At 34.5% G+C, this 57,671-nt stretch carries 58 protein-coding genes and 2 tRNA genes (1 of these 60 running past the window's edge); 32 read left to right on the forward strand and 28 right to left on the reverse strand.

Annotated features, from left to right (window positions below):
* Positions 1-292, reverse strand: a 292-nt coding sequence (locus B5X62_RS10940) for a helix-turn-helix domain-containing protein (RefSeq protein WP_079667468.1), incomplete at its 3' end; no start/stop codon positions are given.
* A gap of 188 nt (positions 293-480) precedes the next feature.
* On the opposite strand from B5X62_RS10940, the gene B5X62_RS10945 reads away from it, so the two are divergent.
* Positions 481-1,494 (forward strand): aminoglycoside phosphotransferase family protein, encoded by a 1,014-nt coding sequence (locus tag B5X62_RS10945; RefSeq protein ID WP_079667469.1) that lies wholly within the window; start codon positions 481-483, stop codon positions 1,492-1,494.
* Positions 1,495-1,544: 50 nt separating this feature from the next.
* Here the strand turns inward: B5X62_RS10945 and B5X62_RS10950 are convergent, their stop codons facing one another.
* The 3 genes from B5X62_RS10950 to B5X62_RS10960 all read right to left on the reverse strand — a co-directional run bounded on the left by B5X62_RS10950 (position 1,545) and on the right by B5X62_RS10960 (position 5,400).
* A complete protein-coding gene (locus B5X62_RS10950; protein ID WP_079667470.1) occupies positions 1,545-2,219 on the reverse strand; it encodes a C40 family peptidase in 675 nt (224 codons plus the stop codon).
* A gap of 247 nt (positions 2,220-2,466) precedes the next feature.
* Positions 2,467-2,931, reverse strand: coding sequence for a GNAT family N-acetyltransferase (locus tag B5X62_RS10955; RefSeq protein WP_079667471.1), 465 nt, complete (start codon positions 2,929-2,931; stop codon positions 2,467-2,469).
* A gap of 270 nt (positions 2,932-3,201) precedes the next feature.
* Positions 3,202-5,400, reverse strand: a complete 2,199-nt coding sequence (locus B5X62_RS10960; RefSeq protein WP_079667472.1) for a glutamine synthetase III family protein — start codon at positions 5,398-5,400, stop codon at positions 3,202-3,204.
* A 309-nt stretch (positions 5,401-5,709) separates the two neighbouring features.
* Here B5X62_RS10960 and B5X62_RS10965 point away from each other — a divergent pair, with 309 nt between their 5' ends.
* Positions 5,710-7,377, forward strand: a complete 1,668-nt coding sequence (locus B5X62_RS10965; protein ID WP_079667473.1) for a DUF6909 family protein — start codon at positions 5,710-5,712, stop codon at positions 7,375-7,377.
* Positions 7,378-7,468: 91 nt separating this feature from the next.
* Here B5X62_RS10965 and B5X62_RS10970 read toward each other — a convergent pair whose 3' ends face one another.
* The gene (locus tag B5X62_RS10970; RefSeq protein ID WP_079667474.1) at positions 7,469-8,023 is read right to left on the reverse strand and encodes a hypothetical protein; all 555 of its coding nucleotides are present in this window, start codon (positions 8,021-8,023) and stop codon (positions 7,469-7,471) included.
* A gap of 6 nt (positions 8,024-8,029) precedes the next feature.
* The gene (locus B5X62_RS10975) at positions 8,030-8,557 is read right to left on the reverse strand and encodes a hypothetical protein (protein WP_079667475.1); all 528 of its coding nucleotides are present in this window, start codon (positions 8,555-8,557) and stop codon (positions 8,030-8,032) included.
* A gap of 275 nt (positions 8,558-8,832) precedes the next feature.
* On the opposite strand from B5X62_RS10975, the gene mnmA reads away from it, so the two are divergent.
* Positions 8,833-10,020, forward strand: a complete 1,188-nt coding sequence (gene mnmA, locus B5X62_RS10980) for a tRNA 2-thiouridine(34) synthase MnmA (RefSeq protein WP_079667476.1) — start codon at positions 8,833-8,835, stop codon at positions 10,018-10,020.
* 76 nt (positions 10,021-10,096) lie between these two features.
* Here the strand turns inward: mnmA and B5X62_RS10985 are convergent, their stop codons facing one another.
* Genes B5X62_RS10985 through B5X62_RS11015 form a run of 7 tightly spaced genes read right to left on the reverse strand, consistent with a single transcriptional unit; the run spans position 10,097 to position 14,020 of the window.
* Positions 10,097-10,582 carry a hypothetical protein gene (locus tag B5X62_RS10985; RefSeq protein ID WP_079667477.1) on the reverse strand — a complete coding sequence of 162 codons (486 nt, stop codon included), beginning with the start codon at positions 10,580-10,582 and terminating at the stop codon, positions 10,097-10,099.
* Positions 10,583-10,593: 11 nt separating this feature from the next.
* Positions 10,594-11,334: a LytR/AlgR family response regulator transcription factor gene (locus B5X62_RS10990; protein ID WP_394333307.1), complete on the reverse strand. Its 741-nt coding sequence runs from the start codon at positions 11,332-11,334 to the stop codon at positions 10,594-10,596.
* Between the two features lie 14 nt (positions 11,335-11,348).
* Positions 11,349-11,978 carry a methyltransferase family protein gene (locus B5X62_RS10995; RefSeq protein WP_245797185.1) on the reverse strand — a complete coding sequence of 210 codons (630 nt, stop codon included), beginning with the start codon at positions 11,976-11,978 and terminating at the stop codon, positions 11,349-11,351.
* The gene (locus B5X62_RS11000; RefSeq protein ID WP_144038364.1) at positions 11,930-12,232 is read right to left on the reverse strand and encodes a 2TM domain-containing protein; all 303 of its coding nucleotides are present in this window, start codon (positions 12,230-12,232) and stop codon (positions 11,930-11,932) included. Before B5X62_RS11000 ends, B5X62_RS10995 begins: the two co-directional genes overlap by 49 nt.
* A complete protein-coding gene (locus tag B5X62_RS11005) occupies positions 12,216-12,512 on the reverse strand; it encodes a 2TM domain-containing protein (RefSeq protein WP_079667480.1) in 297 nt (98 codons plus the stop codon). Before B5X62_RS11005 ends, B5X62_RS11000 begins: the two co-directional genes overlap by 17 nt.
* 2 nt (positions 12,513-12,514) lie before the next feature.
* Positions 12,515-12,787, reverse strand: coding sequence for a 2TM domain-containing protein (locus B5X62_RS11010; protein WP_079667481.1), 273 nt, complete (start codon positions 12,785-12,787; stop codon positions 12,515-12,517).
* 3 nt (positions 12,788-12,790) lie between these two features.
* Positions 12,791-14,020, reverse strand: coding sequence for a 2TM domain-containing protein (locus tag B5X62_RS11015; RefSeq protein ID WP_245797186.1), 1,230 nt, complete (start codon positions 14,018-14,020; stop codon positions 12,791-12,793).
* Positions 14,021-14,297: 277 nt separating this feature from the next.
* On the opposite strand from B5X62_RS11015, the gene B5X62_RS11020 reads away from it, so the two are divergent.
* The 3 genes from B5X62_RS11020 to B5X62_RS11030 all read left to right on the forward strand — a co-directional run bounded on the left by B5X62_RS11020 (position 14,298) and on the right by B5X62_RS11030 (position 16,497).
* A complete protein-coding gene (locus B5X62_RS11020; protein WP_079667483.1) occupies positions 14,298-14,495 on the forward strand; it encodes a hypothetical protein in 198 nt (65 codons plus the stop codon).
* A 168-nt stretch (positions 14,496-14,663) separates the two neighbouring features.
* On the forward strand, positions 14,664-15,704 hold the full coding sequence (locus B5X62_RS11025; RefSeq protein WP_079667484.1) for a PA0069 family radical SAM protein: 1,041 nt from the start codon (positions 14,664-14,666) through the stop codon (positions 15,702-15,704).
* 34 nt (positions 15,705-15,738) lie between these two features.
* Positions 15,739-16,497, forward strand: coding sequence for an amidohydrolase (locus B5X62_RS11030; RefSeq protein ID WP_079667485.1), 759 nt, complete (start codon positions 15,739-15,741; stop codon positions 16,495-16,497).
* A gap of 32 nt (positions 16,498-16,529) precedes the next feature.
* On the opposite strand, the gene B5X62_RS11035 is transcribed toward B5X62_RS11030, so the two are convergent.
* The 4 genes from B5X62_RS11035 to B5X62_RS11050 form a co-directional block, all read right to left on the reverse strand.
* Positions 16,530-16,829 carry a thioredoxin family protein gene (locus tag B5X62_RS11035; RefSeq protein WP_079667486.1) on the reverse strand — a complete coding sequence of 100 codons (300 nt, stop codon included), beginning with the start codon at positions 16,827-16,829 and terminating at the stop codon, positions 16,530-16,532.
* Positions 16,830-16,855: 26 nt separating this feature from the next.
* A complete protein-coding gene (locus B5X62_RS11040; RefSeq protein WP_079667487.1) occupies positions 16,856-17,236 on the reverse strand; it encodes a rhodanese-like domain-containing protein in 381 nt (126 codons plus the stop codon).
* A gap of 1 nt (position 17,237) precedes the next feature.
* Positions 17,238-18,647 carry an MBL fold metallo-hydrolase gene (locus B5X62_RS11045; RefSeq protein ID WP_079667488.1) on the reverse strand — a complete coding sequence of 470 codons (1,410 nt, stop codon included), beginning with the start codon at positions 18,645-18,647 and terminating at the stop codon, positions 17,238-17,240.
* A gap of 120 nt (positions 18,648-18,767) precedes the next feature.
* A complete protein-coding gene (locus B5X62_RS11050) occupies positions 18,768-19,211 on the reverse strand; it encodes a hypothetical protein (protein WP_079667489.1) in 444 nt (147 codons plus the stop codon).
* Between the two features lie 139 nt (positions 19,212-19,350).
* Between B5X62_RS11050 and B5X62_RS11055 the strand changes: the two genes are divergently transcribed.
* The 4 genes from B5X62_RS11055 (at position 19,351) to B5X62_RS11070 (ending at position 23,959) form a co-directional block, all read left to right on the forward strand.
* Positions 19,351-20,877 carry a helicase HerA-like domain-containing protein gene (locus tag B5X62_RS11055; protein ID WP_079667621.1) on the forward strand — a complete coding sequence of 509 codons (1,527 nt, stop codon included), beginning with the start codon at positions 19,351-19,353 and terminating at the stop codon, positions 20,875-20,877.
* Positions 20,878-20,911: 34 nt separating this feature from the next.
* Entirely contained in the window at positions 20,912-22,138 is a 1,227-nt protein-coding gene (locus B5X62_RS11060; RefSeq protein ID WP_079667622.1) for a 3'-5' exonuclease, read from the forward strand.
* A 102-nt stretch (positions 22,139-22,240) separates the two neighbouring features.
* The gene (gene lysA, locus B5X62_RS11065; protein ID WP_079667490.1) at positions 22,241-23,440 is read left to right on the forward strand and encodes a diaminopimelate decarboxylase; all 1,200 of its coding nucleotides are present in this window, start codon (positions 22,241-22,243) and stop codon (positions 23,438-23,440) included.
* 9 nt (positions 23,441-23,449) lie between these two features.
* On the forward strand, positions 23,450-23,959 hold the full coding sequence (locus B5X62_RS11070) for a hypothetical protein (RefSeq protein WP_079667491.1): 510 nt from the start codon (positions 23,450-23,452) through the stop codon (positions 23,957-23,959).
* Positions 23,960-23,984: 25 nt separating this feature from the next.
* Here B5X62_RS11070 and B5X62_RS11075 read toward each other — a convergent pair whose 3' ends face one another.
* Positions 23,985-24,671: a class I SAM-dependent methyltransferase gene (locus B5X62_RS11075; RefSeq protein WP_079667492.1), complete on the reverse strand. Its 687-nt coding sequence runs from the start codon at positions 24,669-24,671 to the stop codon at positions 23,985-23,987.
* A gap of 108 nt (positions 24,672-24,779) precedes the next feature.
* Between B5X62_RS11075 and B5X62_RS11080 the strand changes: the two genes are divergently transcribed.
* Genes B5X62_RS11080 through tsaB form a run of 4 tightly spaced genes read left to right on the forward strand, consistent with a single transcriptional unit; the run spans position 24,780 to position 27,327 of the window.
* Positions 24,780-25,529, forward strand: coding sequence for an SDR family NAD(P)-dependent oxidoreductase (locus B5X62_RS11080; protein ID WP_079667493.1), 750 nt, complete (start codon positions 24,780-24,782; stop codon positions 25,527-25,529).
* The gene (locus B5X62_RS11085) at positions 25,529-25,960 is read left to right on the forward strand and encodes a nuclear transport factor 2 family protein (protein ID WP_079667494.1); all 432 of its coding nucleotides are present in this window, start codon (positions 25,529-25,531) and stop codon (positions 25,958-25,960) included. Before B5X62_RS11080 ends, B5X62_RS11085 begins: the two co-directional genes overlap by 1 nt.
* 21 nt (positions 25,961-25,981) lie before the next feature.
* Positions 25,982-26,617 (forward strand): hypothetical protein, encoded by a 636-nt coding sequence (locus B5X62_RS11090; RefSeq protein ID WP_079667495.1) that lies wholly within the window; start codon positions 25,982-25,984, stop codon positions 26,615-26,617.
* A gap of 23 nt (positions 26,618-26,640) precedes the next feature.
* Positions 26,641-27,327, forward strand: a complete 687-nt coding sequence (gene tsaB / locus B5X62_RS11095; RefSeq protein WP_079667496.1) for a tRNA (adenosine(37)-N6)-threonylcarbamoyltransferase complex dimerization subunit type 1 TsaB — start codon at positions 26,641-26,643, stop codon at positions 27,325-27,327.
* Between the two features lie 22 nt (positions 27,328-27,349).
* On the opposite strand, the gene B5X62_RS11100 is transcribed toward tsaB, so the two are convergent.
* Both B5X62_RS11100 and B5X62_RS11105 read right to left on the reverse strand, forming a co-directional pair.
* Positions 27,350-28,564 carry a PQQ-dependent sugar dehydrogenase gene (locus tag B5X62_RS11100; protein ID WP_079667623.1) on the reverse strand — a complete coding sequence of 405 codons (1,215 nt, stop codon included), beginning with the start codon at positions 28,562-28,564 and terminating at the stop codon, positions 27,350-27,352.
* 164 nt (positions 28,565-28,728) lie between these two features.
* Positions 28,729-30,525 (reverse strand): T9SS type A sorting domain-containing protein, encoded by a 1,797-nt coding sequence (locus tag B5X62_RS11105; RefSeq protein WP_079667497.1) that lies wholly within the window; start codon positions 30,523-30,525, stop codon positions 28,729-28,731.
* A gap of 290 nt (positions 30,526-30,815) precedes the next feature.
* Between B5X62_RS11105 and uvrB the strand changes: the two genes are divergently transcribed.
* Together uvrB and B5X62_RS11115 are read left to right on the forward strand one after the other, a co-directional pair.
* On the forward strand, positions 30,816-32,807 hold the full coding sequence (gene uvrB / locus B5X62_RS11110) for an excinuclease ABC subunit UvrB (RefSeq protein ID WP_079667498.1): 1,992 nt from the start codon (positions 30,816-30,818) through the stop codon (positions 32,805-32,807).
* A gap of 67 nt (positions 32,808-32,874) precedes the next feature.
* Complete coding sequence (locus B5X62_RS11115; RefSeq protein WP_079667499.1) at positions 32,875-33,381, forward strand: hypothetical protein; 507 nt, start codon at positions 32,875-32,877, stop codon at positions 33,379-33,381.
* A gap of 268 nt (positions 33,382-33,649) precedes the next feature.
* Here the strand turns inward: B5X62_RS11115 and B5X62_RS11120 are convergent.
* Positions 33,650-33,723, reverse strand: a tRNA-Asn gene (locus B5X62_RS11120).
* Positions 33,724-34,148: 425 nt separating this feature from the next.
* Between B5X62_RS11120 and B5X62_RS11125 the strand changes: the two genes are divergently transcribed.
* The 8 genes from B5X62_RS11125 to B5X62_RS11160 all read left to right on the forward strand — a co-directional run bounded on the left by B5X62_RS11125 (position 34,149) and on the right by B5X62_RS11160 (position 42,502).
* Entirely contained in the window at positions 34,149-34,760 is a 612-nt protein-coding gene (locus B5X62_RS11125) for a GntR family transcriptional regulator (protein ID WP_079667500.1), read from the forward strand.
* A gap of 63 nt (positions 34,761-34,823) precedes the next feature.
* Complete coding sequence (locus tag B5X62_RS11130; RefSeq protein WP_079667501.1) at positions 34,824-35,300, forward strand: DUF488 domain-containing protein; 477 nt, start codon at positions 34,824-34,826, stop codon at positions 35,298-35,300.
* A 70-nt stretch (positions 35,301-35,370) separates the two neighbouring features.
* Positions 35,371-36,045: a recombinase family protein gene (locus B5X62_RS11135; protein ID WP_079667502.1), complete on the forward strand. Its 675-nt coding sequence runs from the start codon at positions 35,371-35,373 to the stop codon at positions 36,043-36,045.
* 430 nt (positions 36,046-36,475) lie between these two features.
* Positions 36,476-37,282, forward strand: a complete 807-nt coding sequence (locus B5X62_RS11140; RefSeq protein WP_079667503.1) for a hypothetical protein — start codon at positions 36,476-36,478, stop codon at positions 37,280-37,282.
* 308 nt (positions 37,283-37,590) lie between these two features.
* On the forward strand, positions 37,591-38,499 hold the full coding sequence (locus B5X62_RS11145) for a ParB/RepB/Spo0J family partition protein (protein ID WP_079667504.1): 909 nt from the start codon (positions 37,591-37,593) through the stop codon (positions 38,497-38,499).
* Between the two features lie 3 nt (positions 38,500-38,502).
* On the forward strand, positions 38,503-39,858 hold the full coding sequence (locus B5X62_RS11150) for a recombinase family protein (protein ID WP_079667505.1): 1,356 nt from the start codon (positions 38,503-38,505) through the stop codon (positions 39,856-39,858).
* A gap of 58 nt (positions 39,859-39,916) precedes the next feature.
* Positions 39,917-40,750: a MerR family transcriptional regulator gene (locus tag B5X62_RS11155; protein ID WP_079667506.1), complete on the forward strand. Its 834-nt coding sequence runs from the start codon at positions 39,917-39,919 to the stop codon at positions 40,748-40,750.
* A 183-nt stretch (positions 40,751-40,933) separates the two neighbouring features.
* A complete protein-coding gene (locus tag B5X62_RS11160; RefSeq protein WP_079667507.1) occupies positions 40,934-42,502 on the forward strand; it encodes a recombinase family protein in 1,569 nt (522 codons plus the stop codon).
* Here the strand turns inward: B5X62_RS11160 and B5X62_RS11165 are convergent.
* The 4 genes from B5X62_RS11165 to B5X62_RS11180 all read right to left on the reverse strand — a co-directional run bounded on the left by B5X62_RS11165 (position 42,465) and on the right by B5X62_RS11180 (position 45,037).
* Positions 42,465-42,541 (reverse strand) — tRNA-Asn (locus B5X62_RS11165). The two genes, B5X62_RS11160 and B5X62_RS11165, sit on opposite strands and share 38 nt — an antisense overlap.
* Before the next feature lie 84 nt (positions 42,542-42,625).
* Positions 42,626-43,963 (reverse strand): RIP metalloprotease RseP, encoded by a 1,338-nt coding sequence (rseP, locus tag B5X62_RS11170; RefSeq protein WP_079667508.1) that lies wholly within the window; start codon positions 43,961-43,963, stop codon positions 42,626-42,628.
* Positions 43,964-44,079: 116 nt separating this feature from the next.
* The gene (locus B5X62_RS11175) at positions 44,080-44,556 is read right to left on the reverse strand and encodes a hypothetical protein (protein ID WP_079667509.1); all 477 of its coding nucleotides are present in this window, start codon (positions 44,554-44,556) and stop codon (positions 44,080-44,082) included.
* Between the two features lie 46 nt (positions 44,557-44,602).
* Complete coding sequence (locus B5X62_RS11180) at positions 44,603-45,037, reverse strand: DUF6646 family protein (RefSeq protein ID WP_079667510.1); 435 nt, start codon at positions 45,035-45,037, stop codon at positions 44,603-44,605.
* A 281-nt stretch (positions 45,038-45,318) separates the two neighbouring features.
* Between B5X62_RS11180 and menD the strand changes: the two genes are divergently transcribed.
* Positions 45,319-46,992, forward strand: a complete 1,674-nt coding sequence (gene menD, locus B5X62_RS11185) for a 2-succinyl-5-enolpyruvyl-6-hydroxy-3-cyclohexene-1-carboxylic-acid synthase (protein WP_079667511.1) — start codon at positions 45,319-45,321, stop codon at positions 46,990-46,992.
* On the opposite strand, the gene B5X62_RS11190 is transcribed toward menD, so the two are convergent.
* Both B5X62_RS11190 and B5X62_RS11195 read right to left on the reverse strand, forming a co-directional pair.
* The gene (locus B5X62_RS11190) at positions 46,987-47,616 is read right to left on the reverse strand and encodes an aminotransferase class IV (RefSeq protein ID WP_079667512.1); all 630 of its coding nucleotides are present in this window, start codon (positions 47,614-47,616) and stop codon (positions 46,987-46,989) included. The genes menD and B5X62_RS11190 overlap by 6 nt on opposite strands.
* Positions 47,600-48,577 carry an aminodeoxychorismate synthase component I gene (locus tag B5X62_RS11195; protein ID WP_079667513.1) on the reverse strand — a complete coding sequence of 326 codons (978 nt, stop codon included), beginning with the start codon at positions 48,575-48,577 and terminating at the stop codon, positions 47,600-47,602. The genes B5X62_RS11190 and B5X62_RS11195 overlap by 17 nt, the downstream gene beginning before the upstream one ends.
* Before the next feature lie 51 nt (positions 48,578-48,628).
* On the opposite strand from B5X62_RS11195, the gene B5X62_RS11200 reads away from it, so the two are divergent.
* The 6 genes from B5X62_RS11200 (at position 48,629) to B5X62_RS11225 (ending at position 54,936) form a co-directional block, all read left to right on the forward strand.
* Entirely contained in the window at positions 48,629-49,348 is a 720-nt protein-coding gene (locus tag B5X62_RS11200; protein WP_079667514.1) for a hypothetical protein, read from the forward strand.
* 65 nt (positions 49,349-49,413) lie between these two features.
* Positions 49,414-50,142 carry a beta-carotene 15,15'-monooxygenase gene (locus B5X62_RS11205; protein WP_079667515.1) on the forward strand — a complete coding sequence of 243 codons (729 nt, stop codon included), beginning with the start codon at positions 49,414-49,416 and terminating at the stop codon, positions 50,140-50,142.
* An 18-nt stretch (positions 50,143-50,160) separates the two neighbouring features.
* On the forward strand, positions 50,161-51,255 hold the full coding sequence (locus B5X62_RS11210) for an AI-2E family transporter (protein WP_079667516.1): 1,095 nt from the start codon (positions 50,161-50,163) through the stop codon (positions 51,253-51,255).
* 1 nt (position 51,256) lies between these two features.
* Positions 51,257-51,511, forward strand: coding sequence for a DUF3820 family protein (locus B5X62_RS11215; protein WP_079667517.1), 255 nt, complete (start codon positions 51,257-51,259; stop codon positions 51,509-51,511).
* Between the two features lie 57 nt (positions 51,512-51,568).
* The gene (locus B5X62_RS11220) at positions 51,569-53,170 is read left to right on the forward strand and encodes a LuxR C-terminal-related transcriptional regulator (RefSeq protein WP_079667518.1); all 1,602 of its coding nucleotides are present in this window, start codon (positions 51,569-51,571) and stop codon (positions 53,168-53,170) included.
* Positions 53,171-53,304: 134 nt separating this feature from the next.
* Positions 53,305-54,936: a T9SS type A sorting domain-containing protein gene (locus B5X62_RS11225; RefSeq protein WP_079667519.1), complete on the forward strand. Its 1,632-nt coding sequence runs from the start codon at positions 53,305-53,307 to the stop codon at positions 54,934-54,936.
* Positions 54,937-55,002: 66 nt separating this feature from the next.
* Here B5X62_RS11225 and B5X62_RS11230 read toward each other — a convergent pair whose 3' ends face one another.
* On the reverse strand, positions 55,003-57,126 hold the full coding sequence (locus B5X62_RS11230; protein WP_079667520.1) for a carboxy terminal-processing peptidase: 2,124 nt from the start codon (positions 57,124-57,126) through the stop codon (positions 55,003-55,005).
* 209 nt (positions 57,127-57,335) lie between these two features.
* On the opposite strand from B5X62_RS11230, the gene surE reads away from it, so the two are divergent.
* A protein-coding gene (surE, locus tag B5X62_RS11235) for a 5'/3'-nucleotidase SurE (RefSeq protein WP_079667521.1) crosses the window boundary here: on the forward strand, positions 57,336-57,671 show its 5' end (the start). It continues 432 nt past the right edge of the window; 336 of the gene's 768 nt are visible here — the first part of the coding sequence; it begins with the start codon at positions 57,336-57,338; the stop codon falls past the right edge of the window.

The raw sequence follows: 57,671 nt of genomic DNA on the forward strand, positions 1-57,671 counted from the left end.
CAAATTCTACGATAACATCTTGTTGGAAATCCTTTATCCACTCCAGTTCTTGGAGCTTTTCTTTTAATTTTTTAATCTCTAATTCTTTGCTCATGGCTTTACTTTTTGAGGTGTAATTACTTAATTTTTTTCGCCAATAATCGATTGTACTTCTGGAAATATCATACTTCTTTGAAGCAAAGTTAGTAGAAATTTGCCCATTATTGATTTGCGAGATGACGAAAATTTTGAATTCAAAAGAGGTTTTTTTGCCGTTTCTTTTTCGGCAGGTTTGTCCATTTGTTAAGTCCATTGTTTAATGAAAGTGCTTAATTTTTGGTCAACCTATTTTAGGACGATGCACCAAATAAATTCCCACAAAACGTAGAAGAATTTTCAAAACCGGTTTTAGATCTTTTAGCATAAAACAAAACTACATAATTATTTGCTTCTTTCAACAATATCGACATTCTTAAAGTCTAAATAATTAAATTTGCTGTTATGGAATCACATATCAAAGAATTCTTTAACAACTTTTGTCAGAGCGAAAACACCAATATTGTTGCACTGCCCCAAAGCGGATCTTCGCGCAAAAATTATATCGCAAGTTTTGATGATAAAAAATACATTATCACAGACAACGACAATCTGCGAGAAAATGAAGTGTTCTTTTACTTCACAGAGATTTTTTCAAAATTAAATCTTAATACTCCTAAAATTTTTAAAATCTCAGAAAATCGTCAAGTCTACATCCAAGAATATTTAGGAGAACATACGCTTTCAGAAATTATTTCTACCGAATTTGATGAAACAAGAATTAAATCGCTTGCAAAGAAAACACTAAAGCAACTATTTGATTTACAACAAAAAAGCATCAATAAAATCGATTACACAAAAACATTCGATTACGAAGAATATGACAATCTCGCCATTCTTCACGATTTATATTATTTCAAAAATTTTTTAGTTGATGTTTTAGAAATCAATTATCACAAATCGAAACTTCTAAAAGAATTTCAGACGATTACAAAAATAGTTTCAGGATTGGAACCAAAAGCTTTGATGATTCGCGATTTTCAAGCTAGGAATATTATGGTAGATGATAAAGACAATATTTTCTTTATTGATTATCAAGGCGCAATGTTTGGACCGCTGATGTACGATGTAATCTCGTTTTTATATCAAGCGAAGGCTAATTTTTCCGTTGAATTTAAGCAAGAGATGTTAGACTATTATATTTCTCTATTCTCTGAAGAAAAAGTGCGAGAAATGCTTAAAACAGCGATTAATCCAATTATCATGATGCGATATCTTCAAGTATTGGGTGCGTATGGTTTCCGAGGTTTAATTCAAAGGAAAAAACATTTCATCAATAGTCTCGACCAAGGCATTAAAAATATTGTTGAATTGTCTACAACTTGGCCTGATCTACAAGCTTATCCCGAACTTCTAAATGTTATACAACAACTAGAAACTTCGGATACGAAACTTAAAATCAAAAGTATTCTACAATAACAAGCAAAAAAAAACTTCAAATTACTTTGAAGTTTTTTTATTATTTAATCTTAATTTATTTGACTTTGAGTAGAAGTTTGATTAAGAACTAAACTATTCTCTTTCAAAATTCTTTTTGCAAAACGATATCTCGGTCCCCAATATTTGTCATTAAGTGACGAGACCATCACACCTCTTGACGTCGCAGAATGTATAAATTTAACTTCTCCATTCTCATCAACTTCTTCAACAATACCAACGTGAGAAATACGACCTCTACCATGAGAGAAGAATACTAAATCTCCTTTTTTAAGCTCTGACTTGTCAACAGAGTCACCTTCTTGCGATTGTGCCGCAGCAACTCTTGGAAGATTAACACCAGCTGCAGCGCCGAAAACTGAAAGTACAAATGCAGAACAGTCGATTCCGCTTCTAGTTGTACCTCCGTATCTGTAAGGCGTTCCTAGATAAGTACTTGCTTCATCTAATATGCTGTCGATTGTTTTTTCGTGCTTGATAGCTTCTGCAATCATCGATGCTTTGATCGAGTTAGAAGCGTTATTAAGAGATGCCAACATTCTTTTTGCTTGAATGTTATCTGAAGTTTCAGCTTTAACAACTACTGGAGTTACTTTGGCATCGGTTTTGTATATATTTGGTTGTGATACAACGTAGTTTGATACACATGATTGTAGTGAGAATGTTGTAACGATTGCTACTAAATAAAACAGAACTCTTTTCTTCATATATATTTATTTAAACGTGTTAAACAGGTTTCTTTTTGTTCAAATGCATGGCAAATTTAGAGAATACCTATAAAAGAGCTTTTCATATTGAATTATCGGAAGCTCGTTTTAACACATTTTAACATTTTTAATAAGAATGTTAAGTAAAAACAAATCGCAAAGCACCATTTTAGGGACTTTGCGATTTTATTTTGTTTAAGATTTTTTAACAATTATCATAGACATCTATTTAGATTTTAGAAATCATCTATTTAGTAACGATAGATTTTATAAAACACAAGCTTGTTTCAATGCCTTGATATTGCCCATAGTTCTCGATAATTTCGTAACCACATTTCTTGTACAACGCAATTGCTTCGGGCTGATTAACGCCTGTTTCTAAGATTAAGTTTTCGAAACCTAGATCTTTTGCCCATTCTTCTAATTCTTTTAAAAGCTGAGAAGCGAAACCTTGGCCGCGCTCTGACTCCAGAACAAACATTCTTTTAACCTCAGCGGTTTTGTCATCATAAAATTTAATTGCGCCACAACCAACTGCTTTTTCATTTTTAAATAAAAGTAAACAATGTTTCAAAGTATCAATCCCATTAAACTGATGGTAAAAGTCGTGATCGTCACCATCACGAATGGCTAAGTCCGCATCCAAAAGTTTTACAAGTGATTGGAAATCTAGATTTGTAGAATCTGTTTTCTTTATTTCGATGTTATACATATATATAAGGTATATTTTTTTGAGTTAAATGAAATTATTTCGGAAGCCTAAAATTTCTATCGAAGTTCTCGATGCGTTGCGCTGTCAGAATTATTGATATGTATAAAAATAACCTGTTAGTAGTCATTAGCCCCGATAGAAACGGCATCCTTTTGTGGTGGAGCGAGGCGACGGAGCGCAGCGGAGTCGTCCGAGCGACACTACAAAAGATATAGTGGATAGCGGGATTGGCTCCAAATAAAAAGACCTACGATTGTAGGCCTTCTGATTTTATCTTGTGAACAAAAGTTCTCTGTATTTGGTCATCGGCCAAAGCTCGTCGTCAACCATCATTTCCAAAGCGTCCGAACCATCGCGAATCACATCAAACAAAGGCTTTACTTTGTTACAATAAGCGTCAGCTTGCTTGTGGCTGTCTTTTGTGTTCTTCGCAGTTTCTTTTTCTTTAAGAAGTTCGTCAACACCTAATTTGATTTTAGAAACGTTTTCAGAAATCTGAGTGATCAAGCTGATTTGCTCTTTTCCTAAAACCTTAAATTCTTTATCGCCGAAGATTTCTTTTAGACCTTTTACGTTTTCAATTAATCTGTTTTGATAATTAAGCGCCGCCGGAATAATGTGGTTTCTTGCGATATCCGCCAAAACTCTCGCTTCAATATCAATAACTGTTGAGTATTTTTCGAATTTGATTTCGTTTCTCGCTTCGAATTCTCTGTGAGAATAGATTTTTAGTTCTTCAAAAAGCTCTGAGAATTTCGGATTTAATTCTTGCTTAAGCGCTTCTGGTGTTGTTTTATGATTGTTTAAACCTCTTTTCTTAGCTTCTTTTGCCCAGTCGTCAGAATAACCATCACCTTCGAACAAAATTGTTTTAGATTGTTTGATGTACTCTCTCAACACATTGAAAATCGCTTCGTCTTTCTTAAGTCCACCCTCGATTAATGCATCAACTTCTGTTTTGAAAACTCGAAGTTGTTTTGCAGCGATAGCATTCATTACTGTCATTACTTCAGCACAGTTTGCAGAGGATCCAACCGCACGAATCTCGAATTTATTACCAGTAAAAGCGAAAGGCGATGTTCTGTTTCTGTCCGTGTTATCCAAAAGGATTTCAGGGATTTTACCAACAACGTTTAGTTTTAATTCTGTTTTTTCTTCTGGAGATAATTTTCCGTCGGTTACTTTTTCAAGTTCTTCCAAAACGCTAAACAATTGACTTCCGATAAATGCAGAGATAATTGCTGGCGGCGCTTCGTTAGCTCCCAAACGATGGTCATTACTTGCCGAAGCGATACTTGCTCTCAACAAATCTGCATAATCGTGAACTGCTTTCAGTGAATTCACGAAGAATGTCAAGAATTGTAAGTTTTTCTTTGGATTTTTCCCTGGACTTAAAAGGTTTTCTCCTGTATCTGTCGCCAAACTCCAGTTGTTGTGCTTTCCACTTCCGTTAACACCTGCGAAAGGTTTTTCATGGAACAAAATATGGAAATGATGTTTGTGTGCAATTCTCGCCATAATGTCCATCAACAAAGAGTTGTGGTCAACGGCAACGTTACATTCTTCAAACATCGGCGCCAATTCGAACTGATTTGGAGCAACTTCGTTGTGACGTGTCGTAACTGGAATTCCTAACTTCATACATTCAATTTCCAATTCTTTCATGAAGTTCATTACTCTTGTAGGAATCGATCCGAAATAATGATCGTCTAATTGTTGTCCTTTTGCTGGCGAATGTCCAAGTAATGTTTTACCCGTTAATACCAAGTCTGGACGAGAAATATATAAGGCAGAATCTACCAAGAAATATTCCTGCTCCCAACCTAAAGTCGGCGTTACTTTGGTTACGTTTTTATCGAAATAAGCTTTACAAACGTCCGTAGCAGCTTCGTCAACTGCGTTAAGTGCGCGTAGTAAAGGTGTTTTATAATCTAAAGTTTCGCCAGTATAAGAAATGAAAATCGATGGAATACAAAGTGTTGTTCCCATGATAAATGCTGGTGATGTTGGATCCCAAGCTGTGTATCCTCTTGCTTCGAATGTGTTTCTGATTCCACCATTTGGGAAAGAAGAAGCGTCTGGCTCTTGTTGAATCAACATTCCACCGTTGAAACGCTCGATTGCTCTATCACCTTCAATTGGTGTAAAAAATGAATCGTGCTTTTCTGCAGTTGTCCCAGTTAATGGCTGAAACCAGTGCGTGTAGTGCGTTACACCTTTGGACATTGCCCAATCCTTCATGGCAACTGCAACTTGGTCTGCAATATGTCTTTGGATTTGAGTTCCTTTTTTGATTGCATCCATAATAGAATTGAATGCTTCTTTTGTTAAATACTCTCTCATGGTGTATTCTGAAAACACGTTGTTGCAGAATAATTCTGAAAGTTTTACTGGAACGTCCACGAAATTGTCTTTTCTGTAATTTCTGAAAGGAAGTTCTGCTAAGGCTTTAAATCTTAATGTTGACATCAGCTTATATTTTGATAGGGCAAATTTACTAAAAAACTAAAAACAAAATCATACACCCCTTAAATTTTAATGTTAAATTTTAAAAAAGATATAAATTTAACAAACAACCCCTACAAATAAATGGCGTTATAAATTTTAAGTAACAAAACTTATATCCAATATTAATGCATTATGAATTTTTTGAAAACACAATCAAATATCATATTTAATACACATAAAATGCTTTTGATTAACAGTATCTTTACATAGAATTAGCTTTATATAATTAAATTTCGTAACTTTGCCCACTTTTCTAAAAACAAAAACATTATGGTAAATTCTAGAGCAAGAGAGACCACAGAAGCGATCGAAAGATTATATGTTTCTATGAGACACTTATTTTATAGAGGATTTTTTAAACCTTCTGGCGTTTCTGGTGAGTCATTGAGAAAACTTCTTATGATTATCCAACCCGAAATCTATGGAAGTATGGGCAATCCACATAAAATAGAACTCAGCGGTCTACTTTATGTTTTGGATCGTTTGCCCGAAGGTATCGAAGAATGCGCTTTTATACATTTGACTTCTGATGAAGGATTTGAAAAAGGTAGCTTCGAGCCAATCGTTCCGAAAAAACGTCGCAGAAATTGTTATAGAATCGACGAACACCAAATGAACATCGAAGTTCTACTAGGTCGTTCCGAAATTTATGATATCCTTACTCACTTAACATTCTTATATCTAGAAGCGGACAAAATCAGAAATATTGGTTTTGATATGCAAGATGGCGGACGTCCAAGACGCGTTTGGAAAATCATCGAAGAAGTTGCTATCGGCGAGAAAAAATACAGTCGTAAAGAAAAAGAAGTTGCATTAATACATCTTTCATCTTTATTAGGAAGAACTTTTGATGAGACTTTGGACGCTTACAACGACTTTGGTGACGATGCAAATCCTGATAGATTATTCAAAATTATCTATTGGTTAGGTCAAGTTAGCTTAGAAGATTGGAAGGAAGTTAGAAATCGTGAAATTTATTTTTCGGCAATTCTTCAAGAACGTGTTGGACATCACCTTTTCGGAGAAAGATGGGCAAACAAAATAAAGTCTGTTCTTTACGAAAACAACCTGCACATGCGTCCGCTACACATCATTAGTGCGAACATGCACAGTGTGAAAAACATGTTGTACGCCAACGATGCTTTAGGTAAAAAGGCGAAAAAAGAAATCGATTACAAACTTTTTGAAGAGATATCTAACAAGAAAGCTTTACAAGACAAGATTCTTCACACATCGCAAGAGCAAGGTCTTATCTATATTAAAGACACAAGTGGAAGTAACATTGATGTACAAATAATTGATGTTTCTAAAACGAATCTTAAAAACACCGCTTTCGCAGATTCTGCACCAACAGGTGATGAAGTGATTTTGGTTTTCGATTATGCTTTTGGTGAGCAAGCTTACGAAGTTATGGACGAATTATTAAGACCATACGATGCAAACGGCGAAATCTACACCATGAAAGTAAAATCTATTTCGATCATGGGTAAAGCTGGAATTTTGGAAGGTCAAAAAGGCGACATTATGATTCCAACGTCTCACATTTTTGAAGGAACTGCGGATAATTATCCATTCGTGAATGCTTTAGATTTGGAGGATTTCCAAGATGATGAATTAAAAGCTTTTGAAGGTCCGATGATTACCGTTTTGGGAACATCGCTTCAAAACAAAGATATTCTTTCATATTTTATGAACACTTCTTGGAAAGCTATTGGACTAGAAATGGAAGGTGCGCATTATCAAAAAGCCATCCAAGTTGCTAGCAAAATCCGTCACCACATTAGCGAAGACCTTTTCGTTTGTTATGCTTATTACGCATCGGATAATCCGTTAGAAACAGGTAGCACATTATCTTCTGGCGGTCTTGGACTAACAGGTGTAAAACCAACTTATCTTATTACATTAAGAATCCTTGAAAAGATTTTTGGTAAAGCATAAACTAGCCTTTAAAACTAAATTTTTCGATATAAAAATCCCAGCATATTTTGTTGGGATTTTTTATTTTTAAAACTAATAAATTCTAATCGTTTCAATCTTCTTTTTTATACAAATTAGCTTTTTCGATTCCGTTATTAATTTTATTAAAAGGAGAATCCATTTTCCAAGTCGGAAGATTGTCTGCTAATTGATTGGTTAACTTATACACTCCCGCGGATTCAGCATCGAGCTTGTAAGTTTTTTGAGCAGTAATTATTTCGTATCCTGATTGTTTAGTATTTTCAAAAAACCGAATACTAAAAGCATTAACCTCAACTATTTCGGACCATTTTACATATTCTTGAGAGTCTTCTTCAATAAAGGAAAATCCATATTTATTATATTTGAAAATACCGTCAAAATCTTCTAGTTCATTATTCCTATCTTCAACTAATTGGTATTCATCAATTTTATCAGTTGGACTTTTAATCTTAGCAAATGAAAATGATATAAATACTAAACAAACTAAAATTGCAACATAAGCAATGCCTTTATTTTCGAATTCTGAATAGTAAAAAAGAACAAAAGCTAAAGCGACTACGCTCGAAAACAAAACAATTTTATCTCGACCAGAATTAAGAAAGAATTGCTTCAGTTTCAATTTCATAAAAAATTAAAGTCCGACAACAAAGCCTACGCTCGGCATTAATCCGCTTGAGAAGATACTTTTGTTTTCTTTCCAAAGGACATTGTACATTAACCCAATTTGGAAGTACGAACCATTTCCGATTCTTGTCATATAACCGCCACCAAGATATAAAGCAGATTCGTCTGTACTAAATTTGTAGCCGTTGTCTTGTTTTATGTTGTAATTCACAAAATATTGTTGAAATGTACTTCCTAAATAAAAGTTACGTGCAAAATAATAATTAGCAAATGGTCCAATACCAAACATCGTAGAATTGTAATAATTGCTGGTTTGGTAAGTGAAATTCCCCATAAGTCCTGCTTCGAAATCTTCGGTTAAACGATAACCAACTCTCGGCGAAACACCAATATTAAAAGAGCTATTGCTGCCAAAACCTACACCCAAACCGCCACCATAAGTCCAACGGTTCGAGCTTCCTGTTTGCGAAATGCCAATCTGCGAGAATGCAAACATACTTGCAAAGACTAAACAAAAACTAATAATTTTTTTCATACTATCGATTTTTTCAATGTCTAAAATTAAAACTTTTTTAGCGATTATATTCGTTGTATTTTTGCATCGTGAAATTGGGCGCGAGCGAAGCGAGCGTCAAAGCAGTATGTTGATTGTCTTATTATTACAAAACTTCAACATAGCCCCGATGGAAGCGACATCCTTTTTTTGGTGGCTGAGCGGAGCCGAAGCTACCAAAAAAAGATATAGCGGACAGCGGGCGAGGATTTTCCTAACGAAGAGAAAATCGTCCTGCTCCTAAAATTAAAAACATTATGAAAGTAGTAGTTGGTTTGTCCGGAGGCGTCGATTCGAGCGTGACAGCGTATCTTTTGCAACAGCAAGGACACGAGGTTATCGCCCTATTTATGCGTAATTGGAATGATGCTTCGGTGACTTTGGAGGACGAATGTCCGTGGGTTGAAGATAGTAATGATGCGCTGATGGTGGCGCAAAAATTGGGAATTCCGTTTCAGGTGATTGATATGAGCGAACTTTATAAGGAACGCATCGTCGATTATATGTTTGATGAGTATCAGAAAGGTCGTACGCCAAATCCTGACGTGCTTTGTAACCGCGAAGTGAAGTTTGATGTGTTTATGAAAACGGCAATGTCTTTGGGCGCTGACAAGGTTGCGACTGGACATTATGCTCGTGTTGATTCTACAATTGATGAAAACGGAAAAGAGGTTTTCCATCTTTTGGCAGGGAAAGATAACAATAAAGATCAGTCTTATTTCTTATGTCAATTGAGTCAAGATCAGTTGTCGAAAGCGCTTTTCCCAATCGGGGAATTGACAAAGCCAGAAGTTAGAGAAATTGCTAAAGAAATTGGTTTGGTTACTGCTGATAAAAAGGATTCGCAAGGTCTTTGCTTTATCGGAAAAGTAAGTCTTCCGACTTTCTTGCAACAACAATTGGTACCAAAAGAAGGTGAAATCGTGGAAATCTTTAGAGATTTCGCAGGTTTTGCTGAGGAAGCACCTAATTTTGAAAACAAAGAAGAGGAATTAAAATACCTGTCTCGCAACATAAAATACGAAAAAGCGGACGGAAAAGTGATTGGCAAGCATCAAGGTGCGCAATTCTACACGACTGGGCAAAGTAAAGGTCTTGGCATCGGCGGTCACAAAGAAAGTTGTTTTGTGATTTCCCGCGATATGGAAAACAACATCATCTTCGTTGGCGAAAGTCACAGTTTCCCTGGATTACATAAAAAAGCTTTGAAAATTGACAACTCGGAAGTGCATTGGGTTCGTGAAGATCTTCGTTTGAAAGCTGGCGAAAGCATGCGCGTTTTGGCGAGATATAGATATCGTCAAGATTTGCAGGAAGCGACAATTTTTCAGTTTGAAGATGCTTTCTATGTAGAATTTGACAAGCCTCAATCTGCAATTGCGGAAGGCCAATTTGCAGCTTGGTATTTGGACGACGAATTAATTGGAAGTGGCGTGATTTCTTAGATTTAGAAATTGTTTTAAACATAAAATTGAAAAGCTTTCTCAGGTGATGAGAAAGCTTTTTGACTTAATTGTAATTTTATTTATAGCCTTTACGGCTCTTCTTCCCTTTTGGTGTTTTGTATTTTTTGAGTTTTTCTTTTGCAAAATCTGTCGCTAAACAACATACATTCAAAAAACTATCTTTCGTTTTGCTTTTGTTATAAGCATTAATAAAGTTGAAATAAAAAACTTGCGTTCCCTTATGCTTTTTTGCTCTTATTAAAGTTTCATAGGATGAACTTCTGTAATCGCTTGCATAGACATCATTTACTATATTTCGTAATTCTTGATCCGAAACAAAAACCTCAGCATCAAGTTCTTGACGTTCTAGTTTGCGTTCTGTTTTTTCGGTGCTAGATTCGTCACCAATACTTCTTAAGACAACTTGTTTCATAGCTAAATAATCTTCCTCTTTACGAGCAGGAAAAGCCATTCTAGAAGTACCATCTTCAGACCTTGGATAAAGCCAAAATTGTTTCGATAGCTTCTTTTTTTCTAAACGATTTAATTTGAATTTTTTCATTCTTTAAAATTTTAGCTCGACAACCAATCTTTAAAATCTTTAACACGATCGCGACTTACCGTGATTTCTTCATCTGGTTGATAATCTAATTCGACTTTGTAAGTTGGTGACGTGTGAATGTTTTTTATAAATTTAGAATGAATAATATATTGACGATTAACCCGGAAAAAATCCTTTTCGTCCAAAACATTTTCTAATTCGTCTAAAGTAAAATCTGTCGGAAAACTTCGCTCGGATGTTTGTAGATACACGATTTTGTTTTCGCTGAAGAAGCAACTGATTTCGCTAGTTTGGACAATCTTGAGGTTGTAACCAATTTTAACCAAAATTCGAGAAAGTGTAGACTTGTCTTTCTTTAATATCTGTTTGATTTCTTGCGAATTAACAAATCCATCTTCTGGTAAAAACGACTTAAACTTTTCAATAGCTTTTGTTAAATCTTCTTCCATAATTGGTTTTAGAAGATAATCAATGCTATTTAATTTAAAAGCTTTAAGTGTATATTGATCGAAAGCGGTTGTGTATATGATAAAAGCTTTAGTTGCTACTTTTTCAAAAATATCAAACGACAATCCATCTCCCAAAACGATATCAGAAAATATCAGTTGTGGATGTTCATTTTCGCTAAACCAAGCCACGGCTTCCTCCACAGAATTTAGCGTTGCAACCAATTCTAAATCAGCATAATTAGCTAACATTCTTTCCAACTTTCTAGCCGCTGGTTTTTCATCTTCGATGATGATTGTTTTAATGCTCATATTTTAATTTAATAAATAAAAGGAATTAACTTTTTGGTATGCAAACGATAGTCCTCGTAGTTTTTTCCAAATTGTTCAATTAATGCTTTTTCCTCAACAAAAATACGATAAGAAAACGCAATAAAAGGCGGAATAAAAGCGATTGCCAACGACACCCAATTGTTAAGCGCTAATCCTAAACCCAAGAAAGTTAACATCGAAAATGCATAAGACGGATGTCGAACATAAGTATAAAAACCATCAGACTTTATCGCATGATCACTTTTGATACTAACATCGACTGTAAAATATTTTCCTAAGTTTTTAATGATGATAATACGCGTTACAATGCCGACAAATAAAAGAATAATTCCGATCCAATACAACCAATCTCCGCTAGCAATGGGATAATTAAAAATACTAGAAACTGAAATCGAAGTCCATATCGATAACGGAATTATAATCCACAAAATAAGTAAAGAATGGCCGTCTTTTCCTTTTTTGTCTTGCTTTCCCGAACGCATACTTATGGCGTAGTAAATTTCTGTAACCAGCCAAGCTAGCATTAAACTATAAAAACAAATTTGTAAAATCCCCATAGTTATTGCATTTAAGAATTCTCTTTCTTCATCAACTCTCGAATCTTGCGTTCTTCCCAATTTTTAGAAAAGATAAAACTTGGTACAAAAACGGTCATTGCATGGGTAATAATACCAAGTCCCCAAAGCACTGGTGTTATCCAAATTTGCCAAGACCAGATGCTAGCGCCATTTGGAAGTTCTCTGTAATTCATCACAAAGAGAAGAATGTTAACAGCTAGATATACAAACAGATGCGTATAAAAACCTTTCAAATCTTTGACGCGCTTTGCTGCCATTTGGTATTTGATGCTTTGACTATCGTTGGTATCCATTGTTTTGATCTTTTTTAAGTTCTTTATTCAACATATCCTTTTCCCAATCAGAATTTAGAAGAAACAATTTAATAGCTCGTACAGCAAGTATAATTGCCCAAACAATGATAATAAATGATCTTCCTAAATTAACTTCGAAATTCCCTGTTTTTTGAAAATGCCAAAATACGATTGCCATTGACACGACTATAAAAATTGCTAGACTTGTATAAAACTTTTTAATGGCTTTAACGCGTTCTGAAGCAATTTCGAAGGCTACTTTTTCTTTAATATTTTCCATGATTATTTTTGATTTTCTTTTACTAAAATTTCTTTAATCTTTTTATCTTCCCATTTATTTCCATAAAACAATAAAATGGCATAAGCTAAGATTCCACTTCCTGCTCCTAAAACAGGAATCCAAAACCATTGTAAATCTGGCGTGCTGATTTGGTTAACATAAATAAGAAATGGAACCAAAACCACATATCCAGCCAACATTATGTAAAAAGCTTTTAACTCTTCTACTCGACTTTTTGCACGGTTCAACTTAATTTTTGAAAGCTCGGTTTCCATAGTCTAAGATTTATATTGATCTTTTTCCATAAATTCTTTAATCTTGCGCTCTTCCCAATTTTTTCCAATGGCAAAAACGTTCATTCCGTGAGCAACCAAGCCAATTCCCCAGCCTAGCATCGGCCAATAAAACCAAAGTTCTTTAGGACTTGTCATTAGGTTGATGATGACTAAAAACGGAATTACAATGCAGTACGAAATTAGATTTCCGTAGAAGCCTTTTAATTCTTTCACTCTTCTAGCCGCTTTTTCGTAGGCTAGACTTTCGTTAGATGGATTTACAATATTCATTGTGTTAATTTTTTGTTGTTCGGTTAACATTGGTATTTTGACTTTAAAATAGTCGTCTGATTTTTCTATAAAAACATTTTCTTTGGTTAAAAGCGAATAACGCTGGACAATATTGGATAAGCCGATGCCGTCTCGATCTTTTGGAAGTTCTCTGGTTTGCAAATTATTTTCGATGCACAAAAATCCATTTTCGGTATAGATTTTCATGACCAAAGGTTTTGACGATGTCGCGAAATTATGTTTGATACAATTTTCTAAAAGTAGTTGCAAAGACAACGGCACAACCTTCAATTGATAATCTTCTTTCGGAACGTTGAATTGAAACTCAACACTATCTTCAAACCTTGTTTTAAGCAGTTCAGCGTAGGTTTTTGCAAATTCCAATTCGTCTTCGACACTCACCAATTCTTTATCTTTTTGGTCTAAAACGTAACGATAAATTTTAGACATTGACAAAGTAAATTTCTGCGCCTGATCTTGGTTTTCATCAATTAAAGCACTTAAAACATTTAAAGAATTAAACAAAAAATGCGGATCCAATTGATTTTTAAGACTTTCAAATTGGGCATTCGCAGACTTTGCAATAATCTTTTGTTCTACAACTTCTTTACGCGTCACTTTTTTAAGTTCCTCCATAAAGCTTTTGGCATGAAGAAAAGCCGAAATCATTAGCGCAAAATTGATCATAAACCAATTCGCATAATTATATTTATCTGAAAAGAAAATATCCCAAGTCGTTACTTTTTGGATCAAAACGAAATTAATTCCGTTACATAAATAAGTCAGAAAAACATTAAGAACGATAGTCGCAATAACGCCAACAATCGTACGACGTTTTGTCTGATTAACCCACGAGAATCTATGATTAAGATAGTTGTTAAGCAATCCATTGGGCACAGCCATCAAAAATGTGTACATCGTCGCAATCGATAAACTTATCAAAAAAGAATTCAGGCTTTTTTCACTTGAGAAAAAAATGAAAAAAAACAATCCCGAAAAGAAGGAAATTGAAATATAAGTTTTAAGCGATTTGCGAGTCATTATCTTGATTTATGAGACAAATTTATACGAAGCTTTTATAAAATCTAAAAAAAACTTACCGAATTGTCAAATTTGTCCTCCGAACCGTTTTTTAGTTTTAATAAACATTAACAGTTGTTAGTTTTTATTATGTCTAAAAAGGAATAAAATTTGTATCTTAACCTTCAAATAACATCTTATGAACAAAAATGTAGAAGTATTACTAGCAGGCGCTTTGGGACTATTCGCGATTGTTGGCGCATTGGCAGTAAGAAAGGTTTTAAAAGAAAAATCTTATAGCGCAGACTATACAGATACACACAAATTATTTTCGAAAAAGTTTAAAAATCAATTCACGGAACATGGAGATGGCATCGAAATAAATGCATTACTGTAAAAAATGACACTATATATTTGACAGAGCCAGCTTCACAAGAGCTGGTTTTTTTGTGGAAAACTTTAAGTTAAAAGTCATTTTTATTTCGAAAATCTCTAATATTTTTACAATAATTCTTGTTCAAAAAAAGAATTGATTTTCATCTAAATTAAATCCAAACTCAACAAAATGTCATCCCAAGCTCCCAAAGGTCAAGGCGCGCAACGCAACGTCAACAACCGATTCGACCGTTATACATACGAGCCGGAAGAGGAAGATTTGGAAATGATGAAAACGCAGATTATTGAGGTTTTCCCAAAGACGATTCTTAATGTTGTCAAAAGTCCGGATCTTCCTTTGGACTATTCGATGAATCCTTACCAAGGTTGCGAGCACGGCTGTTCTTATTGTTTTGCTCGACCAACCCACGAATATTGGGGCTACAGCGCAGGAATCGATTTTGAACGAAAAATCATGGTTAAAAAAAATGCTGCAGAGCTTCTTGAAAAAACATTTCAAAAAAGAAATTATGTTCCGAAGACCATCATGCTTTCAGGGAATACCGATTGCTATCAACCCATAGAACGGCAATTCGAAATCACAAGAAAACTTTTGGAAGTCTGCCGCGATTATCGTCATCCCGTTGGGATTATCACAAAAAATGCGTTAGTATTGCGCGATTTGGACATTCTAAAAGACATGGCGGAGAAAAATCTAGTTTCGGTGTCGTTGAGTGTTCCAACACTTAATGAAAAACTACGTCGTGTTATGGAGCCAAGAACTTCGTCTACTCAAAACAAATTAAAAGCCATCAAAGTCCTTTCCCAAAACGGAATTCCGGTTAATGTCATGGTTGCGCCGATTATTCCAGCTCTGACTAGTGATGAGACTTTGTCGATTCTAAAAGCTGTTTCCGACGCTGGTGCGAATAGTGTTGGTTATACTTTGGTAAGGTTAAACGATACGGTTGAACCTGTATTTGTGGATTGGCTGACAACACATTTCCCAGACAGAAAAGACAAAGTTCTTAATCTTATTAAAAATATGCGTGGTGGAAAACTTGGCGAGAAACGATATTTTGACCGATACAAAGGCGAAGGCAATATTGCAGAAATGATTCATAAAACTTTTGAAATTGGCAAGAAGAAATTCTTTGCTAATAAAGAACGTGCGATTCTTTCAACCGAAAATTTTACAGGCAGCCGAACGCAACAACTTCGATTGTTTTAAACTAAATCCTTAACTTTAAGCAAGAATTTTAACTATGTCAAAACTTAAAATTGTCGGTCTTAACCTCGACATCGTTTGGAAAAATAAAACCGAAAATTACAAAAATATTGAAGCTGCTTTTGCTAATATTGAAGCCGATATTTTTCTTTTACCCGAAATGTTTTCGACAGGTTTTTGTATGGACGCAGAAGAAATTGCAGACCGTAATAATGAAACTCTTTCTTGGATGCAAAGCTTTGCAAAACAACAAAATACAGCAGTTGCTGGAAGTGTTTCTATAAGCGAAAACGACAAATTTTACAATCGATTTTACTTTGTAAAACCTGACGGAAGTTTTGAGTTTTACGACAAAAAGCATTTGTTTTCTTATTCTGGAGAAGATAAAATTTATACTTCAGGCGATCAACGAAAAGTTATTGAATACAAAGGTTTTAAAATTCTATTGCAAGTTTGTTATGATTTAAGATTCCCTGTTTTCCAAAGAAATTTGGGCGATTATGACCTTATGCTAAATGTGGCGAATTGGCCAAACACTCGCGTCGAAGCTTGGAGAACTTTATTAAAAGCACGTGCTATCGAAAATCAAGCTTTTGTTTTTGGTTTAAATAGAATCGGAACGGATGGCAACAATCTTAATTATGAAGAAAGCACTTTAGCTTTATTTGCTGATGGAACCGAGGTTTCGACAAGACAAAATAATTTAGTTATCGCCGAATTTGATTTGGACGAATTACAAAAATTCCGAGAAAGATTTCCATTCTTAAAAGATGCAGACGAGTTTGAATTAAAATAAAAAAATCCGGAAACATGATCCGGATTTTTCATTTATTGAAACTGCTTTAGAAGTGCCGTTAATCTGTTAACATCGTGGACTCCACTTTCTTTGTATAGCATTTCTCCCTTTTTGAAAATTGCTAAAGTCGGCACACCACGAACGCCATATTGATTAGCCAAAGCTGGATATTGATCCACATCGACTTTTATAATTCTGGCTGCTTCACCAATATTTTCTTTTACTGTTGTCAACACCGAAGATTGAACTTTACAAGGTTGACACCAAGTCGCAAAAAAATCGATAAGAACAGGTCTTTCAGAATCAATAATTTCTTGAAATTTTTGAGACATTTTATTTTTAATTAATTGTTAATAAATTATTTAGATTTACTTTCTTCTTGTATTGCTTTAACATTCTTCCACGACGTTCCAGAATACACATTTTTAATTCCGTGTTTGGTAAGAAGTTCTTTTGCGGAAGCTGCTTGTTTTCCAGTATTGCAGAAAACAACAATTTTATCTTTAGATTTTAAATCCTCAACTTGAGATTCTAAATCCTTCAAAGGAATATTGACAGCATTATCTGCTGTTCCTTCTGCGTATTGCTCCGGAATCCTAACGTCGATTAAAGTTGTTTGTGGATCATTAACCAAAGATCTCATATCCACTTTTTGATCAGACACATTTGCATTAGATACTGTTTGGCAAGATGTTAAACTTAAACCAACCAGCATCGACATCATCATATATTTTTTCATATTACAAAGTTTTAGACTGACAAACAAAATCTGTTGTCGCTACTTTTTCAGTTTTTTTAATTCCATTAAAACCACCTTCAACTTCGGTAAAGTTTCTAATACCTCGAGCATTAAAAATACTTGCAGCAATCATACTTCTATAACCCCCCGCGCAATGTAAAAAGAAATGTTCGGTATCATCAATGCTATCAACCCATTCGCTAATTTCGGCAAGTGGCCTGTGATAAGCATCATTAATATGTTCTGCGGAATACTCTCCTATTTTTCTAACATCAATAACTTTATCTTCTGGTTTGAAAGCATCAGCAAATTGTTGCGGAGAAATTCTTTTAACCTCATCAATCTCTTTCCCTGCATTTTTCCAAGCTTCGAAACTTCCGTCCAAATAACCCAAAACATTGTCAAAACCAACGCGACTCAATCTCGTAATAACTTCCTCTTCTGTTCCTGCATCACTAACCAAAATAATCGGTTGATTAACATCAACAATCATCGCTCCTACCCAAGGTGCAAAATCACCTTTCACACCAATATTAATAGAGTTTGGAACAAAACCTTTATGGAAATCTGCGGCACCTCTCGTGTCCAAAATCAACGCATCCGTATTTTCTGCAATTGTCACGAAATCTTCGACAGACAAAGGATTCTTCCCTTTTTTCATAACATCATCAAAAGAAGCGTATCCGCTTTTATTCATCGCGACATTCATTCCAAAATATTTTGGCGGCGCCGAAAGTCCATCCAAAACTTCAGTGACAAAACTTTCTTTATCAGGTTGATTAAGTGCGTAGTTTGTTCGTTTTTGATTGCCTAAAGTGTCAACGGTTTCCTTTTGCATATTCTTTCCACAAGCCGAACCTGCGCCGTGTGCTGGATACACTGTGATATCATCTGCAAGCGGCATAATCTTCTTTTGCAAACTGTCGTATAACAAGCCAGCCAACTCTTCTTGCGTCATACTCGCAGATTTTTGAGCCAAATCTGGGCGACCTACATCACCTAAAAACAATGTGTCTCCTGAGAAAATTGCTGTTTCTTTTCCGTTTTCGTCAATCAAAAGATAAGTTGTACTTTCCATTGTGTGACCAGGTGTGTGAAGTGCTTTTATTTTCACTTTTCCAATTTCGAAAATTTGCTCATCACCAGCAATAATAGCATCAAACTCTGGATTTGCTGTTGGTCCGTAAACAATTGGTGCACCCGTTTTTTGACTCAAATCCAAATGCCCAGACACAAAATCTGCATGGAAGTGCGTTTCAAAAATATATTCTAGTTTTACTTTATCTTTTTCTAAACGTGCTATATAAGGCGATACCTCGCGAAGAGGATCAATAATTGCAGCTTCGTTTTCCGAAACAATATAATAAGCGCCTTGTGCCAAGCAACCGGTATAAATTTGTTCTACCTTCATATTTTCAGTTGTAAAATTTCTGTTTGTAGTGTTGCAAAAATCGTTCTTTAAACTTTAAAAATGTTAAAAATCAGGAATTGCAACAATCGATGTTGTCTATTTGGAATTAAAAAGAAGCTCTTATAGAATTTCTTTTACCGTATGAGACTGATTACCAAGATCTATCCTATCTCCAATTTTATGATTTTCTAAACTCTTAAATGCTGGAGCCTCTGTAGAAAAACTAATGACAGATTGGTTTTCAAAGTTAAATTTTGGGACAGAAAGTCCGACAAAGACAATTACACCATCCAGCACAACCAAACTACCTTTCTCAATTTCGGTGTGTGACAAATCTCTTTCAACCACCAAAAAGCTCATTTCATCTTGGGCTTTTTTCAAAAGTTGCTCAAAGCGAAGTTGCATATCTTTAGCTTGTACTTGTTGAGACAAATCATCAGGATCAATCGTGTTGTCTTCTTCCAAATCGGAAGCTGTCACATATCTGTTAACTGAATATTCAAGATTATCAACTACTTTTTGTTGTTCATTGATAATGGCATCCATTATTGCTATTCTGTTCATCTTTAATTTTTTGGTATTTAACAAATTTAATAAAATAAAGCTAGATTAATATTGATTTACATCAAGCAAGCATTTTATTTATCCTTGTGTTTTTAAGATGAATTTATTTACCTTTATCTTTTTATTTAAATCCAAACAAATGGCGGACAAAGCAAAATTTATTGAAGAACTTAACTCCAGATATAGCCCAAAAGGCGAACATATTATTTTAGGAAAAGCCATGTTAGATGGTGAAGTGTTACCAGAAGTCAATGTTACTATCCCTCTGAAAACCATTAACAGACATGGTCTAATTGCTGGTGCAACAGGAACTGGTAAAACTAAAACGCTTCAAGTTTTTGCTGAACAATTATCACACGCTGGTGTTCCATCTTTGGTACTTGATATTAAAGGCGATTTCTCAGGAATTGCAGAAGCAGGAACTCGAAATGCCATTATCGACGAACGCTATAACAAAACTCAATTAGCTTACGAACCACAAGCTTTTCCAGTAGAATTGATGACAATCTCAGGCGAAAAAGGTGTTAAACTTCGTGCAACAGTAACAGAGTTTGGTCCGATTTTGTTAAGTAAAATTTTAGGATTAAATGATACGCAGCAAAGTATTATGTCCATCGTTTTTAAATATTGTGATGACAAAGGTTTGCCTTTAATTGATTTGGATGATCTTAAAAAAGTTTTACAATATGTCACTGACAATAAAGACGGCAAAGCTGAATTAGCAGCAAGCTACGGATCGATTGCGCCAGCTTCATTAGGAGCAATTTTGCGTTCTATTGTTGCTTTGGAACAACAAGGTGCAACTGCATTTTTTGGAGAACCAAGTTTTGACGTTCATGATTTGTTACAAACGAGAGACGGAAAAGGCGTCGTAAACATCTTAAGAGTCGCAAATATCCAAAATCAGCCACAGTTGTTTTCCACATTTATGCTTTCGCTTTTTGCTGAAATCTATATGACTTTCCCTGAAGAGGGTGACAGTGGAAAACCAAAATTGGTTTTGTTTATTGATGAAGCGCATTTAATCTTTAATGAAGCTTCCAAAACGCTTTTATCGCAAATTGAAACGATGGTAAAATTAATCCGATCCAAAGGTGTGGGGATTTATTTTATCACACAAATTCCGGGTGATGTTCCAGAAAATGTATTGTCTCAATTGGGTTTAAAAATTCAACATGCATTGAGAGGTTTCACTGCAAAAGACAAAAAAGAAATAACAAAAGCGGTTGAAAACTATCCAACAACCGAATATTATAACGCTGCTAATCTCATTCAGAATTTAGGAATTGGTGAAGCTTTTGTAACCGCCTTGGATGAAAAAGGTATTCCAACGCCGTTGGTGCAGACTTATTTAATTTCGCCTGAATCGAGAATGGATGTTCTTAATGACGCCGAAGTTTCGGAACTGACAAGCAAATCTGCAATGGTTGCGAAATATGAGCAAAGCATTAATAAAGAATCAGCTTTTGAAATTTTAAGTCAAAGGATGAATCAAGCAGTAGAAACAGCCGCACCAACACAAAAAACAAAACCTATAAAAGAAGAACCTGGAATGTTCGAATCTGTTATGAAATCGAGCGCAGGAAGAACCTTCACCAACACCTTGATGCGAGAAGGCGCAAAAGCGATCCTTGGGATGTTAGGCCTAGGTGGAAGAAGAAGATAAAATCCGTTTTTGGAAACGAAGAACTAGAATGTTGATGTATTCCGTAGTAGATATAGAAAGTAATGGCGGGCCGTACCGCAAAGAAAACATCATAGAAATTGCAATTTATCGATATGATGGTCACGAGATTGTTGACCAGTTTATATCGTTGGTTAATCCCGAAGCAGATATCACGTCTTTTGTGCAAAAACTGACCGGAATAACACCAAACATGGTGAAAACTGCACCAAAATTCCATGAAATTGCGAAACGTATTGTAGAAATCACCAAAGATTCGACTTTGGTTGGACACAATATTGAATTCGATTATCGCATGTTGCGTCAATCCTTCAAAAGGCTTGGTTACGACTTCAAAATCAACACTTTAGATACAATTCCGTTAGCGAAAAAATTAATTCCAAACGAAAAAAGTTATTCATTAAGTAAACTTTGCAAGTCGATTGGTATTCCGTTATCGGAAGCGCATCGCGCAAGTGGCGATGCTAGAGCAACTTTAGATTTACTTAAACTACTGATTACCAAAGATAAAGATCACGAAATAATCGAATCACAGTTTGAGGAAAGTAAAGCCCAAAACTACGTCAACAAAATAAAAGAGTTAACGGAGGATTTGCCAGCAGATCGTGGTATTATTTATTTCCAAAACAAAGACGGGAAAATTATTTTCTACGATCTGGTAGACAACATTTATAAAGCAGCGAAAAAAGTATTTAATTCTAATGCTAAAAAATTAAAAAGCATACAATCCGAAGTTGAGCAAATCCATTACGAATTAACTGGTAATGAAGTGATTGCACAACTCATCATGAAGACCAAAAATCTTAGTAAAGTTCAAAAACTAAGTTTTGGATTGTTTTTTAAAAACGGAAAATACAGCGTTGATAAATTTAATAAAGAAACAGAACCAAAACCTTTTTTAAAATTCAAAAGTTATACGCAAGGGCTCAAAGCTTTGAGTTTTATTAAAAACCAACAAGAGCTTCATGATGTTAATAATCTTACAAAAAAAATCAATCTAAAATCACGCAACGAAGTTTGGACTTCGCAAGGCAGACAACTTGGCGAGCGTGTTTTTATCATTTTTGAAAAGGGAAAACTAAAAGGTTTTGGATTCTACGAGCTTTATCATCAAATCCAAACTTTGGACAAAATCAACAAGTTGATTATTCCGATTTCTAGCGTTTCACCATATTTAAAAAACGAATTACAATTATCACTTTTGCGCGGTGATTTCGAAATACAAGCGCTTCCACAACACTGATTTTAGGTTTAAGTTTTATATTTCAAGTTATTTTCGGTGTTTTTATCTAAAAATTACCGAAATTTGCACGTTTATTTTTTCAAAAAAATTTAGTTTAATCCAATGACCAATCAAGATTTATTAAAAATTGCAGATGAGTTCGGTACACCTGTGTATGTGTACGATGTAGAATCGATAAAAGTGCAGTACGAAAAGTTGACTGGTTCTTTCTCGAAGAACACACGATTTTTCTACGCTGCCAAGGCTTTGACCAACATTAATATCTTGAAATACATTGAGAAACAGGGTGCTAATCTCGATTGTGTTTCGATCAACGAGGTCAAACTTGGATTAAAAGCTGGTTTTTCATCCGACCGAATTCTCTTCACGCCAAATTGTGTTGACATTACAGAAATCGAGGAAGCAATGGCTTTCAACGTGCATATCAACATCGATAACATTTCGATTTTGGAGCAATTCGGTAACAAACACGGTGGCAACTACCCTATTTTTATCAGAATTAATCCGCACATTTTTGCTGGCGGAAATTATAAAATTTCCACAGGACATATCGATAGCAAATTTGGGATTTCGATCCATCAAATGCGCCACATCGAGCGTATTGTTAAGTCTACAAACATCAATGTAGAAGGACTTCACATGCACACGGGTAGCGAGATTAAAGATCCAGATGTGTTTTTGCAAGGTTTAGAAATTATGTTCGAATTGGCTGATCATTTTCCAAATCTAAAATACCTCGACATGGGAAGCGGCTTCAAAGTGCCTTTCCAAGATGGTGATTTAGAAACTGATGTTAAATCTTTAGGAAAAAAAGTTGACAAAGCGATGAAAGATTACACCAAAGAAACTGGAAAAGAATTCCAACTTTGGTTTGAACCAGGGAAATATTTAGTAAGTCAAAGTGGACATTTTTTGGTAAAATCAAATGTTATTAAACAAACGACTGCAACGGTTTTTGTTGGTGTTAACTCTGGTTTCAATCATTTGATACGTCCAATGTTCTACGATGCTTATCATAAAATCGAAAATCTTTCTAACCCAAAAGGCCCAGAAAGAATCTACACGGTTGTCGGAAATATCTGTGAGACAGATACTTTCGCATGGGATAGAAAGCTTCACGAGGTTAGAGAAGGCGATGTTTTAGTGTTTAGAAATGCAGGTGCTTATGGTTTTGAAATGAGTTCAAATTTTAATTCAAGATTAAAACCTGCCGAAGTGATGTTCTTGGACGGAAAAGCAACTTTGATAAGAAAACGTGAAGAATTTGAAGATTTATTAAAAAATCAAATCGAAGTTTTGTAAATTAGAATTATGAAAAAAATAGCTTTAGTTTTTAGTTTGATTTCGGCTTTCTCTTTTGCGCAAACCGATGTTGAAGACCAAGCACCAGAAAGTATGGTAAGCTTGCAAACGGCGCAAAATGTCATGACTTACGACCTGCGTGGTATTTATCAGATTGCTGATAAAACTTGCCCTGCTGATCAAGGTCATACTTTTAATTCTGTAAAATATTCTGAGGGCGAGCAACAATTAAATACGGACCTTAAGAAAAGAATCAATCAATATCTTAACTCCGATGCTTATGCAGCAGACGGACATTTTTATATTGATTTGACCATCAGTAAATCTGGCGATATTAAGCAAATTAATGTTGGTCCAGATGTTCCTAATACACGTTATTTTTATGAAGATCTAAAATCTGCTGTAAAAAAACTAAAAGGAAAATGGATACCTGCAAGTTGTGACGCAACGCCGATAGAATCTAAAGTGCGAGTTAAGCTACTTTTCGATTCTTTAGTTATTGACAACAACGCAAATTAATATAAAAGCTCGGTTAATCCGAGCTTTATTTTTTTAGTTCAACCAAATATTGATAATGATTATCTTCGAAAAGGACTTTCATTTCCCAGCCCAATTCTTCTGCAACTTCTCGCAATTTATCTTGGTCAATATATAACCATTTGAAGAAATCTGTTTTAAGATTTTTGTAAGAGTAAGCGCATTCAACTTCACCATAATAGCGTTCTGGCAAAATATCATGTTCGTACATATAGATCGTATCTGACGAATCAAAAACCAATCTTCCATCTTCGTTAAGAAGTTCTTCCGACTTTTTTAAAAATGTTTTTAAATTTTCAATTGTTCCGCAAAGTCCAATACCATTCATTAAAAGTAAAATCGTATCGAATTTTTCCTCTGAATTAAACTTAAAAAAGTCGGCACAAATTACATCTTTCACGCCACGAGATTCCATAACTTCACAAGCCGCAGGAGAAATTTCTAATGCTGAAACGTCGAGTCCTTTCACTTGCAAAGCCAAAGCGTGAGAACCTGCGCCAGCGCCAACATCCAGAATGCGTCCTTCACAATTTTCTAATGCAACATCCTCCAATTCTGGCATTTCGACCTCATCGCGGAAATACATAGAAATCGGCATTTCTACTTTTGGACCAAATTGATCGTGAACATAAAGTTTTGATTTTAATTTTTTTTCGTAAAAATCTTTGATGGCCAAGCCCGGAAGATCTGTCATAAACTGAATTTGAAAGTGTAAAAATACTCAAATCAACTGAAATTATCTATCGAAAAACAAAGCTTAAAACTCAAAAATGAAATAGCTTTGCAAAGAAATTTAATCTAAATGAAAACAACTCTCATAACTGGCGCAACGTCAGGAATTGGAAAAGCAACCGCTTATCTTTTAGCACAACAAAAGCATCAACTTATCCTTTGTGGACGCAACGAAGCTGCTTTAGAAACGATAAAAAACGAACTTTCTCAACTAACCGAAGTTTGTACTTTAGCATTTGATGTTCGTGATCGCAATCAGGTTGAAACCGCTTTTAAAAACATTCCTGATCATTTTAAAAACATTGATAATCTCATCAACAATGCTGGAAATGCGCACGGTTTGGACTCTTTAGAAAACGGAGATATGGACGATTGGGACGCGATGATGGATGGTAATGTGAAAGGTTTGCTTTATGTTTCTAAACAAGTTATTCCGCAGATGAAAGCTAGAAACTCTGGACATATTGTGAACATCTCCTCAGTTGCTGCAAGACAAACTTACGCAAACGGTGTTGTCTATTGTGCGAGCAAAAAAGCAGTTGATACCATTTCTGAAGGCATGCGAATCGAGTTGACAGAATTCGGAATTAAAGTGACCAATATTCAGCCTGGCGCTGTGGCTACAGATTTCTCTAAAATTCGTTTTAAAGGCGATGAAGAAAGAGCTGCAACGGTCTACGCAGGTTACGAAGCTTTGAAAGCCGAAGATATTGCAGATGCCATTTCGTATTGTATTAATGCTCCTGATCGTGTTTCGATTGCTGAACTTTGCATTTATCCAAAAGCGCAAGCAGAACCCAGAATTATTTATAAAAAGTAATGACTTACAAATATTTAAGCTTATTTATTTTAGTATTTAATTTAAGTCTATTTTCAGCACAGACTTTAGAGCGAACGTTAGAAATCAAAGTCAAAGCTTTGGATAGTTTGATGCAAACGAACAATCCTAATATTCTTAATTTGCTTGCTAAAGATGTTAGTTTTGGACATTCTAATGGTTGGATTCAAAATATTGATGATTTTAAAAAAGATATTATTTCTAAAAAAATCGATTACAAGTCTGTAAAACAAACCGCATTAAAAGAGTTTAAAACTTATAAAAAAACCGCTTCTATTCGCAGAATTGTTCATGTTATAGGAACTTACAAAAGCTATGATTTTACAATGGATTTGTCGGTTTTAGAAATTTGGATTAAAAAAGCTGGCGACTGGAAATTGTGGTCGCGACAAAGTGTGGAAATAAAAAACTAATTTTGACAAAGGATTTACAAGATGACATTCGAACAAGATTTTAAAGACGCACTCGCCAATATTCCGGACAAGGAAAAGGATAAATTGATTTTAAGACTTTTAAAAAAAGATATTATTCTTGCTAAACGTCTTCAATACGAACTTTTGAGCGAAGAATCGGTTGAGGACAAACGCCAACAGCTGCAAGAGATTCTTGACAAAAAAATTGAAAGCGCTATCAAACATTTTAAATCGCCAGGCTACCTGTCGATGGATGTTCGCTATATGAGCGGGATGATTACCGAACATGTCAAAATAACAAAAGACAAATTCGGTGATATTTGGCTTAACCTTTATATGTTGACGAAACTTGTCCCAAATCTGGAAGAGCAACTTGCGTATTTCTCGAGAAGACAAGGCGAAAAATTCTACATTCCAGCTTTGGCAAGAGTTTTTAAAATATTAATGGCAATTGTAAAACTGCATGAAGATGATCAATATGAGTTTAGAGAAAATTTGCAAATTCTCGGGAACAGCATTGGTGACAACGACCACTTTATGATGACCGCGATGCACCACGGTCTAGACGTCAATTGGTTGACACAAAACAACATTCCTGAAGATATTGTTGACATCCATAAAGAGATTAAAAACAATGGCTTTCTAAAGCTAAGTTAAACGATCAATTATTTACAAAAAAAATGAAAATTTTACATATCGAAACTTCTTCTAAAAACTGTTCTGTAGCTATTTCTGATGGTGATAAGTTACTTTGTCTTTGTGAGGAGGTTTCCGAAAATTATAAACAATCCGAAAGTCTCCACACTTTTGTAGAATGGGCTTTGGAAGGCGCCGAGATAGAACTAAAAGACCTCAACGCTGTGTGCCTTGGGAAAGGTCCCGGATCTTACACCGGATTAAGAATTGGCGCAGCTTCTGCAAAGGGATTTTGTTTTGGATTAAATCGTCCTTTGCTATCAATTAATTCTTTAGATAGCATGGTTGAAAAATTTGTTAATCAAGGATTTGACAAAATAATTCCGTTGATTGATGCGCGAAGAATGGAAGTCTACACCGCAACCTATGACGGAAAAACGGGCAACGAGATTTCGACAACTGAAGCTTTGATTTTGGATGAGAATTCATTCCAAGGTTTAAAAGAAGAAAAAGTTTTATTTGTGGGAGATGGCGCGACAAAAGCGCAAGACATTCTTAATCTTCCAAATGCTAGTTTTGATGCTACAATTTATCCATCAGCTCAATATTTAATTAAAAAAGCGCTGGAAAAATTTAATAATAAAGACTTTGAAGATGTAGCTTATTTTGAACCATTTTATCTAAAAGATTTTCATGGTGTCAAAAGAGCCGATCGCATAAAAAAATCCTGAGCCACAACTCAGGATTTTGTTTTTATTTTTTAGAAATTTTATAAAGTTTTCCACTGTCCGTAATGGCGTAAAGCGATCCATCTTTTGCATCCAAAACATCTCGAAAACGTTCGCCATCATCTTCTAACAGACGTTCTTCTCCAACAACTTTATTATCTTTAATGACGATTCTGTCGATATGTTCGCCACTGAGACAAGCGATAAACAGATTGTTTTTCCATTCGTCAATAGAACCGGTGTAGAACGTAATTCCGCTCGGAGAAATCACGGGATCCCAATAATAAACGGGCTGCTCCATACCTTCTTTCTGAGTAATATGTTTTCCGATATTATCGCCGCTATATTCGATACCATAAGTAATCGTTGGCCAGCCGTAATTTTTTGCAGGTTTTATCAAATTAATTTCGTCGCCACCGCGTGGTCCAAACTCGGAGTTCCAAAGTTCTCCTGTCGAAGGATCAATCGCCAAACCTTGTACATTGCGATGTCCATAAGAATAGATTTCGGGTTTTGCATCTTTATTATTGAGGAAAGGATTTCCAGAAGCTGGTTTCCCGTCTTTTGTAATTCTAACAATCTTTCCGAGATAGGTTGTTAAATCTTGTGCCAAAGGTCGCGTAACTTTATCAGAACGTTCGCCTGTGCTCACAAAAAGATTTCCGTCTTTATCAAAAACGATACGACTTCCATAATGCAATTTGCCATCATAAGAAGGCGTTGCTCGAAAAATGACTTGTGGATTTTCTATTTTGGACTCGTCAGCAGAAAGTTTTCCTTTCGCAACTGATGTTAAATTTCCTTTCTCGAAAGGTTCGGAAAAACTCCAAAAAATCATTTTATTGTTTTGAAAATCAGGATCAACTGCAACATCCAAAAGTCCGCCTTGTCCCGATGCATCAACTTTTGGAAAACCTTGAATTTTTTTGTTCGTTTTTCCATCTGCGGCAACTAAATTTACAAAGCCTGACTTTTCGGTTACCAAAAATCGTCCGTCAGGAAGTTGGGCAATTCCCCAAGGTTTTCCTAAAGAAGAATTGAGAACTTCGGTTTTATATTCGGTTTTGGATTTAACGGCAGCAATTCTTGTTTGTCCCGAAAAAGCTGGCTTCAGATCCACAGAGTTTGGTTTCCCAGTTTCGACAGATTTTGTTACATCAAGTTTGTTTTGAGATTTGGAGTCGCAAGAACATAAAAAACTTAAGGCAACAACTGCAAATATTTTATAATTGATTTTCATAATTTTAAATTTAAAAATTAACATTCAAAAAGCGTGATTCGTAAAGTTAGTTATTTTTTATTTTTTTGATTTAAACTTAAAAACAGTCTGAATTTCATTTAATAATAAAAACAAAAAAGCCCCGAAAAATCGAGGCTTATTGAGTTTAAAAATAAAACTAAATTTTAATTTTTAATTACTTTAAGTGTTTGTGATTGTCCATCAGCAAGCTCAACTTTAAGAAGATAAGTTCCTGGCGCTAATTGTGACATATTAAGTTTCGCATCTTTAATCTGAGATTTTGAAGAAACGATTTGTCCCGCAACATTATAAACAACAACTTGTTTGATTTCTTTTTTAGTATTGAAATTAACAACATCTTTAACTGGGTTTGGATAGAATGTTAATCTTTCAGTTTTAACATCAGACGTTGCTAATATCGAACATTCGATACCGTAAATTAACTCTTGCGGAATTGTAATCCACATACCTGGTGCAGGGCTAATTGCCATACCAGCACCAATGTTACTTGGTCCTGTAATTTGCCATCCTCCAGTATTAGAATCTACAGACATCCAATAAGTTTTGTTAGCATCGAGAGCCATCGGTGTATCAAAACCTAAAACAAAATTATAAACGTCATGACCTTCAGCATTTCCAACTAATGTTTTCCCTTTAATGCTTGCTGTTAAAGATTTCAGCTCAGATCCAGGCACATTGTTACCTGCGTTGTCATATAACTTAACCGTGAAAGTTGGTGTCGCTGTAGCATCCGTTTCATAAACATTAATATTAACTCCGTAAGCTGTAAAACCTTGCGCACCAACTGGAATATCAAATGCAGACTTTGTAGGTCCAAAATTAGCAGAACCTCCAAAATTAGATGCAGTTACTTTTTGCTCAGCGCAAGAAAGAGAAGTTGGTAACTTAACCATAAACGGAACATATTCATGTTGGGCATTATAGGCATTACCAATAATCAATTTACCATCATCTGAAATCCCTGTAGGGAAAAGAAGATTCATTCCTTTTCTGTCTAGACCTAGATTGTCAACATATGTATTCAGCGGAACGCGTCCTGATGCTTCTGTCCAGATAAAACCTTCGTTAGGTAGACCAACGTTTATTGTAGCTTGTTGATTACCAACAATAACACTACCATCGTGATTAATCGCATTAGCAAATCCGTTATATCCATCTTGTGCATTCGGATGAGGGATAACCACAAGACCTGTTTCTTCGCTCCACTTCCAAGCATTGTTATTATAAGCTCCACCGATTATCCATTTGCCATTTGCAGAGATATCTAATGCTTCCCAAACTTTAGCTCCTTGTTGGTCAGTTATATAATGTTGTTGTCCATTTTTCCAATATACAGCATCCCAACTTCCGAACTCGCTTTCTTGCCATCCAACAACAGTCGATCCATCTGCACTTATACCATTGGCTCTTGTATTACGTTCTGCAATAGAACTTCCCAAATTAACCAAACCTGTAGCTGCAGTCCACTTGAAGGCGTTCATATTCATATTATTAATCCATCCGCCACCAACAATCGCAGTACCATCCGTCGAAATGGCATAAGGTGCAGTCGTATTGCCATCAACAGCAGCGCCCATTGCACCAATAAAATTATATTGCTTTGTAACGGGATTATAAGTTGCTGCTTCTACTTGATTAGTCTGCGGGTTAGTTGCTGCTAAAGCATATACAGATCCATTGGCTGACAAGGAAGGATTACCTGAAAGAAGACTGTTATTCGATAAAGAATCTATCATTTTTAAACCTTGTTGCTCTGTCCATGTGTAATTGGCTTTATTCGTTTTTAAAAGAACTAAACCATCATTATTAACTTTTGATGCGTAAGTGACTGGTCCTGTGTCTCCTTTAGGGATTTCAAAAACTTGGGCATTCACAATGCCACCTAATAATGCAAAACTCAAAACTGAAAGTTTTACATTTCGTAAATAAAGGTATTTCATAAAAATTTTTTGTTAGCATCAAAGGTAATATTTTTAAGAATTTAGCATCAAAAAAATTAATATTTTAACATACTATGACAAAATAATATTATATATAATCAAATACTAAGCTTCTAGTTATTATTTAACTAAAAATAATCAATCGATATTGCCAACTATTATTAACACTCAACTGTATTTACCAGAATATTGTTTTGAAAAATCAGTGTGAAATTAATCGCTATTAAAACCAAAAATAACTTAGCTAAAATAATTATTAAAAGAAAAATTGCTTTTCGTAATTTTGATGTATGAATTTTAAACTTCAATCTGAATATCAACCGACTGGTGATCAACCACAAGCCATCGAAAAACTGGTAGAAGGTCTCCAAATTGGTGAAAAATATCAAACGCTACTCGGCGTAACGGGTTCTGGTAAAACCTTTACGATCGCAAATGTTGTCAACCAAATCCAACGTCCAACAATTGTCTTGGCGCATAATAAGACTTTGGCGGCGCAACTTTTTATGGAGTTTAAAGAGTTTTTTCCAGATAATGCGGTAGAATATTTTGTAAGTTACTACGACTATTATCAGCCAGAAGCCTATATTGCAACGACCGGAACTTACATCGAAAAAGATCTCAGCATTAACGAAGAAGTTGAAAAGCTTCGTCTTTCGGCAACCGCATCTCTACTTTCAGGACGTCGCGATGTATTGATTGTCGCTTCTGTATCGTGTATTTATGGTATCGGAAACCCAACCGAATTTCATAAATCTTTGATTACAATTGAGAAAAATGAAAAAATATCGAGAACCAAACTTCTTCACTCTCTAGTTAACGCATTATATTCTAGAGCATTAAATGATTTTCAGCGAGGAACTTTCCGAGTAAAAGGTGATGTTGTAGACATTTTTCCAGCTTATGCGGATAATGCTGTTAGAATTCAATTCTTCGGTGACGAAATTGAAAAAATCCAAAGTTTCGATCCCGTTAGTGGCAATGTAGAAGCTAGTTTTGATCAAATTAATATCTATCCTGCCAACTTGTTTGTTGTTTCTCCGGATACCATGCAAGGCGCTATTCGCGAGATTCAGGATGATATGGTTAAGCAAGTCGATTTTTTTAATTCTGTTGAAAAACCTTTGGAAGCAAAACGTCTACAAGAGCGTACAGAATTAGATTTAGAAATGATAAAAGAACTTGGTTACTGCTCTGGTATCGAAAACTATTCTCGTTATATGGATGGCAGATTGCCTGGATCTCGACCATTCTGCCTTTTGGACTATTTCCCGAAAGATTTTTTGATGGTTATTGATGAAAGTCATGTAACCATTCCGCAAGTTCATGCGATGTATGGCGGCGACCGAAGTCGTAAAGAGTCGTTGGTTGAGTATGGTTTCCGTTTGCCTGCAGCGATGGACAATCGTCCGTTGAAGTTTCCTGAATTCGAACAAATGCAAAATCAGGTTATCTATGTATCAGCAACGCCGGCAGATTACGAATTAGAGAAAACTGGTGGCGAATATATCGAGCAAATTATCCGTCCGACTGGACTTTTAGACCCAATTATTGAAGTAAGACCAAGCCTCAATCAAATTGATGATTTAATTGAAGAAATACAAAAAAGATCAGAAGTTGATGAACGAACTTTGGTAACAACTTTAACCAAAAAAATGGCGGAAGAACTTACCAAATATTTCACAAAATTCGGAATAAGAACACGTTACATTCACTCTGATGTAGAAACACTTGAACGTATCCAGATTATGCAAGATTTACGTTTAGGACTTTTCGACGTGTTGATTGGTGTTAATCTTTTAAGAGAAGGTTTGGATTTGCCAGAAGTATCGTTGGTTGCGATTTTGGATGCAGATAAAGAAGGTATGTTAAGAAGTCGCCGATCGATGACACAAACTGTTGGTCGTGCAGCAAGAAATGTAAATGGTAAAGCGATTATGTATGCTGATAAAATGACAAAATCCATGCAAGCTACTATTGATGAAACCTTGTATCGACGCGAAAAACAAATCCGTTACAACGAAATTAATGGTCTTGTCCCAACTGCTTTGAATAAAAAAATTAGTGAAAATCTTGTGGGAAGAAGCAAAGATTTCCCTGATGAAAAATACACTCAAAAATCTATATTACAAGAAGTTGCAGAAGTTAAAGCAACCTATGCGAATGAAGATATTCAGAAATTAATTGAGCAAAAACAAAAAGAAATGGAAGAAGCTGCCAAGAAATTAGACTTTATTGCTGCAGCCAAATTGCGTGACGAAATCGCAGCTTTGAAGGCTTGATAAATTTTGAAACAATCAAGCATTTTCTATCATAATTAATTCAATTTTTTTCAGTAAACTAAAATTTATGAAGTTAGAAAGCATCTTTTTCTTAGCCGTTTTTAGTCTAGGAAGTTTATCTTGTCAAAAAGAGGAAAATAAGATTCAAAATAAAATTGAACAATCTGATTCTATTCCTAGTGTTAAGGATGTCAAAATTGGAACGATTACGGTTCCAGATGACAAAATCGGAATATGTTGTATTACCGAATATTATCGGAAAGGAAAAGATCATAAAGATTTAATTTTTATGCAAACTGGTGCGCCTGATGAAAAAGGTTGGCTTAATTTTTTAAACATTGATGGAAAGCAGATTGAATTTTATACAAAAGAATCTAGCTCCGGAGAAAATGATGACGAAAATAAATTCACTATTAAATTAGAAAACGACAATTACCAAGTAACAATTGATGCCATTATAGGAGAAGTAAGTGTTGAAAGTGATAGCGCACAAGCCCACGGAATAATAAAAGTTACCAATAAAAAAACAAAAGCAACAGGCTCAATAGAATTTGAAGGTGGAACCAGTTGTTAAGTTTTCAAAAACTTAAAATTAAAAAGGGAATTTCATTGGTGAAATTCCTTTTCTATTTAAACAAAAAAGACTCACATTTCTGTAAGTCTTTTAGCTCCTCCTGCTGGGCTCGAGCCAGCGATGCTTTGATTAATCCCGAAGTTTCGGGACTCTAACCAACTGACTAAGCCTCCCCAGTGGACTAAAATCTGAATTGAAAATTTTTCCAACTAACTTTAATGTACAAAAAAAACACCTACTAATTAAAGTAAGTGTTTTAGTAAAGAAGCTCCTCCTGCTGGGCTCGAACCAGCGACCCTCTGATTAACAGTCAGATGCTCTAACCAACTGAGCTAAGGAGGAATGTTCTTCGTTTGAAGTGGTGCAAATATAAAAATTAATTTGTTTCAAATCAAGCCAATCATGCTTTAATACAGAAAAAAATTCAAAAATTTCTTATCTGTTTGATTCTGAATTAAAAAAATTTAGATAAGTCTGTTTGATTTTGATTCCAACAGGAATTTTAAAACAAAAAAGACTCACATTTCTGTAAGTCTTTTAGCTCCCCATACTTTCAAATTATCGAACCAATTAATAGAAGATACAAAGAAAATCTACGAATTAAAGGGCTTTATAGCAGTTTCAAGTTTGAGCCAAATTCTGACGGCTTCGTAGAAGAACTTAGTATGCTCCTAAGATTAGTATCCAATAATAGACTTGAACCATAGAAATCAAGACTTACCAAAAAAGGTAAGAAAGTAGAGAATGTGTAACAAAAATTTATTGTTATGGATAACGAAAAAAGTTTACAAAACTTAACATTTGCAGAGCCTTTTGATAACATACGTCATTTGCTACAAACCAACTACGTAACACACGAGGATTTATCAAAATTAAATCAACGAGAAAAGCAGTTATTGGTTTTTGAGGTTAGCCAAAGATTAGATGAATTGGCTCGTGTTGATAGACAACAGTACATTAATGAAGCAAAAAAGTATGAGAATGTGCTTGAAGAGAAAAGCAGAAACAGAAATTGGGATGCCAATCACATCCGAATTAAAAACTATGTTGAAGAACATTTAAAATCATACGATCGCTTGCCATCTATTACTGAAATGGCTTCCGAAATTGGACTTTCTCGGCAAACAATTTCAAAACATTTAGCAGAGTTTGAAATGGGGGATTATATGAAAGAAGAAATGCAAATGTTTAATTTAATGTTTAGTGATTTAATGGCTACTCTCTACAATACTGCCAAAGATGGAGATGTAAGTGCTATTAAACTTTATGCAGAGATTTTGGAAAAGAGAAATGTGGGTAGTAATACAGTCAATATCAAAAACCAACAAATCAATGTAATGCTGAAAGAACTTTTTGCAAAAAATTTGAGTAATTCCTAACTGAAAACTTGCCTTAAAAAGCTGTTAATCATAGATTTACACAACGATATTAAAATTAAAATAATGATTAACAGAAAGTTATATACACTTGGATATGGGAATTTGTCCTTGAAGAATTTCATTGAAAATTTACAGAAAAATGAAATCCAAGTATTAATTGACATCAGAACAAATCCAAAATCAAGATGGATGCCGGAATACAATCGAGCAAGCTTATCAGCGTCATTGCAAGAAACAGGAATTAAATATGGCTTTCAGGGAGACTCATTAGGGGGGAAACCAAAGGATACGAATCTTTACACAAATGGTAAGTTGGATTATTTAAAAATCCGAAAAACTTTAAAATATCAGCAAGGTTTGGAATACCTCGAGAAAGGGATAGAGTTAGGACTTAGAATTGCCATTCTTTGTGCAGAGCAGGATTTTAGGGTGTGTCATCGTTATACTCTCATAGGAGAAGACTTGCACCAAAGAGGTTATGAAATTGTGCATCTTGACCCAAAAGGTGAACCTCAACCCCATCAAACAGAGCTTTTTTAAAGCTTTTTTTATTTTTCATAAAATTTAAGTCTTTTAAACATTCCTCTAAAAAAATTAAATTTCAAAGCCGATGCAAAAATTCGTGGCATATTACAGAGTCAGCACACAAAAACAGGGAAATTCGGGTCTTGGATTAGAAGCACAGCGAACCGATGTAAGTAAATTCATAACGAAAGGCGGAGAACTGATTGCGGAGTTTCAGGATGTAGAGAGTGGAAAGAAAAACGACCGTCCAAACCTCATCAAAGCAATTGAGGAATGCAAAAAACAGGGAGCGACTCTACTCATTGCCAAACTCGACCGATTGAGCCGGAATGCTTCATTTATTTTTACGCTTAAAGATGCCAAAGTGGATTTTGTTTGTTGCGATATGCCCAACGCAAATACGATTACAATCGGAATTATGGCAGTTCTTGCACAGGACGAGAGAGAACGTATCAGCCACCGAACGAAATCGGCATTAGCAGAATTGAAAGCGAAAGGAATAAAATTGGGTACTCCCGAAAATATGACCATCGAAGCGAGAGCGAAAGGATTGGAAGCACGAAAACAAAATGCACTCCAAAACGAGAACAACCGAAAAGCAACGGCTCTTATAATTTCGATGAAAGAAATTGGAAGAAGTTTTGCCCAAATTACAAGAGAGTTAAACGACTTAGGATTTAAAACAAGGACAGGAAAGGTATTTCAACAAAATCAGGTTCAAATTCTTTACAACAGGTATCAACACAACAATTCTATCTAATCCTCAATAATCATTTAACGGCTCAATTTTCAATATTTAACCACTTTTTGGTCTTTCTTATACAATATCTTATCGGAGATATTTCAGTCAAATTTTGAAGTTAAAACAACGAGATTATTTTTATCAATTAATTGGAAACTATTATATTTACACGGAAATTTTTAAAATATTGAAAATAAAAAATTAAGACAATTTTATAACATATAATCAGCGTTAGCTATTATTTGAGTATCTCAAAATCGCCAATTTAGAAACACTCTACAAATAATAAGTGAACGCTCACGTTAAGGCGTGGGCTATTCTTATTTGGAGTGTGGGCGTTTGGCGATGCCTGAGAACTGATAAGCTCTTAGTCCCACGCTGTTTTTATTAAACAAAACCAAAGTTTAATTATGCTTTTTGGGACGAAAGCAAAAAATCGTTTCAAATTATGTATAAGAATTTTAAATTTTTGCTTGGTATAGCATTAGGACTATTCTCCATTATCTCCCTGCTTTCTAGTTCTTTCGTGAGTTTTGTTTTAATTCTCAGTTCCGCTTTATTGGTTTTTCCTCCTACTTGGGAGATGATAAAACCAAAAGCAGGATTTCTGAAAAATCGGATTTTGAGAATTTTGTTAGCAGGACTTATGTATGTGGTTGGTGCTACCAATTTTGTATCCAATAAAATTGATAAAAATAAATCGGAAAAAGCTACAATAGCGGAAAGCAGTAACCAAAATGCTCCGCAAACCTCAACCGAAACTGCTGCAAGTGGAGGAACTGTAAAATATGATGAGAATGGTAATAAAGCTTCGTCTGCAAATTTCGAAAGTACCTCATCTTACAAAGGATTGAAGAGTGTTAATCCTGCCGATATTTATCTGAATTTTCAGGACAAAGGATTTACCATTGATAAGCAAATTTCTACGGACGGCTCGTTTTTCTATTGTACGAAAGAATATGGTGGAATTAAGTATGATGTTACCATTTATGCGGAAGATAATGTGAACGAGGTTACTGAGATAAAACTCAACGCCTACCGAAATCAGGCAAATCTCAACTCGGTTGAGGATATGAAACCGTTTTTGAAATACGCCGTTTCAATCCCGTATGACGGAGCAGACGTGGAGAAAGTTCAGAATTACATTGACAAAAATTACAATAAAAACAAAGCAAGTATTACAGTCTCAGGAGTGAAGTTCACTATTTACTGTCCGTCTAAATTTGTGAGGTTGGTAACAGTGGAGAATGAGTAATCTATAATTTTACAATTACGGCAGAAAATATAAAAAAAACTAGCACATTCATTTGTATCAAATTAAAAATGAAAAACTTACGAATATTGATATGTCATTTGTAGAAAAAATATAAATTTGCAATAGTATTCTCGCTTTAAGAAATCGCCAATTTCAAATTAACTACAATAACAGGAATACGGAAAAATTCTCACACGAGATAATGTGAGGATTTTCCGTATTGTTATTAGGCGTTTGGCGATGCCTTTAAAGCATACGGTTAAGTCCTCATAACAAATAGAAAATTAAAACTTAAATTTTTGAATTTCATGAGCGACAATGACAAAAACAGTCTATTAGACACACTTAAACCCTATCCATTTCAGTTTGAGGAATTGCCTGTTGATTTAATAGAAACCGACTCAAAACAACCGAGAAAGGTTTTTGAACTTAGAGGAGGCGGAGACCTAAGTCGTCTTCTAAAATCCATTCAGCATTATGGAATTGAAGACCCGATAAAAGTGAGTAAAATTGAAGATGGACGTTATATCATTATGGACGGGCACAGAAGATATAGTTGTGCTAGAGAACTAAAATTTGAAAAAGTGCCGTGCCGTATATATCCAAAAATGAATGATGGAGAATTTGAGGCTCGCAGATACGAAATGCAAAACAACCGTAAAGATTGGCGACCTATTGAAAGAGCAAATTCATTGCATAAAATAAGGTCTGAATACAAAAATGCCAATGAAAAGGAGATTGCTGATTTAGTAGGAATTACACAGGCTAACCTATTTCACTACACGGAATTGAGAGATACACGGCTTGAATACATATCTCTAATGGAAAGGCATAAACTAAAAGAATATCAGCAGGTCGGATTTACACGGCTGATACCTAAATTACGGAGGGTAAAACAATATCAGGTGGATGACATTATACAAATTCTGTTTCAAAAAATTAATGACAACCTGCTATATAGGGTGTCAGACTTCACAACTCTTTCCAAAGTTTTTTCGACAGCATCGCTGAATGAGGAAGAAATTTTCAAATTCCTTTCAGACCCTCAGATTTCAACAGTAGAATTATCTGAAATGACACAGTTGTCGGGGATTTCAACCCAAATCAGAACCCTCATAAAGGATTTAGGAACAAAGAAAAATTTGGGTATTAATTTGACCGAAAAAGAACAAGTCGTATTTGAAGACTTGTATAAATTAATGCAAACATTTATGTAGCAGATGTTTGGTACTTTTGAAAAAACACCTAAAAAAGCAATAGCATATTATCGGCATTCTGCCGAAGATAAGCAGGAGAACTCTGTGGCTATCCAACGACAACACACAGAAAAATTTGCACGTGAAAATGATATTGAGATTATCCACGAGGAGACAGACGAGGGAAAGAGCGGACTTCTTGCCACTCGTCCCGGATTTGAAAATCTGTTTGCAAATTGGGTAGAAAATCCCGAAGCCCCACAATTCGATTATGTGTTGGTTTATGATGTTTCACGTTGGGGGCGTTTCCAAAATCAAGACGAGGCGGCACACTATACTTATCGTTGCAGTATGCAAGGTAAGGAAGTTGTCTATGTTTCGAGGGGATTTTCTGACAAAACCAACCCTCTCTATTCAAGTTTGGAGACTTCACTTCACAGATATATGGCAGGAGAATATAGTCGTCAATTAAGTGCTAAGGTATTCTACGGCTGTGTAAAAGTTTCCGAGCAGGGATATTCTGCAGGTGGAACGGCAGTCTATGGAATGGCAAGACAATTATTGGATGTGAATAAAAATCCCATTCGTATTCTCAATTTAGGAGAACACAAGCAAATTGCGAACGAAAGAGTTACTTTTACACCGAAAAATGACGAAACGACAGAAACAGTAAGAGAAATTTTTCATTTGTTCGTAAACAAAAAATATTTAATTCCTGATATTGTCTCTTATCTCAACCGTAAGGAAATACTGTCTGCTAGCGGGAAGCGTTGGGGCTGGTCGAAAATTATAAAAATTCTGACAGATGAAACCTATATCGGAACTCGGATTTATAACAAAACCTGGGGACGATTAAAAGAAAAATCTCACGCAAACCCTCGTTCAGAATGGGTAATTGTACCTAATGCGTTCGAGGGAATTATTGATGAGGATTTATTTAAAAATGCACAAGAACGTTTGTATTGGATTTTACCGAGTAACTGGAGAAAAGGAATAAGAGCAAAAAATCGAGCAAGAAAATTTTTTCTCAACAATATACGTCAATGGTTGTTAAGCAAGGGAATGACACCTTTTGAGGCGGAAAAAATCATTATAGAACTCCCCATTATTTTTGCGGTTAAACTCGAAAATAAACACCTCATTCAATGGTGCTTTCTAATATCCGAAAAAACACGGAATTTTGATGAAGTTTTGTCGATAAGCGTTACTACTGACCATAAACAAATAATTGATGAATTTTTTCTGATTCCGACAGAAAGTTTTGCCGTTACCGATTATCTGATTTTGAATAAAAATAGTTCTACATACTATAATTGTAAAATTGATAAAGACAAGATTGAGGAAATAATGAATCATCTTGTTAGCCAAATTAAAAAATAATTACTTACATCGGTGTAATTTTCATATCTTTACAAAAAAATTACATCAACGTAAGTTTATGGAAAAAGAAAAATTTTTACCGCTCGAAACCTTAGGAGGAATATATCAGATAGCCAAGGAAAAAGAGTTCTACTCCGCTTTCAGTCAGTATATCCACTCGAAAGAGAATGACTATTTGTGGGCATATTTTAACGATAAGAAATATAGAATATCGGATAATCTCATATCCTATCGCATTGCGAACCATTGGGAGAAAGAAAGTATTTTGGATGTTAAGCAAAGCGACGGAGGATGGAGAAAATATAGCCTTATGGATGTTATTTGGCTTATTATAATTAAAGAACTTCGTCATTTCGGATTAGGGCTCGAAGAAATAAGAAAAGTAAAAAAAACACTTACTGCGAGTTATGAGCAATGCGAATACGGCGAACTCGAATTTTACACAGCGTTGGCTTATATAAACAAAACACCTGTTTCAATACTTGTTTTTTCGGATTTTAGAGCAGAAGTAGCAACAGTTTATGAAGTAATTGGAAGTTCGGATACATACGGAATTTTAAATCATATCAAAATCGACCTCAACCAAATTTTACAAAATATTTTCCCTGAGAAAAATTTTAAGCCCATATATCAAAATTTTATTGAAATCTCTGATGAACAAAAAATGATATGGGAGAAAATTAAAGAAAAAGAAGTGGAGGAAATTACGGTTTCAGTAAAAAATGGTGTCCCTGTAAGTATGATTTATACTGTGAGCGAGCCTACGAATAGTAACGTAGGGCAACTCAAAAACAAAAATGCTTTCCAAAGTATTACACATACTCAGCATAAAGGAAAAACCATCGCAGTTAAACGTACAGTATCAAAAAAATTTAAAAGTGATGAAGAATAATATCATACATTCACAGTCCACACCGAAAGCCCTATCAGTAGCACTGAACGGCTTCACTACGATAATAAGCTATGCTTTCCATCGAAAAGTGCCGTCAGAAAATCAACCAAGGAAGTCTGAAATTTGGAGAACAAGAAACTCAGTTATTAAGAATGCTATGTTATAAACTTGCCCAAATAGAATATGAAAACTTCAAAAAACTACAAGGAAAGAAACGTAGTCATCTACACAAGGGTATCGACAGATGAACAAAAAGAGAATGGGTTCAGTCTGCAAGACCAATACGCAAAGCTTGTTAAGCATTGTGAAAGAGGTAATTTTAATATTCTTGCACATTATCAGGATGACCATTCTGCCAAAAATTTTAATCGTCCAAGTTTCAATGCTTTCTTGGAAGACGTAAAGTCTAAGAAAATAAAGCCCGACATGTTTCTTTGTGTCCGTCCTGACAGATTTTCGAGAAATCTTGAAAATACTTTGTCAATGCTAACCAAGTTCAGAAAATTTGGAATTGAATTTAGAACACTTGAAAATCATACAGATTTGGATAGCCCCGAAAGTTTACTACCATTCATAGTGAATAATTTATTACCTCAAATAGATAATGAAAGAAAAGGTCTAAATACGAAGCAATGTATGCGTCAGGCAATGAGGGAGGGAAGAACAATGGGACGACCTCCTGTCGGCTATATGAATGACAAAATAAATAAAACCATTGTTCTGCATCCGACCAATGCTCCACTAATAAAAAAAGGTTTTGAACTGTTGTCAGGCGGAGTGTATTCCATAGAAGAGGTTAGGCAAATGTTGATTAAAGACGGTTTAAGAAACTGCTGTAAACAAAACTTCTTATATACTGTCAAAAATCCGTATTACTACGGACTTATTAAAATTCCTGCTTGGAAAGATGAGCCGGAAATGGAGGTAATCGGCTTACACGAGCCATTGATTAGTAGAGAAGTATTCGATGAAGTTCAGGATATAATTTCGGGTAGAAAGAAAAATACGCCAAGCAAACTAACACGAAAAGACGAACTTCCTCTGAGGGGGCATTTGAGTTGTCAAAGATGTGGTGGAAAATTAACAGGTAGTCGCTCTACAAGTAGGAATGGTTCAAGAATTTTTTACTACCATTGTCAGAAAGGTTGTAAGGAACGTTTCAGAGCCGATGCTTCTAATGAGTCATTTGAGGAATTTCTCGGTTCTTTTGTGATTTCTGAGCAGGTTCTTGGTTTATATATTGAGATTCTCAAAGATGTTTTCGGACAAGGAGAAGTCGAAAGAAATCGACAACTCAAAATTATTGACGATAACATTGAAAAAGTAAAAAGTCGGCTGTATAATTTAGAGAACAACTTTTTGGATGAAAAAATTGATGTTCAGGATTATCAGGGAATGAAGAGGAGATTACAGAGTGAAATTGAAGAATTGGGAGACAGAAAGGAGGAATTTACTATCGAAAAAACTGATTTGGAAAAATATTTTGAATATGGCTCTGCGTTCTTGTATGATATGAAAAAGTATTATCGGGAAGCACCGTTAGAAATTAAACAAAAAATTGTTGGTTCGATATTTCCTGAAAATTTAGTTTTCTCCGAAAATAAATATCGAACCACCCAAATTAATAAGTTACTTAAAATTTTAACCTTAAATATCAACGGATTAGGAGAAATAAAAAAAGGACAAGAAGATAAAAATATCAACTTGTCCAATATGGCTCCTCCTGCTGGGCTCGAACCAGCGACCCTCTGATTAACAGTCAGATGCTCTAACCAACTGAGCTAAGGAGGAATGTCCTTCGTTTAAAGTGGTGCAAATATATATAGATTTTATATTCGCACCAAATTTATTTTGAACTTTTTTTGAAAATATTTTTTAGAACTTCCCTGTTATCCACTTAACAATGTCATTTCCAAAGATTAACACCATTAGTCCAAGTAAGAAAATAACACCAATCATTTGTGCATTTTCTAAGACTTTTTGCGGAACAGGTTTGCCTGTAATCATTTCCCACAATGTGAAAACAACATGACCACCATCTAAGCCCGGAATCGGGATTAAGTTAAGGAAGGCTAACCAAACAGAAAACATAGCTGTAAAGCTCCAGAAAAACTCCCAATTAATAGTCTCTGGCATTTGTTTGATGATACCAATTGGTCCAGATACTTTTTTGTAACCTTCTGTTTTGCTGTTAAAGATAATTTTGAACTGCTTAACCTGCATTACCAATACATCGATAGTTCTTTCGAAACCTCTTGGGATAGACTCTAGGAAAGTGTAGTTTTTAACAACTTGTGTTTTGTCAAGTTCTTTTTGCGCTAAAGCCCCATTAATACCAAAACCTAATTTACCATCTTTACCAAGTGTCGTTTGTAAAGTTTCAACTTGATTATTTCGATCAACTTTTACTGAAATTGGTTTTCCAGCATTTTGTAATAAAGCTGTAGTCACTTGATCGTAATATTGTGTTGGTTGATTATTAATCTCAATAATTTTGTCACCCTTTTTCAGTCCCATTGCCGCTGCAGGAAGATTAGGTGCAATACTATCTACAACTGCTGGAAAACGGTTACTGAAATACAATTTTGCTTCATTCGCTTTCAGGACTTCTGCAACACCATCCTCATTAACAGGGAAAGTCACCTCCTTACCATCACGCAATACAGTTACATTATTTGCAAAAAGCATATTCATAATAGAAGTTTGCATGCGCTCTGCAGGCTTACCATCTATTTTTAAAATTTTATCTCCCGTTTTAAGACCCATTTTTGCGCCTTCTGAAGTGACTGCGATTCCAGCTTCAAACTTTGCATTGTCGTAATATTTTTCACCTTTAAAATAAGAAAGACAAGAATAGATTAACCAAGCCAAAAAGAAGTTAACCGTAACACCTCCTAACATAATGATAAGGCGTTGCCAAGCTGGCTTGCTACGGAATTCCCAAGGTTCTGCAGGTTTCTTAAGTTGATCGGTATCCATACTTTCGTCAACCATACCTGCGATTTTTACATAACCACCAAATGGAAGCCAACCGATACCATATTCGGTTTCGCCGATTTTCTTTTTAGCAATTGAAAACCAAGGATCAAAGAATAGATAGAACTTCTCTACTTTAGTTTTAAAAAGTTTTGCTGGGATAAAGTGTCCAAGCTCATGTAGAATAACAAGGATAGAAATACTCAGTATAAATTGAAATAACTGTTCTGGTGCCATTTATTTTGTTTAAAATTAAATTACGCAAAGGTAAGCAATTGGAGTTACATTTCTTTACAAGAAAAAGACCCTATCCGTAGATAAGGTCTTTTTTAACTATTTTTATAAATAATTTCTTATTTCAAAACATATTTGAATCCTAAAGTAAAGCGTCCAGCTTCGAAGTTAGAATCGTTAGAAAGATTCCACCAAGGCTTCCAGTCAAAGCTCATTGCTAATGGAGCAGATGGGATTTTGTATTCTAAACCTAATTGTGGTCTAATAGCAAATGAAGTATCGCTATATCCTCCAGCTTTCCAAAATGTAAGTTGTGGACCAACACCGATGTACCATCCAAGGCCACCAGCACCGTTGAATTTTTGATTGTAGGTATAATCTGCACCTAATACAGTTGTGTTATCTCCAAACAACACTTGTACGTTACCTGCATTTCTTCCATCGAAAGAGTGCTTATATTGAGGACCAAATAATGTTGGACCATCTCCTAAATCTACTGCAAGACCTAATGCGTCTCTATAAGACTGCGCATTTGCAAATTGACTCCCTAGTGCTACTGCACCTAATAAAGTGATTGATTTAACTAAGTTTTTCATTATTGTAAATTTTAATAGTTTGTGTAATATTTCTTATTCTGATTTTTTATAAATTAACTACGACTCCCAAGCCGCCACGGTTTCCTAATTCTACAAAACCTCCAATTTTCTCTGTGAAGAAGTATCTAACACCGACATGTGCCCCAAAATCAAAAGTATCGCCCAAAACACCTAGAGTTACACCTGGATAAATGTCCAAATTGTTATCTAAATTGAGTAAATCATGCAAGTGATAATTAAAGCGTCCATGTATTGAAAAGTCAGATTTAGAATCGTTTTTTCCAAAATAGAGACCTAATCCTGCACCTACAGAAATGGCATCTGCGATACCATAATCATAACTACCTTTAAGACCTAGACCTTCACTTCCATAAAAATTAAGACCTGCTTGTACCTTTTGATCGCCTTTTCCGTTCCAAGCTTGAGCCGAAGCTGTTGTCATCATAAAGCAACCTAAAGCTGCTAGCATCAATTTCTTCATATTGTTTCTTCTATTTAAGTCCTAATCAAAAATAAGACCAAGAATTTATGGAGCGCATAATTTTTTAATAAAAAATAACAAAACATCGTGTTAAAATCCTCATAATTAAGTGTTTTAGATTCTTAAATATTAGTTTATTTTAAATTGTTCTAATGTTAATTGGATTAGATCTTTGCAATATTTTTAAGCTTTTTACATTGTTGTTATGGATTTTTGAAAAATATCGCTACTAAAAATGCCATGTTTTTTGACTAATTTTGCCAAACTTAAGATTATATCTAATGAAACAATATTCCTCAATACGAAGCGTACAGATTTTAGCACATGTTCTACAACAATATGGCATCGATAAAATTGTTGTATCACCAGGTTCTAGAAACGCGCCTTTGGCAATTCATTTTTCCGAACTGGACGAGATGCAATGTTATAGTATTGTGGATGAGCGCTCAGCAGCTTTTGTCGGAATGGGGATGGCTAAAGCTCTTAAAAAACCTGTTGCATTAACTTGTACCAGTGGATCGGCAGCGACTAATTATTACCCTGCGATTGTTGAGGCTTTTTATCAAAACATTCCGTTGTTGATTTTAACAGCAGATCGACCTGCAGATTATGTTGATATTTTTGATGGACAAACGATTCGCCAGAATCATCTTTATCAGCAACATTCCTATGGAGATTTTCAGTTAAAAGAAGACAAAGAGGAAGGTTCTTATGATTATAATCTTGATACTGTGAAAAAAGCAGTCGAATTATGTTTTGAAAAAAGTGGTCCTGTACACATCAATGTTCCTCTGAGTGAGCCACTTTATAATCTAGTGAACGAACTTCCTGTTTTACCAAGTGTTGAGTCAACTATTCAAAAAAAGAAATTTGATTTTGCACCAAACTTGACTGCAGAATGGAATACTTCAAAACGAATTTTGATTTTAGTTGGTAGTCAAGCTCCAAACCCAGAATTGCAAATGCAATTATCGCAATTGGTTAAAAATCACAGTGTTGTAATTTTAACAGAAGTAACATCTAACTTAAACAACGAAAAATTCTTCTCACATATTGATCGATATATTTTTAATTTTAATGAAGAAGATTTCAAAACATATGCACCAGATTTGCTGATTACAGTGGGTCAAAATGTTGTTTCTAAGAAGGTTAAGAAATTTTTACGCGAAGCAAAACCAAAACATCATTGGCATATTGATGAGAACTGGCAACCAGATACTTACTTTGTTTTAGACCGAAATATTGAAGCAAAGCCAGAAGTGTTTTTCTCTAAATTGTTGAATAACATCAATCTAGAACCATCATCATATTACAATCTGTGGGATGTTTTGAGAGATAAAGCCGATGCGCGTCACGATGCTACACTTCCAAAAATTGGCTATTCAGATTTCTATTTGTTTAACATGCTTTCGGACGTTATTCCTGCTAATTATAAAGTTCATTTCTCAAACAGTTCGGCGATTCGTTATGCTCAACTTTTTGATTTTAATAAATTTGATTGTTACTGTAATCGTGGGACAAGTGGCATCGATGGTTGTACCTCAACTGCGATGGGATTTGCGATGATGACTGACGAGCCAACACTTTTGATAACTGGAGACATTAGCTTTTTCTACGACATTAACGGACTTTGGAATCAATACATTCCGCCGTTTGCGAGAATCGTGATTTTTAATAATGGCGAAGGCAACATTTTCAGAATTATTCCGGGACCAAGTGACACCAACGCGGTCGATGAGTTAATTGCCACGCAACATCACAAAAGTGCCGAACTTCTTGCTAAACATTTCGGTTTCGATTACATAAAAGCGGAAGACGAATTGAGTCTAGATCGTGTTGTTGAGACTTTCTTTAAACCTGGTCAAAAGCCAAAAATTCTTGAAGTGATGACAAAAGGACATCATAACGAAGATCAGTTAAAAGCTTATTTTGAAAACTTAAAACAGACTTTATAAATCGTCGATATCCAAAATTTTGGAAGGTAGATTTTTAATTTTTGATATAGGATAAATGAAATTTTCGTCAAAATCATTCAATGCATTAATGATTTGAAAATGAGAAAATTCCAAAATATTATCAACCGAAATTGCTGTTGACTTTATTTGATTTTGTTTTAAAAGATGTTGTCTTTGTACACCATTTAACAAATAAGTTTCGGGCGTGTACCAAGTTTTATCTTTTAGGAAAAGCAAATTGCTAAAACAGGTATCTGTTACATTTCCGTTTTGTAAAATAATGACTTCGTCAGCTTGAGATTTTTGTTTTAAATGATCAAAATTTTTCCTATCAAAATACTTAAATTGATAGTTGAGATTATCATCAGTAACTAATTCGAAATCTTCAATTTCTGAAATTGCATAGGGTAACATTTGTGTTTTAATATTATTTTCTAAATCATAAACCAAACGGAATTTGTACAAGCCATCTTCATCATGATTCAAATTTTCAAAAACTTCTAAAACATCGATTCGACAATCTTTTTCGAAGTGCGAAAAAGTCTCAATTATCCGTTGTTGATGCAATTCTGCAAGGAAGATTTTTTGATCTTCAACTTTGATACTTTCAATAAATTGGAGCATAAATTTTATTTTTCATTTCTTCGTATTCGTCGAGTAGTTGGCTTTGATGCGTAATGCCGCCGCCACTTTTAAAAACAAACTTGTCGCCATCTTTTTCAATAAAACGAATCATGACGCAAGAATCTAAATTTTCGCCATCAAAAAATCCAGAAACGCCAGAATAAAAACTTCGGTCATAGTTTTCGGCTTCCAAAATTATTTCTAAAGTTTTCTTTTTTGGCGCGCCAAGAATAGAGCCAGCTGGCAAAAGAAGATTAAGAATGCTACCGATTTTATACTGAAATTTAGGTTTTAAAGTTCCTGAAATTTCAGAACTCATTGCAAAAAGATTTTTTTGTTGCGTTTGAATATAATCAATCCGTTGAAACTCATCCACTTTAACATCATTTGCGACCATACTTAGGTCATTTCGTAGCAAATCCACAACGGTATAATGTTCAGCTTTTTCTTTGATGTTGGCTTTTAGAAGCTCTTTTGCATTAGGAATATCGGCATCAATTGTACCCTTCATTGGATGTGTAACAATCTGATTGTCTTTTATTTCAATAAAAGTTTCGGGAGAAAAAAACACAAATTTATTCGGAATACAAGCTTTATATTTCGCTTTAGAATGTGCAAAAACTTCTTCTAAAGTATAATTAATTTCGATAGGCGTTTTTCTCGTATAATTCACTAAATATGAGTTGCCTTTCTTCAAATTTTCTTGAACTAAATCAAATCCTTTTTGGTAAGATTCTAAAGATTCAGCATTAAAGCTAAGATTGAATTTTTTATTATTAATTACTTCTTTACTAGCACTTTGTATATTTGGAAATTCTATTTTAATATTCGAATTTTTAAGTTCACTTTCTGTTAAAAGAATCATTTTTTCTTTTAGAAAATCAATAAAAAACACAAACGGAATTTTTGACAAAGAAAGTTTGTCAATAGCTGCGAAATCAAAATCAATTTCTTGTAACATTCTTTTATTAGGCTTTGAAGCTTTATTTTTGCAGCTCAAATATAAATCAATATGGAGAATACTCCCAACAATTCTGAAATCAATATTGTACTTTCTCGTGCTTTTGCTTTGTGGAGCAATACGATGAAGTTCCAGATAAGTTTTAGCATCTTTTATTTTGCAATACTTTTAGTTTTGGCATCTTTTGCGTTTAATTATTTCGGAATTAATAAAAAGGTTGAAGACTTTGCACCTCTGATGCAGTCGGATCCAGATGCTTTCATGGCAAAACTTCGAGAACTTGCGGTGACACCAGAATATTCGAATTTTGTGTATGTTATTGTTTTAATAAAAGCTTTGGTTTTCCCTCTTAATATTGGGATGTTTAAAGTCTATGCCATGAAGGAGATGGGCGAAAATCCTGGTCTGAACGATATGTTGGCGGGTTACCAAGGCCTTAGTTTTTTCAAATATTTCACCTACGGGATTTTCTGGGGTTGCGTTTATTACTTATGTTCTATTTTTGCGCCTTTGCTGTTGGTTTGGGTTTTAGTTACTTTTTTTGTTAGTCCGCTGATGTTTTTTACAAACATTAATAGTTTTCAGGCGATTGGTAAGAGCTTTCAAGCGATTCGTGCTAACTTCTTCATTATTTTCGTTTGTACAATTGTTGCGATTTTGTTTTCATATTCTGGTATTTTGATGTTTGGATTTGGAATATTATTGACGTTTCCGTTTTGGAATGCTATCATTTATTCGTGTTTTCGACAGATTTTTACTGTGAAAAATTAAAATTTTTATATAATTAATCTAAATCTTTAGAAAAAATTGTAATTTGGAACAACAAAAAATAAAATATGGAAACATTTAACGAATTTGATTCGCAAGCAAAAGTCCCAGCTAAGAACACGGGCGACATTATTTCTCATGCTTTTGAGACGTACAAAGGTGTAGTGCTTTACGCAATTGTAACGATGATTCTTTACCTTATTATTTCTTTTATAATCCAAGCAATTTCTGGCTTTAACTCTCAAGCAATTTATGAAGAAGCTATGATTAGTGGTGGCCAGATTGACTATTTAGCAATCCCAGGACTTAAAACTTATTATGCAATTTCTTCTCTATTTGGACTTTTATTGTCTCCACTATTTTTGGGATTAATTTATATTTCTCATAAAGTAAATACGAAACAACAAGTTTCTTTCTCGGATTTGTTTTACGCTTACAAAGAGAATTTAATTAACATTATTGTTTATAGTTTAATTACAGGTATTATTTTAACTATCGGATTTACTGCTTGTTTAATTCCTGGTTTATTATTAATGCCATTATTTTTTATTGGTTATCCAATTTTGATTTTCGAAAAAGCGAGTGCAATTGATGCTATATCAAAAGCTTTTAACATCGCTAAAGAAAATTATGGTACTTTTTTAGGTGTTGCGGTTTTATCAGCGATTATTAGTTTTGCTGGTATTATTCTTTGTGGTATTGGACTATTGGCAACAGCGCCATTTTATCTAACTGCTGCTTATTCATTATATATTGCATTTGTTGGACTTCCAAAACAAATTACTTACAATCCTTAATTAAATAAAACTATTAAAGTGCCTAATTCTGAAAAACAAATTAGCGGAAACGTTATTAAACAAATCGCCCTTATCTTACTGATTGTCATATTAGTTGGGCTTATCTGTTATAATCTTGCTTTATTTATTCCTTCATTATTAGGCGCTTTAACTTTATACATTATTTCCAGAAAATATCTTCTTTATCTTATCGAAGTTAAAAACTGGAAACCATCTTTAGCTGCCACAGTTATAATAATTGCAACGCTTCTAGTTCTTATTCTACCAGTGTATTGGATCGTAGATATGCTCATTGAGAAGTTGGGAAATGCCCAAGCTTATATGGGAAAATTCAATGCATTTATCGATAAAGTGCATGATTATGTCTATGCGCAAATTCATGTTGATATCCTTAGCAAAGAAAATCTTGACAAACTAAAAGCTGCAGCAGGCAAGTTTTCGACATCAGCTCTTAGTACAACTTTTAATACATTCACGATTATATTTTCGATGTATTTTATTTTGTATTTTATGCTGGTTGATCCTCGAAAGTTTGAGAAATTACTTACAAATGCAGCACCTTTCAAAAAAGCAAATATCAATTTATTAGGCGAAAAAATCCGAAAAATGGTAATCGCAAATGCGATCGGAATTCCTGTAGTTGCACTTGGACAAGGTATTGTTGGCTTAGTCGGTTATTTTATTTTTGGAGCGCCGAGTCCAGTTCTTTTATTTGCATTGACATTTGTTGCAAGTATGATTCCAATAGTTGGTGCCGCGATTGTCTATGTTCCGGTTTGTATTTTTATGATTGCTGAAGGTCAAACAGGTCCAGGACTAGGATTAGCTGCTTATTGTTTGGTTGTAGTTGGTTTAACAGACAATCTACTTCGATTTACATTATTAAAAAAACTAGAAAACATTCACCCTCTAAATACGGTCTTCGGAATTATTGCAGGGATGAATATTTTTGGTTTTTTAGGTTTAATATTTGGGCCAATTTTGGTGTCTGTGACGGTTTTATTAATTCAGGTTTATCGCAACGAATTTTCAGACGACGATGACGAAACTCCCAAAGATATTGTCTTACCCGACAATGACCAACTTGAACAAAAAGTAGATTTAATTATATAAAATGACGCCCGAAATTCTGCAAGAACTTTGCAAAGTAAAAATGCCGTATGGGAAACATAAAGACCAATGGATTATTGACCTTCCGATTTCTTATTTGGAATGGTTCAATCGCAAAGGTTTTCCTCAAAACAAACTAGGTTCGCAGTTAGCAACGATTTATGAAGTTAAGCTTAATGGTCTAGATCATATCTTTACAGCGATACGTGAGCACAAAAAGCCCGAAGCTCCTTCGAAACCTCGGGTTTATAAATTATAATTTTCTTTTCTAAAATCTTTTTTCTCAATAAAATCTTTGTTTTTGTATTTTTAGAACATGGAAGCTTGTCCTTATTCTAAAATAAAACGACTTGGGTTTTGTATTATTTTGTTTTTTCTGTTGGCTAATTTTAGTATAGCTCAAAATAGAAAGAATGAAATCAACACGCTGATAACCAAAGCTCAACAATACAAATTCAAAGATTGGACAAAAGCGGAAAACTTTCTAAATGAAGCACAAAAGCAAGCAAAAGCACCTGAAGAACTTGGTGATTTCTATATAGAGGCGTCAAAAATATATTCCGAAACCAATCGCTTTGACATTGCATTAGATTATTCTCGTAAAGCATACAATATTTTTTATAAAACATCGCCACAAAAAATTGCTGAGATTAATGATATGTTCGCTTTTGTCTACACGCAACTTAACGACACACCCAAGGCAATACAGTATTATAAAAAACTATTAGCTGAACACATTAAGAATGCCAATACTTACGAAGAAATAAAGACTTACAACAATCTCGGAAATGCATTTTTTGTCATTAAAAAGCTAGATTCTTCCAATTATTATTTTTCTAAAGCTTTAACAAGGCTTGATACTTATAACAAACCAGAATTAAAAGTTTACGTTCTTGCAAATTTGGGTAAGGTAGCCTCTTTTCATGGTGAGAATACAAAAGCTTTAGATTATCTGGAACGAGCAGAAACTATTCTTAACACTAATAAAATTGAAAATCCAAAAGCTTTTTCTCTAGTATATTTCTACCTAACTAATTATTACAACAGTGTTAGTCTACATGACAAAGCGCTTAGCTATGTTAAAAAAATGGAGCAATATACCAACAAGTCCAATCCTAATTTCGTGTATCGTGATTTGTTATGGGCAACTTATAACACTTATTTCAATCAAAAAGATTATAAAAATGCGGCTTATAGTTTTAAGACTTATGATTCTATTCGGGAACAATTAAATATCGAGGAAAAAGCTGTTAGCGTTGAACGAACCAAGTTAAAACACGATTACGAATCTCAGAAAAAGATTGATGAGTTATTACAAGATAAAAAACAAAGCTACTACATTGCGAGTGCAATTTTCCTTTTGCTGTGTATTATAATTTCGGTTCTTGCAGTTATTAATTACCGAAACAAAGTGTCGAAACTAGAGCTGGAAAAACTTCTACAAGTTGCTAAAACCAATCAATTGGAAATTGAAAACCATATGAAAGAAAAGCAACTCGTTTATAAATCTATAGAACAATCCAAAATAGAAGAAATTTTTAAATCGATAATGGAGCAAATCGATCATCTTAAATTAAAAGTTCAAAATCAAAAAACAGTGGACGAAATTTCTCATATTATTTTGGAAATCAAGACCAACATGAAAACCAATTCTTGGGAAGAATTTGAACATCATTTTGTAAACATTCATGAATCTTTTTATAAAAATCTTGAAGCCAAACATCCAGATCTGACAACTTATGATCGTCGACTTGCTGCTATAATTTTATTAAAATTAAGTACTAAAGAAATCTCAAATCTTCTAAATGTTACTCCAAAAACTATTGAGAATTCTAGAACGAGACTTCGTAAAAAATTAAATCTAACCAACACACAAGCAGATATTTACCAATATCTCAATTCTTTCACAAATTATTGATAATCAACATAAAACAGATTGAAGTTGCATTAAGTGTGTGTGTTGTAAAATCGACAGTGTGTGCTAAGTGTGTGGTGCTTTTTTAGGTCAAAATTATTTTAATCAATTGCTTTGTACCAACAAATCAAAATATTATGAAAAAAATAATTTTATCACTTAGCCTTATCGTAGGAAGTTTTATCAATGCACAATGGACAAATGATACAAACGAGAATACATTACTTGTTGCGAATAACAATGGAGCATCTTTCTCAGTCGCAACATCAGATGGGCATATTTACCTTGGCTTTTGGCAGAAAGTGGCAGCACCAACTAATTATGAACTTAGAATTCAGTATTTGGATAAGAATGGCAACAAACTTTGGGGTGAAGAAGGAAAATTGATTAGCAACCAAATTCCGATGTCAACATACACCATGGTAGAGCAAACTGCTTTGGACAAGGATAATAACCTTTTCATTGGTGTTACAGGAACAACAGGAGGTTATCCTGCATTTGCTTATAAAGTAACGCCAAACGGAGATCTGCCTTGGGGAACTAATGGTATTGCTTTAGGCGAAGGTTATGTACCAACCATTTTGCCACTGAAATCTGGTGATGTTATGATTAGTTATTGGCCAACAAGCAAAGTACAAGCACGATTACAAAAATTCACGAGTGCTGGTACTCCGATTTGGGCGGAGCCAACTATAATCTATTCTGATGACGTTACTAAAAAAACGGTGCCTGCAGATCTTTTTGAATTAAGTAACGGAAATGTTGAAATTGTTTTCAATAAAGTCTTAACAGGTGCGTACTCCAATCTTTATGCACAAACTTTTGACGCAGATGGAAAACCTGTTTGGAACGCGCCAGTATTATTGTCTCCTAATAGTTCTACTTGGAGCAAGAAAAATAGTACATTTTTTGAGAATGATAAAGTCTACTATGCATTTACGAGCGGACAAGGTGGACGTTTGGATTCTTATTTAATAAAGATAAATCCTGATGGCACTTTACCTTGGGGAGTTGGCGGTGTTGACTTTAGTACCAACAATGCCAATTTCGAAAAAGAGGTTCAGATTGCTTCAAAAGCAGGGACAGATCATATTTGGGGTATTTCAACTTTTACAACTGCTGGATCTCAAAACAATTATGGAGAATATGTTCAAAAATTTGATAAAGAAACAGGTGCTCGTTTATTCTCAGATAATGCGAAAGCTGTTTTTCCAATATCATTAAATGATGCAAAATCGCATGTAGGAACTTTATTATTGGACGATGACAAACCTGTTTTTGCTTACAATAATATTAAACAATTTAATGTTCAGCTTTTTACGACACATTTAACAAGACTAAATGAAAACGGCGAGTTTGATTGGAAAGAAAAATCTATCGATTTGATAACTAGAGAATCATTTACATCGCATAACAATTTGTTGAAACTACCTGAAAATCAAATCGTTTTTAAATATAATGAAAGTCGAGATAGTGCTCCATCATCTGTATATGCACAAAATACAATGATGCCAGATTCTTATTTAGCAACAACAGAAATTAATAATTCAAATTTGCGAATGTATCCAAATCCAACATCTTCAGTTCTAAATTTTTCAAAAGATCTCGAAAACGCAAGTGTTAGAATTTATAATTTCTCTGGTCAATTGGTAAAATCCGAAACTATCAAAGGCAACATAATCTCTGTCGAGAATCTTCCAAAAGGAAACTATATTATCGAAGTAAATAATAAAGGCAAAATCTTTAGCACAAAATTTATTAAAAATTAAATACTAAATCCTTCATTAAATTTAATTCAAATAAAAAAGCCCGACTTAAAAAATCGGGCTTTTTTATTATTTTGAAGATTGTTCTAAGGCGTCTAATGTCTCCTTCAGATAAAAATCTTTCTGCAAATTTTTAATCCAATTTTCGGACTTTTTCGCAAAAGCTTCGTCTTTCTTTTCTCTAGCAACTTCGTCTGCATGCAAACTAATTTTGAGACCATTATTGTATTTATCCAAAGCTTTGAATTTTTCGATCTGCGCTTTACGCTCTTTCATCAAAGCCATATATTTAGCTTCGTTCAACGTAATTTTTTCTTCTTTAGATAAAGCTTCTCTCCATTTTGCAGACTCTACAAGCAGTTGATAATTCGTATTATTTTTAATTTTAGAATCTATTGATTGCTGCAAAGCTGCTGTATTAATGTTATTAACTTTATTGAACTTTGCTGGTGCAATTTTATCCCAAGGCAAAGCAAATTGGTCATAACGCTCCCCTATTTCTGCATAAGTATACAAATCTTGCATCTTAACATCGGACTCTACACCTTTTCTTTGTGTCGACTCACCCGTTACACGATAATATTTTTGAATTGTTAATTTAAGATCTCCAAAGTCATCGCTGGTATTTAAAAATCTGTTTAGAGACACAAAAGTCTGCACAGTTCCTTTACCAAAAGATTGTGGAGAACCAACGATTGCAGCTCTTCCGTAATCTTGCATTGCACCTGTCAAAATCTCAGATGCTGAAGCCGAAAGTTCGTTTTGCATAATAACAAGCGGACCTGTCCAAACTGGCGCATTGGTTTTGTTACTAAGAACATTTATTTTCCCGTTTCCATCTTTAACCTGAACAACTGGACCAGCATTAATAAACAAGCCCATAATATCAACAACTTCTGTTAATGAACCGCCGCCATTATTTCTTAAATCTAAAACAACGCCGTCAACTTTTTGAGCTTTCAGTTTTAAAAGTTCAGCTTTAACATCGTCTGAAGCGTTTCTTCCTTTACTATCCTCAAAATCCGCGTAAAATCCTGGTAGATAAACATAGCCTAATTTTTTCCCGTTTGGAGAATTAATAATCGAACTTCTTGCGTAAGTGTCTTCAATCGCAACTTCTTCTCTTATTAAAGTAACATCTTTAACAGTACCATCTGTTTTTTCAACAGTTAAAGTGACTGGCGTTCCTTTCTCACCGCGGATAAGTCGCACCGCTTCTTCTGTCAACATACCAACGACGTTAACTGGATCTTCTTTTGGTTTGGATCTAACTTTAAGGATTTTATCTCCTTTTGCCAATTGTTTGGACTTCCAAGCTGGTGCGCCGATTGTTAAATCTCCTAAATATAAATATCCTTTTTTCTCTTGGATTAAAGCACCAATACCAATGATTTTCCCTGTGAAATTAGTATCAAAATCTTCTTTATCTTTTGGTGAAAAATAATTGGTGTGCGGATCAAACACTTCTGTATAAGCGTTCATATAAACTGTAAACCAATCGTTTTTCTTTCTCTTTTTGTAACGACGGAACATATCCGTGATTAAATCTTTAACCTCACCTTGCGCTTTGATTCTTTTTTGATCTGCAGAAAGGATTTCTAACTTGACAGTATCTTTTAGTTTATTAGCAATTAATGAGTCTTTTCTTTTCTTAGCAGATTCCTCCTTGTTGTTCAAGGTTTCCATCTCACGAAGAATATAATACTTAACATAACGTTTCCACTCTGCTTTTTGGTCAGCATTAGTAGTTGCATTTTTCTTAAGTTTTGGTTCAAGAATCATACTGTCATCTTCATTAAGATCGATTGGCTTGCTCAAGATATCTTGTGTCATTTTATCGATATCATCCAATCTTTGATAAAGACGATCTGTTGTTGCTTTATAAAAAGTCAAATCACCGTTGTTAAGGTAATCATCAAGCTTGGTTTTGTGTTTCGAAAACTCATCCATATCCGATTGTAAAAAAATCCTTTTGTCTGGATCTGCAGACTCAAAAAATTTATTATAAACTTCTGCTGAATAAGCATCATTAATAGGTTTTGGCGCATAATGCAAATACGAAAGTGTGTTCTTAACACTTACCATGATGGTTTGCATTTTTTCGTCGTCATTCTGTGGTGCGTTGAAACAAAACATCAGCGTCATAAGTGGCGCAAACATGAAGATTCTGTTCCATTTAAAATTCTTAAACATATAGATTACTTAAGTGATAAAATATTGGTAATTAGCTTTTGATTTTTGTTACAAATCTTTGAAAATTTATTTCTAAATCATAAGTCGAAGTCACATCAAATTTAATACCTTATTTTTATTCGACTGCTATATTTTAGCTAATTTTGTGATATTCTTTAAAAAAGAGCATCTACAAATTAAGATGCATCACGATATTTTTGAAAATTATTATGGAAAAACCTTTGATATTAGTAACCAATGATGATGGCATAACGGCGCCTGGTATTAGAAATTTGGTGAGTTTTATGAACGAAATCGGCGATGTGATTGTCGTTGCGCCCAACTCGCCACAAAGCGGAAAAGGACACGCAATAACCATCAATGCAACTTTAACTTACGAAGAAATAAATCTCGAAGGTCCACAAACCGATTATGCGCTAAGTGGAACACCTGTTGATTGTGTGAAATTTGCACTCGATAAAGTTTTAACAAGAAAACCCGATATTGTGGTTTCTGGGATTAATCACGGTGCTAATTCTTCGATTAATGTTATTTATTCTGGGACA

This window comes from Soonwooa buanensis (genome assembly GCF_900167905.1).
Classification (GTDB): Bacteria; Bacteroidota; Bacteroidia; order Flavobacteriales; family Weeksellaceae; genus Soonwooa; species Soonwooa buanensis.

Excerpts from the sequence above, each read along its gene's own strand:
- B5X62_RS10945 (WP_079667469.1), top strand. The coding sequence starts at position 481 with ATGGAATCACATATCAAAGAATTCTTTAACAACTTTTGTCAGAGCGAA.
- B5X62_RS10950 (WP_079667470.1), bottom strand. The coding sequence starts at position 2,219 with ATGAAGAAAAGAGTTCTGTTTTATTTAGTAGCAATCGTTACAACATTC.
- B5X62_RS10955 (WP_079667471.1), bottom strand. The coding sequence starts at position 2,931 with ATGTATAACATCGAAATAAAGAAAACAGATTCTACAAATCTAGATTTC.
- B5X62_RS10960 (WP_079667472.1), bottom strand. The coding sequence starts at position 5,400 with ATGTCAACATTAAGATTTAAAGCCTTAGCAGAACTTCCTTTCAGAAAT.
- B5X62_RS10965 (WP_079667473.1), top strand. The coding sequence starts at position 5,710 with ATGGTAAATTCTAGAGCAAGAGAGACCACAGAAGCGATCGAAAGATTA.
- B5X62_RS10970 (WP_079667474.1), bottom strand. The coding sequence starts at position 8,023 with ATGAAATTGAAACTGAAGCAATTCTTTCTTAATTCTGGTCGAGATAAA.
- B5X62_RS10975 (WP_079667475.1), bottom strand. The coding sequence starts at position 8,557 with ATGAAAAAAATTATTAGTTTTTGTTTAGTCTTTGCAAGTATGTTTGCA.
- mnmA (WP_079667476.1), top strand. The coding sequence starts at position 8,833 with ATGAAAGTAGTAGTTGGTTTGTCCGGAGGCGTCGATTCGAGCGTGACA.
- B5X62_RS10985 (WP_079667477.1), bottom strand. The coding sequence starts at position 10,582 with ATGAAAAAATTCAAATTAAATCGTTTAGAAAAAAAGAAGCTATCGAAA.
- B5X62_RS11000 (WP_144038364.1), bottom strand. The coding sequence starts at position 12,232 with ATGGATACCAACGATAGTCAAAGCATCAAATACCAAATGGCAGCAAAG.
- B5X62_RS11005 (WP_079667480.1), bottom strand. The coding sequence starts at position 12,512 with ATGGAAAATATTAAAGAAAAAGTAGCCTTCGAAATTGCTTCAGAACGC.
- B5X62_RS11010 (WP_079667481.1), bottom strand. The coding sequence starts at position 12,787 with ATGGAAACCGAGCTTTCAAAAATTAAGTTGAACCGTGCAAAAAGTCGA.
- B5X62_RS11020 (WP_079667483.1), top strand. The coding sequence starts at position 14,298 with ATGAACAAAAATGTAGAAGTATTACTAGCAGGCGCTTTGGGACTATTC.
- B5X62_RS11025 (WP_079667484.1), top strand. The coding sequence starts at position 14,664 with ATGTCATCCCAAGCTCCCAAAGGTCAAGGCGCGCAACGCAACGTCAAC.
- B5X62_RS11030 (WP_079667485.1), top strand. The coding sequence starts at position 15,739 with ATGTCAAAACTTAAAATTGTCGGTCTTAACCTCGACATCGTTTGGAAA.
- B5X62_RS11035 (WP_079667486.1), bottom strand. The coding sequence starts at position 16,829 with ATGTCTCAAAAATTTCAAGAAATTATTGATTCTGAAAGACCTGTTCTT.
- B5X62_RS11040 (WP_079667487.1), bottom strand. The coding sequence starts at position 17,236 with ATGAAAAAATATATGATGATGTCGATGCTGGTTGGTTTAAGTTTAACA.
- B5X62_RS11045 (WP_079667488.1), bottom strand. The coding sequence starts at position 18,647 with ATGAAGGTAGAACAAATTTATACCGGTTGCTTGGCACAAGGCGCTTAT.
- B5X62_RS11050 (WP_079667489.1), bottom strand. The coding sequence starts at position 19,211 with ATGAACAGAATAGCAATAATGGATGCCATTATCAATGAACAACAAAAA.
- B5X62_RS11055 (WP_079667621.1), top strand. The coding sequence starts at position 19,351 with ATGGCGGACAAAGCAAAATTTATTGAAGAACTTAACTCCAGATATAGC.
- B5X62_RS11060 (WP_079667622.1), top strand. The coding sequence starts at position 20,912 with ATGTATTCCGTAGTAGATATAGAAAGTAATGGCGGGCCGTACCGCAAA.
- lysA (WP_079667490.1), top strand. The coding sequence starts at position 22,241 with ATGACCAATCAAGATTTATTAAAAATTGCAGATGAGTTCGGTACACCT.
- B5X62_RS11070 (WP_079667491.1), top strand. The coding sequence starts at position 23,450 with ATGAAAAAAATAGCTTTAGTTTTTAGTTTGATTTCGGCTTTCTCTTTT.
- B5X62_RS11075 (WP_079667492.1), bottom strand. The coding sequence starts at position 24,671 with ATGACAGATCTTCCGGGCTTGGCCATCAAAGATTTTTACGAAAAAAAA.
- B5X62_RS11080 (WP_079667493.1), top strand. The coding sequence starts at position 24,780 with ATGAAAACAACTCTCATAACTGGCGCAACGTCAGGAATTGGAAAAGCA.
- B5X62_RS11085 (WP_079667494.1), top strand. The coding sequence starts at position 25,529 with ATGACTTACAAATATTTAAGCTTATTTATTTTAGTATTTAATTTAAGT.
- B5X62_RS11090 (WP_079667495.1), top strand. The coding sequence starts at position 25,982 with ATGACATTCGAACAAGATTTTAAAGACGCACTCGCCAATATTCCGGAC.
- tsaB (WP_079667496.1), top strand. The coding sequence starts at position 26,641 with ATGAAAATTTTACATATCGAAACTTCTTCTAAAAACTGTTCTGTAGCT.
- B5X62_RS11100 (WP_079667623.1), bottom strand. The coding sequence starts at position 28,564 with ATGAAAATCAATTATAAAATATTTGCAGTTGTTGCCTTAAGTTTTTTA.
- B5X62_RS11105 (WP_079667497.1), bottom strand. The coding sequence starts at position 30,525 with ATGAAATACCTTTATTTACGAAATGTAAAACTTTCAGTTTTGAGTTTT.
- uvrB (WP_079667498.1), top strand. The coding sequence starts at position 30,816 with ATGAATTTTAAACTTCAATCTGAATATCAACCGACTGGTGATCAACCA.
- B5X62_RS11115 (WP_079667499.1), top strand. The coding sequence starts at position 32,875 with ATGAAGTTAGAAAGCATCTTTTTCTTAGCCGTTTTTAGTCTAGGAAGT.
- B5X62_RS11125 (WP_079667500.1), top strand. The coding sequence starts at position 34,149 with ATGGATAACGAAAAAAGTTTACAAAACTTAACATTTGCAGAGCCTTTT.
- B5X62_RS11130 (WP_079667501.1), top strand. The coding sequence starts at position 34,824 with ATGATTAACAGAAAGTTATATACACTTGGATATGGGAATTTGTCCTTG.
- B5X62_RS11135 (WP_079667502.1), top strand. The coding sequence starts at position 35,371 with ATGCAAAAATTCGTGGCATATTACAGAGTCAGCACACAAAAACAGGGA.
- B5X62_RS11140 (WP_079667503.1), top strand. The coding sequence starts at position 36,476 with ATGTATAAGAATTTTAAATTTTTGCTTGGTATAGCATTAGGACTATTC.
- B5X62_RS11145 (WP_079667504.1), top strand. The coding sequence starts at position 37,591 with ATGAGCGACAATGACAAAAACAGTCTATTAGACACACTTAAACCCTAT.
- B5X62_RS11150 (WP_079667505.1), top strand. The coding sequence starts at position 38,503 with ATGTTTGGTACTTTTGAAAAAACACCTAAAAAAGCAATAGCATATTAT.
- B5X62_RS11155 (WP_079667506.1), top strand. The coding sequence starts at position 39,917 with ATGGAAAAAGAAAAATTTTTACCGCTCGAAACCTTAGGAGGAATATAT.
- B5X62_RS11160 (WP_079667507.1), top strand. The coding sequence starts at position 40,934 with ATGAAAACTTCAAAAAACTACAAGGAAAGAAACGTAGTCATCTACACA.
- rseP (WP_079667508.1), bottom strand. The coding sequence starts at position 43,963 with ATGGCACCAGAACAGTTATTTCAATTTATACTGAGTATTTCTATCCTT.
- B5X62_RS11175 (WP_079667509.1), bottom strand. The coding sequence starts at position 44,556 with ATGAAAAACTTAGTTAAATCAATCACTTTATTAGGTGCAGTAGCACTA.
- B5X62_RS11180 (WP_079667510.1), bottom strand. The coding sequence starts at position 45,037 with ATGAAGAAATTGATGCTAGCAGCTTTAGGTTGCTTTATGATGACAACA.
- menD (WP_079667511.1), top strand. The coding sequence starts at position 45,319 with ATGAAACAATATTCCTCAATACGAAGCGTACAGATTTTAGCACATGTT.
- B5X62_RS11190 (WP_079667512.1), bottom strand. The coding sequence starts at position 47,616 with ATGCTCCAATTTATTGAAAGTATCAAAGTTGAAGATCAAAAAATCTTC.
- B5X62_RS11195 (WP_079667513.1), bottom strand. The coding sequence starts at position 48,577 with ATGTTACAAGAAATTGATTTTGATTTCGCAGCTATTGACAAACTTTCT.
- B5X62_RS11200 (WP_079667514.1), top strand. The coding sequence starts at position 48,629 with ATGGAGAATACTCCCAACAATTCTGAAATCAATATTGTACTTTCTCGT.
- B5X62_RS11205 (WP_079667515.1), top strand. The coding sequence starts at position 49,414 with ATGGAAACATTTAACGAATTTGATTCGCAAGCAAAAGTCCCAGCTAAG.
- B5X62_RS11215 (WP_079667517.1), top strand. The coding sequence starts at position 51,257 with ATGACGCCCGAAATTCTGCAAGAACTTTGCAAAGTAAAAATGCCGTAT.
- B5X62_RS11220 (WP_079667518.1), top strand. The coding sequence starts at position 51,569 with ATGGAAGCTTGTCCTTATTCTAAAATAAAACGACTTGGGTTTTGTATT.
- B5X62_RS11225 (WP_079667519.1), top strand. The coding sequence starts at position 53,305 with ATGAAAAAAATAATTTTATCACTTAGCCTTATCGTAGGAAGTTTTATC.
- B5X62_RS11230 (WP_079667520.1), bottom strand. The coding sequence starts at position 57,126 with ATGTTTAAGAATTTTAAATGGAACAGAATCTTCATGTTTGCGCCACTT.